The organism is Brevundimonas sp. FV1ye4L (assembly GCF_058681255.1).
Map to the genome: position 1 here is coordinate 2,639,851 of NZ_CM178734.1, position 55,411 is coordinate 2,695,261.

Consider the following 55,411-nt stretch of genomic DNA (forward strand, 5'->3'; position numbering starts at 1 on the left):
GGAAGGCGGCGGCGCTCAGGCCTGATTGACGCCCCAGGCGAAGATCACCCACAGCGCCGCCGCGATCGCCGCCACAAGAATCGTGGCCGCAAGACAGCCGAAGCCCAGGCCGCCCAGGCCGCCTCCGTCGTTCCCTCGCCGCATTTCGGATCCTCCCCCGGACAAGACCTTGCCCCGCCGCCTTGAGCCGCGCCAGACCTGCGTCTAAGGAAGACCTCGCGCGGGCGTAGTTCAGAGGTAGAACGTCAGCTTCCCAAGCTGAATGTCGTGGGTTCGATTCCCATCGCCCGCTCCAAGTTTCGCCCGCCAGGGCGTCTCGTGTGCGTGACATCCGTCGGCCAAGGCGGGGCGGCGCAGGGGGCGAAGCGTCGCCTTGGGAGGGGTGTGATGCCGCATGTGATGAACACGACCGAGCTGTATCTGATCGCCATGCTGATCATCTTCAGCGCGCCCTATCTGATCTGGCGCGGGCTGAAGACCGATCATTATGCGCCTCTGGTGGTGGTGCAGATCATCGGCGGCATCCTGCTGGGGCCGGGCGTGCTGGGGGCGGTGTTCCCGGCCTATTATGCCACGGTGTTCAATCCCCAGGTGATCACGGCCCTGAACGGCGTGGCCTGGTGGGCGGTGATGATCTTCGTCTTTATCGCCGGTCTCGAGCTGGATCTGCACCAGGCGTGGGCGAAGCGGGGCGAGACGGCGGTTACCTCGGGTCTGGCCCTGATCGCGCCCCTGGCCCTTGGGTCCCTGGCGTCGCTCGGCATGTTGCAGTTCCCAGGCTGGACGGGGTCGCAGGGCCAGACCTGGCAGGTGGTGCTGGGGATCGGCATGGCCTGCGCGGTCACCGCCCTGCCGATCCTGATCCTGTTCATGGAGAAGCTCGAGATTCTGCGTCAGCCGATCGGCCAGCGGATCCTGCGCTACGCCAGCCTGGACGATGTGGCGATCTGGGGGGTGCTGGCCCTGATCCTGCTGGATTGGGAAAGGGTGGGGCGTCAGGTCGGGTTTCTGGTCGGCTTCGCCGTGGCGGCCTGGGCGGTGCGCTGGCTGATGAAGCGTCTGCCCGAGTCTGATCGCTGGTACGTCGCCCTGATCTGGCTGGCCGCCTGTGGCTTCGCCGGCGACTGGTCGGGGCTGCACTTCATGGTGGGGGCGTTTCTGGCCGGGGCGGTGCTGGATCACCGCTGGTTCGATCAGGCCAGGATGGACCTGTTCCGCAACCACATCCTGCTGGCGGTGATGCCAGTCTTCTTCCTGAGCACGGGCCTACGGACCCAGTGGGACGTCGGCGGCGTGGCGGTGTTCGCGGCGGCGGCGGTGCTGCTGGTCGCCTCGGTGGCGGGCAAGCTGGCCGGGGTGCATATGGCCGGCCGTATCCTGAAGTGGGAGAAGGGCGAGGCCTCGATCATCGGCTGGCTGCTTCAGACCAAGGCCCTGATCATGATCATCTTCGCCAACATCCTGTTGGACAAGCAGATCATCACCAACGAGACCTTCACCGCCCTGCTGCTGATGGCCGTGGGCTCCACCATGCTGACCATGCCGATGGTCAAGCCGCAGCTGGCCCGTCTGGGCCGGCTGGTCAGCAAGGCCGGCTAGACGGCTTCAGCGCGGGGCGCGCTTGGCCAGGATCCGTTGCAGGGTGCGGCGGTGCATGCCCAGGCGACGCGCGGTCTCCGAGACATTGTGGTCGCACAGCTCGTAGACGCGCTGGATATGTTCCCAGCGCACCCGGTCGGCGCTCATCGGGTTCTCGGGCGGCTCGGGCGCCTCGTCGGCCGTGGCCAGCAGGGCCTTGACCACGTCGTCGGCGTCGGCGGGCTTGGACAGATAGTCGACCGCCCCGGCCTTGACCGCCGCCACAGCGGTGGCGATGGCGCCGTAGCCGGTCAGCATGACGATGCGGGCGTCCTCGCGCCGTTCGCGCACCGCCTCGACGACCTTCAGACCGTTGCCGTCCTCCAGCCGCATGTCCAGCACGGCGAAGGCCGGCGCCTTGTCGCGCAGCAACTGGGTGGCCTCGGCGACCGATCCTGCGGTGGTGACTTCGAAGCCGCGTGATTCCAGCGCCCGTCCCATCCGGGTGCGCAGGGCCTGGTCGTCGTCGAGCAGCAGCAGCGACTTGTCGGGCAGGGCGGCGATACGGGTCTCGAGTTCGGGCATTCTGTTCTCCTACCGCTTCAAGTCGGGACCGGTCGCGTTCGGGTCAAGGCCAAGGTTCGTCCCTGCGACTCTTCGACCCAATACGCAGGTCGGGAAGTGTCGGACCATTTCACGCCGCCACCTCCAGAGCCGGGCGCGCCCACCGCACGGCCACGCGGGCGCCGCGCAGAGGGCTGCGGCCCTCGGGCGAGGCTTCCGGGCGGAGCAGGCCCTGGCCGACGCTGACGACGCCGCCGGTCCGCTCCAGCAGGGTGCGGGCGATGAAGAAGCCCAGGCCCATGCCGCCCTGGCTGGGGGCTATGGCGGTCTCCGCACGGGCGTCGCGGGAGCGCGAGGTGGCGGCGGCGATCTGAGCCGCCAGGGCCAGGCGCGCCTTGCCCTGGGGGCGGCTGGTCACATAGGGCTCGCCCAGCCGGGGCAGGATGTCGCTGGGAAAGCCGGGGCCGTCGTCCAGAATGGCGATCTCGATCCAGCCGGCGTCGACCAGGGCCTGGACCCGCACGGTGGAGGCCGCGAAGTCGGCGGCGTTCTCGACCAGGGTCGACAGGCCGTGGACCACCTCGGGCAGGCGACGCACCCGCGGCGCGGGCTGGCCTGGCGGCGTCTTGACCAGAACCTCGAACACCAGATCAAAGCCCCGGTGCGGCTCCACCACCTCTTCCAGCAGGGCCTTCAGCGCCACATCGGCGTACAGGGCGTCGTCGCCCTCGGGCTGCTGCGACAACTGGGTCAGTATGCCCCGGCACCGCTCGGCCTGTTGCAGGATCAGGGCGGCGTCCTCGGCCGCCTCGCTGTCGGGGGCCGAGGCGCGCTGAAGCTCCTTGGCCACCACCTGGATGGTCGCCAGCGGCGTGCCCAGCTCATGCGCCGCCGCCGCCGCCAGCCCGCCCAGGGCCGCCAGCCGCTGCTCGCGTTGCAGCACGTCCTGGGTGGTGGCCAGGGCCAGCTCCAGCTTCTCGGCGTCGGCCGCCACCCGCCAGGCGTAGCCGGCCGTGAACACCACCCCCGTCACCAGGGCCATGACCATGCCCAGCCGATAGAGCAGGGGCAGGTGGAAATTCTCGCCGGGACGCCAGGGCAGGGGCTCGGACCAGAAGAACAGCACCCCCACCGCGATCAGGGCCAGCAGGCCCAGGGTCACGGCCTGGCGCGCGGGCAGGGCCGCCGCCGCGATCGTCACCGGCGCCACCAGCAGCAGACAGAAGGGGTTCTCCAGCCCGCCGGTCAGCCCCAGCAGCAGGCCCAGCTGGAAGATGTCGAAGCCCAGGTGAATGGCCGTGGTCCGCCCGTCCGGCAGGCTGGCCTCCAGTCGTCGCACCCGGGCCATGGCCCCGACATTGACCGCCGCGCTGATGGCGATGACGATCAGACAGGGCCAGAGCGGCAGGGGGAAGTGCAGGCCTTGCGACGCTGTCAGGATCGCCGCGCTCTGCCCCAGGATGGTCAGCCAGCGCAGCACGATCAGGGTCCGCAGCGAAAAGCCGCGCCCTCGGCGCGGCGTCTCACGCCAACCTGCGTCTGAGAGCCCCCCCTCGGACGAGAAGGAGGGCGCATGCGGCGCGATGCGGTCTTCTGTCGATGTCACGGGCCTTCTATAGACCGGGTCCGAGGTTTTCGTCAGAGGTCGTCATGCCGCGTCGTTCCATCCTGCTGTTCGCCGGCGCCTGTATCGCCATCGCCGCCGCCCTGGCCATCGTCACCGTGGTGGTGGTGTCCAGCCGCGCGCCCGCAACGGCCGAGGTCACCTCCACCGGCCAGCCCCTGGTCGGCGGCGACTTCCAGCTGGTGAACCAGGACGGGCAACCGGTCGATCAGACCGTCCTGAACGGCAAATGGACCCTGGTCTTCTTCGGCTTCACCTACTGCCCCGAGTTCTGCCCCACCACCCTGGCCGAAATGGCGGCGGTGCAACAGCGGCTGGGCGAGAAGGGAGAGGACCTGCAGATCGTCTTCATCAGCGTCGATCCGGAACGCGACACGCCCCGGCAACTGAAGGACTATCTGTCATCCGACGGCTTTCCCAAGGGGACCATCGGCCTGACCGGCACGCCGGACCAGGTCGCCCAGGCCGCCAAGGCCTACCGCGCCTATTACGAGAAGGTCGGCGAGGGCGAGGGCTATACGATGAACCACTCCCTGACCGTCTATCTGATGGGCCCGGACGGCAAGTTCCGCACCGCCGTCGCCTATGGCCTGGGTCCGGACAAGTCGACCAAGATCATCGAGGACGCGATGGCGCGGGGCTAACCCCGCTCCCTGGTCTTGGTGAAGGCGATCTTGGGGAAGCGTTCGCCGACATAGCCGGTTTCCCAGCTCGACTTGGCCAGGAAGACCGGGGCCTGGTCGATGTCGCGGGCCATCTGGGGGCGGTATTTGCCCGAGAAGTCCTCGATATCTGCATCCGAGCCCCCCGAGGCTGGAGTGACCCAGCGAGCCTCGGCATAGGGGGACGGCTCGAAGATGACGTCCAGGCCGTATTCCTCGCCCAGACGGTCGGCCATGACCTCGAACTGCAGCTGGCCCACGGCGCCGACGATGAAGTCCGAACCGATCTCGGGGCGGAACAGCTGGGTCACGCCCTCTTCGGCCAGGCCTTCCAGCGCCTTCTTCAGGTGTTTTGCCTTCAGCGGATCCTTGACCCGCACCCGTTGCAGGATTTCAGGCGCGAAGTTCGGCAGGCCGGCGAACCGCACCACCCCGCTTTCCGAGAGGCTGTCGCCCACGCGCAGCACGCCGTGGTTCGGAATGCCGATCACGTCGCCGGCGAAGGCGTCGTCGGCCAGTTCCCGGTCCGAGGCGAAGAACATGATCGGCGCATTGACCGACAGGGACTTGCCCGTGTTCTGCACCTTCAGCTTCATGCCGCGCTTGAAGGCGCCCGAGGCCATGCGGAACATGGCGATCCGGTCGCGGTGGTTGGGGTCCATATTGGCCTGGACCTTGAAGACGAAGCCGGTGACCTCGTCGGCGCCGGGCTCGACCACCGTATCGACGGCGAGCGGGGCGTTGCGGGTCTCGGGCGGGGATTCCTTCTTGGCCTTCATCACCTTGGGCGCGGGGGCCCAGTCGCCGATGGCCTTCAGCAATTCGTCGATGCCGAAGTGGCGCAGGGCCGAACCCCACAGCACCGGCGTCATATGACCCTCCAGGAAGGCCTGCCGGTCAAAGGCCGGATAGCCGCCCTCGACCAGTTCGACCGCCTCGGCCAGATTGTCCTGCTCGCCCGCCTCGAAATATTGCGCCGCCTGGTCCAGCGGCAGGGCGGCGGGGTGTTCGGGATCCTCGGCTGAACCGGCGATCTTGCGGGTATAGGGCTGGAAACGGCCGGTGCCGACCTCGACCATGCCGCGCAGGCGATTGCCGCTCTCGGCCGGCCACCAGATGGGGGCCGGGTCCAGCTGCAGCCGCGATGCGATGTCGTCCAGCAGCGTCATCGGATCCTGGGCCTCGCGGTCCAGCTTGTTGATGAAGGTGATGATCGGAATGTCGCGCAGGCGGCAGACCTCGAACAGTTTCAGCGTCTGCGGCTCGATCCCCTTGGCGGCGTCCAGCACCATGATGGCGCAGTCGGCGGCGGTCAGGGTGCGATAGGTGTCTTCCGAGAAGTCCTCGTGCCCCGGCGTGTCCAAGAGGTTGAACATCTTGCCGTCGTGCTCGAAAGTCATGACCGAGGCGCTGACGGAGATGCCCCGCTCCTTCTCGATCTTCATCCAGTCGGACCGGGTCCGCCGGTTCTCGCCCCGCGCCCGCACGGCGCCGGCCGCGCGAATGGCGCCCCCGGCCAGCAGGATATGCTCGGTCAGGGTCGTCTTGCCCGCATCCGGGTGGGCGATGATGGCGAAGGTCCGGCGCCTCGCCGCCTCGGCGGCGAGGGTCCTTGAAGATTTGGCCGCTTCTTCGGGCAGTGTCAGTGTCATGGCGCGCGACTAGCGCGCCCGGCCGAGAAAGTCACTCCGCCGCCGGTTCTGCCACGATGTCTTCTGCCTCACCTTGCGGGTCACCGCTCTTCAGCCTTAGCCTGTATCCTGTGATCAGCCGGCGTGCCATGGCGGTCGCCTCGCTGGCATGTGGGCTGGACGCTAAGGGCTGCAACAGGTCGATGGCCTCGACATATTCATCACGCCGCGCATGCGCTTGAGCCGCCATGATGCGGATCGTAGCAACCTGAGGCGCCAAATCCAGGCCCGCCAGCAGCGTCTCCATGTCGTTGTCCGTAGGATAGTTCGGCGCGACCTGGCGCGTTTCCGCCAACAGCATCAGGGTGCGATAGTCGTCCGGCGCTATCTGATAGGCCTTGGCCAGATGGCGGCGCGCGTCCCGGACTAGGGCCAGGGCCTGGGCGGGGTCGTCTCGAGCCTGTTCCCACATGGTTTCGCCCAGAAGGCGCAGCACGTCCACGTCTTCGGGCGAGGCCGATAGCCTCTGTTCCAGCAGATTGCGCGCCACGCCCTTGTCGCCCTGGCGTAGTTCCGCGCGGGCCAGCAGGAGCTGGGCGAACCTGTCGTCTGGATAGGAAGCGACCCGACGACGGATATCGTCCAGCAGGGAGGTGTCCGCGCCAGATGTGGAGGACAGTTTGAGCCCCAGCAACATCAGCGCGCTCTCGCCCGCAGACACCTCCGAAATCCGCACGTCCGGCTGGGGAAACTGGTCTCCGGTGATGATCTTGATCGCCATTCTTTGACGGGCGTATTCCCTCTGTTGTCGATCCAGTTGAGCGATCGTCATGCCTGACGCCGACTCCATCGCCTCGATCGGGTCCATGCCCGCGCGTAGCTTTCCGATATAGGCGTACAGGATCGGCATCCGCGCAGGGTTCGACAGGAACCAATGGGTGAGCAGCCATGACTGCGCATAATACATCGATACGGCTTTCGGGTGCTGGAACTCGAATGGGCGTCGGGTGAGGATCAGCTGCAGCGGCAGCCACTGGCCGTATGATAGCCAGTCGCCGCGCCCCCGGTTGACCTCGCCCACCACCATGCGGCGCGGCTGTAATTGGGCGCTGGCGAAATACTCAGCGTAACCTTCGACGAACCACGACGGAAAGCCGGTGGCGAACGAGCCGATCATGAAATGGTGGGCGTATTCGTGAAGCAGGGTCGTCTGGTCGCGGCGCTCGCGGATGGCCAGGGCGAAAATCTCGTCATTCGTGGCCTGATAGAAGCCCGCCACCTCTGGCAGGCCTGGCTCTACGGCGATCAATCCGTCGTGATTGCGCACCAGATAGATGGCGATACGGTGTTTCGGCGCGTCGTTGGGGTCCAACTGGTGCAGCAGCCGCAATGCGCTTTCATAAAGCTCCAGCTGTAAGGCGGCGTCGCGAAGCTGGCCCGTATCGCCATCGCTATAGACGATGAAGCGCGGCGTGTCGGCGCGTTTCCATTCTGCTACGGCCGACGTGGCCAGTACAAAAAAACCCGCCACGGAGATGACGGCGGCACGCCAAAGGTTCACGAACGTCACGGCCCCACCTCGCACTGTCGTTGACGGACGCAGTCTTGCAATCCGAGCGGGTGCCGTCCAGCTCAAACCCCCATTTGCGCCACATCAAATAACCCCTCGCCATAAGGGGCTATTGGAGTCATTGTCGGGTCGGAGGACGATCAGGCCGTCAGAGCCCGACGCTCCCCTCCCGGATCAAACCGGGACCATAGGGAAAGGAAAAGACGATGGCAGTGATCCATCCTGAAGACCGCGTCTCCGGTCTCGACCGCTCGCGCATTGAACGCCCCCAAAAGATGCACCCGGCTTTGGGATTGGTGATGGGCTTCGGCTTCATCTTCGCCGTCGCCACCGTCGTGCACCTGGTGTTCACGGCGTTCTGACGGCGGTTTAAGGCGGTCGCCTCAGGCGGCGAGACGGTTCCAGACGGCGCGGTCGGCGGCGATCGCGTCCAGGCGCCGGCCCTTGTCGTGCAACTGGCCCATGACCGCGTCGGGCAGGGTGCAGAAGCGCGGCTCGACAAGATCGGGGTTGCAGGCGGCGGCGGGCGCCGCGAACAGGGCCGCGTTGACGTCCGGGCTGCGCTCGGCGATCAGCCAGGCCAGACGGCGGGCGCGGTCGGGGTCGTTGCGGTGAAGCAGCGGATCCTCGGCGAACAGTTCGCAGCCCAGCTCCAGCACATAGTCGAAGCCCAGCTTCTCGAACCGGCGCGCGTCGGCGGGCGTGACCGGGCAGGCCTCGTCCAGATCGAACACGACGTCGTTCAGAAGAAACAGCATGGGCGAAACGCTTCCAGCGAGCCGGACGCGATGTCGTCCGTGTCGTCAGATTTAGGACAGTTCGCTTGAGGTCCGGTTCACGGACGCGGTTAAGCCTTTGTGACCGACGGCGGCGCCGGATTTCTCCATTCGACGAAAAGCGAAGGGGCTGACGCGACGTGACCCTTGCGAAGCCTGGCGTGGTCGGCTTACGTGATCACGCATTGTTACAGCCCGGCCGTCGCCGGAGAAGGGCCGCCATGACCACCTATGAAGATCGCGCCGGATTGAAGGTCGCGGCCGAGCTCGTGGCCCTGATCGAACAAGACGTGCTTCCGGGACTGGGGCTGGCGGCTGCGGGCTTCTGGTCGGGCGTGGCGGCCGTTTTTGACCGGTTCGCGCCGGAGAACCGCGCCCTGCTGGCCCGGCGTGATGACCTTCAGGCCCGGATCGACGACTGGCACGACGCGCGTCGGGGGCAGCCGTATGATGTGGCCGCCTCCCAGGCCTTCCTGCGCGAGATCGTCTATCTGGTCGAGGAGCCGGCGCCCTTCGTCATCGGCACGACCGGGGTGGACGCCGAGATCGCCCGGATGGCGGGGCCGCAACTGGTCGTGCCGGTGCTGAATGCCCGCTTCCTGCTGAACGCCGCCAACGCCCGCTGGGGCAGCCTGTATGACGCCCTGTACGGCACGGACGCGCTGGGCGACCTGCCGACCGGCGGCGGCTATGACGCGGCGCGCGGCGCGCGTGTCGTCGTCCGCGCCAAGGCGTTTCTGGATGAGGCGGCGCCCCTGGCCGAAGGGTCGCACGCCGACGTCGCCGGCTGGTCGGTGGTCGACGGCGCCCTGGCCCCCGCTCTCAAGGACCCGGCCCAGTTCGTCGGCTTCGCCGGAGACGCGGCCTCACCTGCTTCCATTCTGCTGGCGCACCACGGGCTGCACATCGAACTGGTGATCGACCCGTCCCACCCGGTCGGCGCCGCCGATCCGGCGGGCCTGGCCGACGTCGTGCTGGAATCGGCCCTGACCACCATTGTCGATCTGGAAGACTCGGTTGCGGCTGTGGACGCCGCCGACAAGGTCGAGGCCTATCGCAACTGGCTTGGCCTGATGCGCGGCGACCTGGCCGCGACCTTCAAGAAGGGCGGCGAGACCCTGACCCGCGCGCTGGAGCCCGACCGTCGCTGGACCGCGCCCCACGGCGGCGACGTGACCCTGAAGGGCCGCAGCCTGCTGTTCGTGCGCAACGTCGGCCATCTGATGACCACGCCCGCCATCCGTCTGGCCGACGGCTCGGACGCGCCCGAGGGCATCATGGACGCCGTCGTCACCAGCCTGATCGCGCTTTACGACATCAAAGGGCTCGGGGCCTTCGGCAACAGCGCGACCGGATCGGTCTATATCGTCAAGCCGAAGATGCACGGGCCGGACGAGGCGGGCTTCACCGACCGGCTGTTCGACGCGGTCGAGGATCTGCTGGCCCTGCCGCGTCACACGATCAAGGTCGGGGTGATGGACGAGGAACGCCGCACCTCGGCCAATCTGGCGGCCTGTATCCACGCGGTGAAGGACCGGATTGTCTTCATCAACACCGGCTTCCTGGACCGCACCGGCGACGAGATCCACACCGCCATGCAGGCCGGGCCGGTGGTGCGAAAGGCCGACATCAAGTCCAGCGCCTGGATCACGGCCTATGAGGCGCGCAACGTCGCCATCGGCCTGAAATGCGGCCTGTCGGGCAAGGCTCAGATCGGCAAGGGCATGTGGGCCGCGCCCGACCGGATGGCCGACATGTTGGAGCAGAAGATCGCCCACCCGAGGACCGGCGCCAACACCGCCTGGACCCCGTCGCCGACCGCCGCCACTTTGCACGCGCTTCACTATCACGCGGTGGACGTCTTCGCGGTCCAGACCGAGGTGGCGACCCGCCCGACGCCGGGTCTCGACGCCCTGCTGACCCCGCCCCTGGCCGATGGGATCAACTGGTCCGAGGACGAGGTGGCGGCCGAGCTGGACAACAACGCCCAGGGCATCCTCGGCTATGTCGTCCGCTGGATCGACCAGGGGGTCGGCTGTTCCAAGGTGCCCGACATCCACGACATCGGCCTGATGGAGGATCGCGCGACCTTGCGGATCAGCTCGCAGCATATCGCCAACTGGCTGCTGCACGGCGTCTGCACCCCTGATCAGGTGGATGCGGCCTTCCTGCGCATGGCGGCCAAGGTCGACGCCCAGAACGCCGGAGATCCCCTCTATCGCCCCATGGCGCCGGATCCGGACGCCAGCCTGGCCTACCAGGCGGCCCGCGCCCTGGTGTTCGAGGGCGTGGACCAGCCGAGCGGCTATACCGAGCCGCTGCTCCACGCCTACCGGCTGAAGGCCAAGGCTGCACACTGAGGGCGGAAATCGGTGGAGCGCTAACCCCCCGTCCGTCCCGGCGGCAGGCCGGGCGCGGGTTCCAGGGGACCGTCCTCGTCTTCGGCCATCATCAGGTCCTCGGCAGCGTCGTTGCTGGCGCCCGAAGCGGAGACAGAGGGCTGGGCCGGACGCGCGGGGGGCTGCGCCGCCGCTGGACCAGCCTCTCGGCCGTAACCCAGCCGCCCCAGGGCGTCGTCGCCTTCCAGGCCGAAGGCGCTGCGGATGCGCAGGTCGGTCTGGGGGAAGGGCACCTCGATCCCGGCCCCGTCCAGGGCGTCGGCGATCAGCCAGGTATAGGCCGCGTGCATGGCCGCCGGCCGTTTGACCGCCTCGCGCGTGGGCCAGACCAGCAGTTCGAACTCCAGCCCCTTGTCGCCAAACCCCACAAGCCAGACCTGGCTCTTGCGCGCCTCGGTCTCGGGCAGGGTGAAGGGGCTGGCCCGCGCGCAGGCCAGAACCGCTTCGCGCACCCTGCCCCGGTCCGACCCATAGGCGACGGCGAAGGGGATGTGGATGCGCCGGGTGTCGCCCTTCAGCGTCCAGTTGGTTACCGGCTGTTCGATGAAGCGTGAGTTCGGCACCAGGACATTGACGTTGTCATTGGTCCGCACCCGCGTCGCGCGCGGCCCGATCTCCATGATCGCGCCGCGTATGTCGATATCCTCGATCTCGATATAGTCCCCGACCGACACCATCCGGTCGAAGATCAGGAACAGGCCGGACACGAACTCCTTGACCACGCCTTGCAGGCCCAGACCCACGCCTATGCCCAGGGCGCCGGCGAAGACCGCCAGCGACGACAGGTTCAGCCCCGCCGCCGACAGGGCCGACATGAGGCCGACGATGATGATGGCGTAACCGGCCAGCCGCTCCAGCAGATACAGGACCTGCCGACTGCGTTCCGAGCGTTCGCGCACCCGTCGCAAGGCCCGGGTCACCAGCCGGCTCAGGATCAGGGCGACCAGCAGTATGACCAGGCCGCTGACCAGGCCGCCGATCGTGACGCTGGCCCCCGCCACGCGAATGATCTGGGTGTCGTCGATGGTTTCGAGGCCGGCCTGGAGTGGAGACGTCATGGGGCGCAAGCGCGCGGCGAACCGCTCAGGTTCCAGATGCAACGAAGCCCGGCTGTTTTCACAGCCGGGCTTCTGGAAACTGGTGGAGCTTAGCGGAGTCGAACCGCTGACCTCTTGCATGCCATGCAAGCGCTCTACCAACTGAGCTAAAGCCCCGGACCTTGCGGTCTGGTTCGCCCGGTTCATCTTGCGATGGCCCCCGGCGAGGCGGCGGAACCTATGTCAGAGCTTTTTTTCGATCAAGCCCGTTTCGACATTTATTTTCACATCGGTTCCGGATGTGAAAAACAGCAGCGATTTCAAATCCAACGTGGATCTGAAAGGCTGTCCGCCTGCCGCGTCTCCCTAAAGGGAAACGCGGCGGACGCAACAAAAAAGATCAGTCGTCGTCGCGCGACGGCTTGGCGATCTCGTCGTCGATGGAATCATCGTCGTCGTCTTCGATGAAGGGTACGGAGTCGTCGTCATCGTCGCCCAGATCGTCGTCGTCGCCGTCGGTGGCGCCCATGCCGGCTTCTTCCGAAGCGTCGGCGGGGGTGTCGTCGTCGTCGTCAGGCGTGAGGATCGGCTCGTGGCCTTCCTCGTCGATTTCGGGGGCCCGGATCTCTTCTTCCTCGTCCTCGTCGGACTCGGCCTTCTTGTCCTTGACCTGATCGTCCGTGTCCTCGTCGTCGGCGGGATAGCCGGGGCGGACACGACGGCTGCGCAGCTTCAGCGCCTCTTCGGGATCGAAGTCCGTGCCGCATTTGGGGCAGTGGGCGGGGCGGCGGTTCAGGTCGTAGAACTTAGCCTGGCAGTTCGGGCAAACCTGTTTGGCGCCCAGTTCGGGATTGGCCACGTTTGGAACCTTCAACGGGTTGAATTCGGGGCGGTCCCTTGCCACCCCTAGGAGCCGCTGTCAAAAGCTGTCTTTCGTGCGGCCCGCGCGGCTCCCTCCCCAACACAGCCTGAAGCGGGTGAATATGCCGTCTCAACTGACTTCCAGACGCTCTGACGCCCTTGCCGGAACGGTTCGCGCGCCCGGCGACAAGTCGATGTCACACCGCTCGATGATTCTGGGCGGCATGGCCTCCGGCGTCACCGAGGTCGAGGGTTTGCTGGAAGGCGACGACGTCCTGGCCACCGCCCGTGCGGTCGAAGCCTTCGGCGCCAAGGTTCAGCGGACGGGCGACGGGAAGTGGCGGATCGAAGGGGCGGGCGGCTTCAAGACGCCCGTGTCCGTGATCGACTGCGGCAACGCCGGCACCGGTGTGCGCCTGCTGATGGGGGGGGGCGCCGGCTATGCGCTGACGGCCACCTTCGACGGCGACGCCTCGCTGCGGAAACGGCCGATGAAGCGCGTCACCGGCCCGCTGGCCGACATGGGCGCCCGGTTCGAGTGGCAGGCGGCCGAGGACCGGCTCCCGGTGGCCCTGACCGGCGGGACGCTGACGGCGATCCACTATGTGCAGACCGTGGCCTCGGCCCAGGTCAAGTCGGCCATCCTGCTGGCCGGGCTGAACGCCCAGGGCGTCACCTCGGTGACGGAGCCGGAAAAGAGCCGCGACCACACCGAACGGATGCTGCGCGCCTTCGGCGCCGAGGTCGGCGTGGAAGAGGTGGGCGACGGCTGGACGGTCACGCTGAGAGGCGGCCAGGCCCTGACCGGAACCTTCGTCGCCGTGCCGGGCGATCCGTCCTCGGCCGCCTTCCCGCTGGCGGCGGGCCTGGTGGTTCCGGGCTCGGTGGTGACGGTCGAGGGGGTGATGCTGAACCCGCTGCGTACCGGCCTGTTCGACACCTGGATCGAAATGGGCGCCGACCTGACCATCACCAACCGGCGTCAGGCCGGCGGCGAGGATGTCGGCGACATCACCGCCCGTCATTCGGTCCTGAAAGGCGTGGTCGTGCCGGAAGCGCGCGCCGCCTCGATGATCGACGAATACCCGATCCTGGCCGCCACGGCGGCCTTTGCTGAAGGCGTCACCGTCATGCGGGGCGTGGGCGAGATGCGGGTCAAGGAAAGCGACCGGATCTCGCTGATGGTCGAGGGCCTGCGCGCCTGCGGGGTCCGGGTGGAGGAAGAACCGGAAGGCTTCATCGTCACGGGCGCCGCCTCGGTTCCGGGCGGCGCGACCGTCCACACCGCCCACGATCACCGGATCGCCATGAGCCATCTGGTCCTGGGCCTGGCCGCCGACCAGCCGGTGTCGGTCGACGAACCGGGCATGATCGCCACCAGCTTCCCGGGCTTTGTCGAGATGATGAACGGTCTGGGTGGGCGGATCTCTTGACGAAATGTCGCCTATAGACGACAATGCGGGCGTTACGATAGAACTGACGGCGCAGTTCGTGAGTTGGCGTTCAAGACTGCGAGACGCACGAGCGCTCGCCAGGATCGCCGACCGGCTGACCCGGCTTCAGTTTGGACACTGGGGCGACGTCAAACCTGTCGGGGAAGGCGTCAGCGAACTGCGGATCGACGTCGGCCCCGGCTATCGGGTGTATGCGTTTCAGCGAAACCGCACCTGGGTCGTCGTGCTCGGAGGCGGCGATAAGTCGTCCCAAAAGCGGGACATCGAGGCGGCGCTGATTCTGGCGAGAGAGTTGAGACATGCCGATTGAGACTGTTCCCTTCGACGCGGCCGACTTCCTCGATACGCCTGATGCGGTCGAGGAGTTTCTGGTGGCTTCGTTCGAGTCCGCCGCCGAGCTTGGGGATCCCCGTCTGATTACCAACGCCCTGGGCGTCGTGGCGCGGGCCAAGGGCATGACCCAGATGGCGCGGGACGCCGACCTGTCGCGCACGGCCCTGTATCGCGCGCTCAGCGAGGAGGGACGGCCCGAGCTTTCGACCATATTCAAGGTGATGCAGGCCCTGGGTCTTCGCCTCGCCCCCGTTCGCGTGGACTCCGCCGCCTGATGCCGCTGATCATCGCCGTCGACGGCCCGGCCGCCTCGGGCAAGGGCACCATCGCCGCGCGGCTGGCGCGGACCTATGGCCTGCCGCATCTGGATACCGGCCTGCTATACCGCGCCGTGGGCGTCAAACTGCTGGAGGCCGGCGGTTCGCTGGACGACGAGGGGGCCGCGACCCAGGTCGCCCGTTCGCTTGACGCCGCCGAGGTGTCCGATGATCCCCGCTTGACCACCGGCGAGGCGGGCGAGGCCGCCAGTCGCGTCGCCGGCCATCCCGGCGTCCGCGCGGCCCTGCTGGACCTGCAACAGGCCTTCGCGGCCCAGGCCGGGGGCGCGGTTCTGGACGGGCGCGACATCGGCACGGTGATCGCCCCGGACGCCCCGGCCAAACTGTTCGTCACCGCCGCGCCCGAGACCCGCGCCGACCGCCGCTGGAAACAGCTGACGGCCCGCGGTTTCGACATCGGCTTCGACGAGATGCTGGCTGATATCCAGCGTCGCGACGAGCGCGACGCCGGTCGCGGGTCAGCTCCGATGGTCCAGGCGGAAGACGCGGTCTTGCTGGACACCACCGACATGGGTATAGAGGCGGCCTTCGATGCGGCCCGCCGTATCGTCGAGGCGGCGCGCGCGAAACACGGTCTCTGACCTTTTTCGCAAATCCAACGCGTCCACCCTCGGCTTCCGCGGGCGTCCTGATCGTTCTGAACGGCCTCGCATCCTGACGACCTGCCTATTCTGAACATCCACCTCGCGCGGGACCGTCCGGTCGCGCGCCACAGCCCCTACGGAATGCTTTTCAGCTTCATGACTGACACCCTCTCCCCCTCGCGCGACGATTTCGCCGCGCTGCTCGACGAACAACTTCAGGGCCGCGACTTCGGCGAAGGCCAAGTGGTCCACGGCCGCGTCGTCGGCATTGAAAAAGACATCGTCATCATCGACGTCGGCCTGAAGACCGAAGGCCGCATCTCGATGCGCGAATTCGGCCAGGGCGAAGACGCCAAGCTGCCGAAGGTCGGCGACAACGTCGAGGTCTACCTCGAGCGCGTCGAAAACGCCCTGGGCGAAGCCGTCATCAGCCGTGACAAGGCCCGCCGCGAGGAAGCCTGGACCCGTCTGGAAGTTGTGTTCGCCGAAGGCCAGCCGGTCAACGGCGCCATCGTGGGCCGCGTCAAGGGCGGCTTCACCGTCGACCTGGGCGGCGCCTCGGCCTTCCTGCCCGGCTCGCAAGTCGACATCCGCCCGGTGCGCGACGTCGGCCCGCTGATGGGCAAGGAACAACCGTTCCAGATCCTGAAGATGGACCGTCCGCGCGGCAATATCGTCGTCTCGCGTCGCGCCATCCTGGAAGAAGCCCGCGCCGAACAGCGCACCGAGCTGGTCGGCCAGCTGCAAGAGGGCGAAGTCCGCGAAGGCGTGGTCAAGAACATCACCGACTACGGCGCGTTCGTGGACCTGGGCGGCATCGACGGCCTGCTGCACGTCACCGACATGTCGTGGAAGCGCGTCTCGCACCCGTCGCAGGTTCTCGCCGTCGGCGACAGCGTCAAGGTCCAGATCGTCAAGATCAACCCGGACACCCAGCGGATCTCGCTGGGCATGAAGCAACTGCAGTCGGACCCCTGGGACGGCGTGGAAGCCAAGTATCCGGTCGGCGCCAAGTACACGGGCCGCATCACCAACATCACCGACTACGGCGCCTTCGTGGAGCTGGAAGCCGGGGTCGAGGGCCTGGTGCACGTCTCGGAAATGTCCTGGACCAAGAAGAACGTCCATCCGGGCAAGATCGTCTCCACCTCTCAGGAAGTGGACGTGGTCGTCCTGGACGTCGACGCCTCCAAGCGCCGCATCTCGCTGGGCCTGAAGCAGGCTCAGGACAATCCGTGGGACGCCTTCGTCGCCAACAACCCGATCGGCTCGACCGTCGAGGGCGAAGTCAAGAACGCCACCGAGTTCGGCCTGTTCATCGGCCTGGACAACGACATCGACGGCATGGTGCACCTGTCCGACCTCGACTGGTCGGTCTCGGGTGAAGAAGCCATCCAGCGCTACCGCAAGGGCGAGATGGTCAAGGCCAAGGTCCTGGACGTCGATGTCGAGAAAGAACGCGTCTCGCTGGGCATCAAGCAGCTGGGCGGCGATCCGATCGGCGAAGGCGACACCTATCGCCGCGGCCAGCAGATCACCGTCACCGTCTCGTCGATCGAGTCGGGCGGCATCGAGGTCAAGTTCGGTGAAGACGACGCGCCGGTCACGGCCTTCGTTCGCAAGTCGGACCTGTCGCGCGACCGTAACGAGCAACGTCCGGAACGCTTCGCCGTCGGCGATCGCATCGACGCGATGATCACCGCCGTGGACAAGGCCTCGCGCCGCGTCTCGGTGTCGATCAAGGCGCTGGAAATGAAGGACGAACAGGAAGCCATCGAACAGTTCGGCTCGTCCGACTCCGGGGCTTCGCTGGGCGACATCCTGGGCGCCGCGCTGAAGAACGCCGGCACCAAGGACTAAGCGCTAGAGCCGCAGAGCGCCTCGGCGCTCTGTGGCGGCGCAAGGGCTTCGCTCACGCAGCGGAGCGCCGCGTGCTTCGCGGTAGCGTAGAAAGACTGAAGGGCGGCGGGAGCAATCCCGCCGCCTTTTTCTCTTTTTGACGCATGCGAGTGCGCGGAACCGCACATAAATCGTGCGAATGCCGCCTATCCTTGGTGGATAAGGGCTTTTTCCCGCGCCCAGCGGGGGTTAGGGTGAGCGCCTGGATCCTCGGCGGGCGCTGACCCGTCGATCACGCGCTGGCAGGGGCCCTGATGATCAAGTCCGAACTGATCGAGAAACTGGCGGCCGAGAACACCCACCTGACCCACGCGGAGGTGGAGCGGCTGGTGAATGTCATCCTCGGCAAGATGACCGGCGCCCTCGCTGACGGCGGTCGGGTCGAACTGCGCGGTTTCGGCGCCTTTTCGGTGCGGTCCCGCCCGGCGCGTCTGGGCCGCAATCCGCGCACCGGCGAGACGGTGGACGTGCCGGCCAAGGCCGTGCCCTTCTTCAAGAGCGGCAAGGAACTGCGCGAGCGTCTGAACGCGTCCGGCGACGCCTGAACCTCTAAAGACTGAGCGACCCCATGAGCCTTCTGTCCGAATTCCGCGAGTTTGCGGTCAAGGGAAACGTCGTCGATCTGGCCGTGGGGGTGATCATCGGCGCGGCCTTCAACGGCATTGTAAAAAGCTTGGTCGATCAGGTGGTCATGCCCCCGATCGGCCTGCTGACCGGCGGCGTCGATTTTTCCGAACTGGAATGGGTTCTGCGCCCGGAAAACCCGGCGACCGAGGCGGTGGAAAAGGTCGCGATCCAGTACGGCGCCTTCGCCAATACGGTGATCCAGTTCCTGATCGTCGCCTTCGTCGTCTTTATGTTGGTCAAGGGGATCAACACCCTGCGTCGCCAGGAGGCGGCCAAGCCCGATCCGACCCCCTCCGCGCCGACCGCGACCGAAGCCCTGCTGATCGAAATCCGCGACGCGCTGAAATCGCGCCCCGGCGCCTGATCCCCCTATTTCGGCCTCGTCTCTAGGCCAGCCCCAACCCGCCTGAAGATGCCGTCTGGCCTCGCACCGGCGTGCGCCAGGCGCGGGGCAAAGGTACGGCGCGGGCGCAGATGGCGTAGTCGCCGTCGAACGGCGTCGGCGACCAGGCCCGCGCCAGTTCGGGATCCTCGACGATGGCGTGGCAGTGGCCCCATCCGCCCTCGCGCCGCGCCTTGGGCGGCAAGGCCCCCAGTTGATCCAGGATTTCCGGCGTCGTGACCTGCAGCCGCACCTTGGCCGCGCCCAGGGTGCGGGCGTTGGCGATCAGACAGGTCGCCAGGGTTTCGATCGCCTGGGGCGCGCTCTTCAGCGCCACCAGATCGATGATGTCGAGACAGGGTGGTTCGATCAGGCTGGTCTTGGTCATCAGGGCTTCGGCCATCCCGACCAGCTGTCCCTCGCGCATGAGGCCCAGCAGGATCGGCGGCAAGGTCTGGTCCGGATCTGAAAGCCGCCAGTTCAGCACCTCGGGGCTGCGATCCGCCAGCAGCCGTCCCTCGGCCGCCAGGTCGCGCCAGAAGTCGGCATAGACCGTCCCGCCGATGTCGCGCACCATCACCACATCCGCCGGCAGGCTCAGCCGAGCGGGGCGGAACAGGCGCGGGTTCATCAGCCGCTCGCCCAACCGCCGCGCGGTCTCCGCCGAGACATGGCCCAGCAGTGTCCGCAGCAGACGGCCTTTCAGACAGGCCAGGCGATCGACCGCCCACGCCAGTTTCAGCGCATGGGTCGGCGTCGGGCCGGGCTTTAGTCCGAACAGTCGGTACAGGGGCGCCGAGCGCGCATTGGCGTTCAGGGTGTAACGGGCGAACAGATCCGGCTGGGCCAGCAAGGCTTCGATCAGCGGCCGGCTGGCGCCCTTGTGCTGGGGCGGCACGATGATGGAAAAGCCGGTCGCCCCGTGCAGCACCCGGTCGCCCCGGCGAAACCGTTGGATCAGATTGCCCAGCATGGCGACGGGCGCATCGTTCACATCTGTGACGACCCAGCCGACCGGGGCGTTGATGTCCAGCCGCGCCGGATTCTGTTCGAGCCAGCGCCACCCGGCATGCGACCGCTCGGGCCAGCCCACCTGTCGGTGCAGCCGATTCAGGGCCTCATAGTCGGATCGACGGATAGGCCGCACAGGCAACGGTGCTGTCTCCCATACTCAAGCCGGCCCATATCGGGACCGGGGTTACGACTTGAGCCGGGACACTGCAGGCGTCGGGCCAGATTGAGCCGCCTAAGCGCCCAAGGTTGCGATCAGATTTCGCATCAGGCCGCTGGTCGCCGCCTGGCCGGCGCCCTCGTTGCTCAGGCCGATGAAGGCCAGGCCTCGCGTGGGCGCGGCTATGGCGGTGGCGTACCACAGGGTGTTCGATCCATCGTGGGTCAGGACCGGTCCGCCGGCCCACGGAATCTGCGGCGGCGCGATCCACCCCAGGGCGTAGGGCAGGCCTTCGCCGGGGCCCGGGCCCGTGCTGGGGATCGTCAGTCGCCGGATCGTCTCGGGTTTCAGCCAGCCGTCGCCGTTCGTCAGGAACAGTCTCAGCCAGCGGCCATAGTCGGTCAGGCTCATGTGGGCCGTGCCCGCCGGACCCAGGGCAGCCGGATTGTCCGCACCCGGATCGGCCGGGTTTACGGCGGTTCGGCCGGGCCCTTCGCCCCGGTGGCCCCAGACATTGTCCCCTCCCGCCGTATTGGTCTTCGGCGCCCCGAACCCGGCCGAGCTCAGGCCCAAGGGCCCGAACAGCTCGGCCTGCATCGTCTCTTCCCACGGTTGTCCCGCGATCCGTTCGATCGCCGCCCCGACCAGCATATAGTTGGCGTTGGCGTATTCGAACGCCCCCTTGGTCCCCGTCGGCGCGGCGCCTAAAATCCGTTCGACCACGGCCCGCCGCTGCTCGGGCAAGGGCCGGGGGTCGCCGCGCGCCGTCATGAAGAAGACCATGCCCAGGGCGTCGGCGTCTTTCACGCCCGCCCGGTGATGCATGAAGTCGCTGATGCTCGCGCCTTCCCAGGCCGGATCGATTTTCATCCCTGGGAACAGCTCGCCCAACGGCGTGTCCCAGTCCGCCCGTCCCTGATCGACCAGCCGCCCATACAGGGCCGCCGTCATCGCCTTGGTGTTCGACCCCAGGTGCCAGCGGTCGTTCAGGCTCGCCGGATCGCTTGCGCCGACCCGGCGCAAGCCCCGCACCCCGGACCAGGCCAGGCCTTCGCGCGTCACCACGCCGCCGGCCAGAGCGACCGGCTGGGTCTGGGCGAAGGCGGCGTCCAGCGCGGCTTCATAGGCGTCGGCGGATGCGGCTCTGGCGACCGTCGCTCCGGCGGTCGCGGCGGCGACGCCGGACATCATTAGCATTCGGCGGTTCAGCATCGTCGAAACCCCTCCCGGTTCGGACCACCCTACCCCCGACGGGCGGTGCGGGCACGTGAGAAGACCGTCATCTTCGGGGCGCGTTCCGCCGCTCCGCTTGCTCTGGCGGGGCCCCCGTTCCACTGTCGCCCCCATGGGAAAGAAAACCGACGCCTACGAAACCGAGCTCGAGCAGCTTCAACTCGCCATGGTGAAGACCCAGGCCTGGACCATCGAACACGGTCTGAGGGTCGTTATCGTGCTCGAGGGGCGCGACACCGCCGGCAAGGACGGGGTGATCAAGCGGCTGACCGAATACATGTCCCCGCGCCAGACCCGCGTCGTCGCCCTGCCCAAGCCCAGCGACCGGGAGGCCGGTCAATGGTATTTCCAGCGTTACGTCCCGCATCTGCCGGCGGCGGGCGAGACGGTCATCTTCAACCGCTCCTGGTACAACCGCGCCGGGGTCGAGCCGGTGATGGGCTATTGCACGCCCGAGCAGCACGCCCAGTTCCTGACCGACGCCCCCCGGTTCGAGCGGATGCTGACCGACGGCGGGATTATCCTGATCAAATTCTGGCTCGACATCTCGCGCAAGGAACAGGCGGAACGGCTCAAGGAACGTCGGGTCGATCCGCTGAAACGGTTCAAACTGTCGTCTCTGGACGCCGAGGCCGAGGCCCGGTTCGACGCCTATTCCGACGCTCGCGACCGGATGCTGGACGAGACGGACCGCGACTTCGCCCCCTGGACCGTCGTCGCCACCGACGACAAGAAGACGGCGCGGGTGAATGTGCTCCGATACATCCTGGCCGTTCTCGACCACTGCGGCGAGGAGATCGCGGCGCCGGACACGGAGGTGGTCTTCTCCGCCGGCAAGGCCAAGGGGAAGCTGGCGCGGTAGCCGGCTCGTTCCTTCCTTCCTTCCTTTCGTCATTCCGGGCGAAGGGCCGCTTGGCCCGTAGACCCGGAACCCAGCGGCGCCGAAGGCGAAATGGCTCAACGAGACGACTGCCTGACGTCTGTGTCCGCGACAGGTTCGCGCTCTCGCGCGCCGCTGGGTTCCGGGTCTCCGCTACGCTCCGCCCGGAATGACGAAAGGAAGGTTCCTCTCCTAATTCTGCAGAGTCATTATCATATAATTCAACGCCTTACTTCGTCAAACCCGCCTTCCACCTATCACGCCTCCCAGCCGTGTTAGCTTCTCCTTTGGCCCAACCGCCGCAAGGAGATCGCCAAAACAATAGACGAAAATAGACTCCAAAAATTCGAGTGGATTGAGTCTATTCCTCGCCGCAGGTGACGAACCGCCCTCCAGCCCCTACCTACAGCCCATGACCGTTCACGCCGCCCCGCCCCCCATCCTCGACGCCGCAGGCGTCGATACCGACGAAGCCCTGTCGATCCTGAAGACGGCCCTGGCCGGCGCCGACGACGGCGAGCTGTTCCTGGAACGGTCCGAGAGCGAGAGCCTGGTCTTCGACGACGGTCGGCTGAAGTCCGCCGCCTATGACGCCACCGAAGGTTTCGGCCTGCGGGTCGTGGCGGGCGAGACCGCCGGATACGCTCACGCCAATGAGATCTCGGCCGCCGCCCTGCGCCGCGCCGCCGACAGCGCCGCCCTGGCCAAGCAAGGCCACGCCGCCCGCGTCGCCGAGGGGCCGCGCGCCACCAATCAGCAGCTCTATGACGCCGTTGATCCCCTGGCCTCGCCGGCCTTCTCCGACAAGATCGCCCTGCTGGCCGAGATCGACGCCTGGGCCCGCGCCCGCGATCCCCGCGTAGTTCAAGTCTCGGCCTCCCTGGTCGGCGAGCGCCGCGCCATCGAGATCCTGCGCGCCGACGAGCGGGTGGTGCGCGACGTCCGCCCCCTGGTTCGGCTGAACGTCTCCGTCACGGTCGAGCAGAACGGCAAGCGCGAGAGCGCCTCGTCCGGCGCCGGCGGCCGTGCGGGCTTCGAGGCCTGGGTCACGCCCGAGCGCTGGCAGGCCCAGGTGGACGAGGCCCTGCGCCAGGCCCTGGTCAATCTGGACGCCATCGACTGCCCGGCGGGCGAGATGGACGTGGTCCTGGGGGCCGGCTGGCCCGGCGTCCTGCTGCACGAGGCCATCGGCCACGGCTTCGAGGGCGACTTCCACCGCAAGGGCTCCTCCGTCTTCAACGGCATGATGGGCCAGCGCGTCGCCGCCCCCGGCGTCACCGTGGTCGACGACGGCTCCATCGCCGGACGTCGCGGCTCCCTGTCGGTCGATGATGAGGGCACCCCCACCTCGCGCACCGTCCTGATCGAGGACGGGATCATGGTCGGCCTGATGCACGACCGACTGTCGGCGCGTCAGCTGGGCGTCGCCGCCACCGGCAACGGCCGTCGCCAGTCCTTCGCCCACATGCCCATGCCGCGCATGACCAACACCTTCATGGAAGGCGGCAAGGATTCGAAGGCCGACATGATCGCCAATACCAAGCGCGGCCTCTACGCCGCCAACTTCTCGGGCGGCCAGGTGGACATCACCAACGGCAAGTTCGTCTTCCAGTGCAACGAGGCCTATCTGATCGAGGACGGGGTGATCACCGCCCCCGTCCGCGGCGCCACCCTGATCGGCGACGGCGCCACGGCCCTGACCAAGATCCAGATGATCGGCGACGACTTCGCCTTCGACCCCGGCGTCGGCGTCTGCGGCAAGGCCGGCCAGGGCGTGCCCGTCGGCATCGGCCAGCCCTCGCTGAAGATGGGCGGCCTGACCGTCGGCGGAACGGCGGTCTGAACAGGCCGGAACCCTAATCGCCGAGCGCGTGTTTCCTCGCCACACTGGAGAGGACACACCATGCCCACCGAACGCACTGTCGAACATCCCGACGGCCGGGTCGAACGGATCACCGAGAACGACCCCGCCGCAGCGCCGGTCGTCGTGGAACGCCGCGGCGGCGGCGGCCTGGGCGGCGTCATCGCCCTGGTCATCGGCCTGGCCCTGGTCCTGATCATCGGCTGGTTCCTGATGAACATGAACCGCAACGACGCCATCGAGTCCAACGCCATCGCCGGCGCCGCAGAGAGCGTCGGTGGGGCGGCCGAGAACATCGGCGACGCCGCCCGCGACGCCGTCCCGGACCGCCAGGCCCCGGGGAACTGAAGACTCCGCGGGCTCTCCACTTCAGTGCGGAGAGCCCGCAAATATTGCATTTCTGTATGCTGTCTCAGCCAAGTACAGATTAATGAACGCCGCGTAATGCTGTCGTCGATTTAATCCACCTTTCGGCCTTGTAACTGGAGATGAATGCGCCGGATCGGCACACCTCTCGCAACAAACGAGAGGGGAAGACCGATGACCAAGACCCTGCTGCTGGCCACCACCGCCCTGCTGCTTTCCGCCGCGAACGCCTATGCCGGCGACGAACCGCAGGTGGCCCAGGCGCCCGTGCCGACCGGCCCGACCAGCCAGGCGCCCCTGGCCGACGCCGCCCAGCGCGGCGTGCTGATCTTCACGCCGGACTTCTTCCTCGCCCAGCGGCCCAATACGGCGCTCGACATGGTCAACCGCGTGCCCGGCTTCGAGCTGGACGACGGCAGCGGCGCGCGGGGCTTCGAAGGGGCCGTCGGCAATGTGCTGATCAACAACGCTCGCCCGGCCTCCAAGAACGACGCCGGCTCCAATGTCCTCAGCCGCACCCCGTCCCGCCAAGTCGAACGGATCGAGCTCGTCCGAGGCGGCGCGCCCGGCATCGACATGCAGGGCTTCTCGGTGGTGGTGAACGTCATCCTCAAGAAGGAGGCCAGCCGTCAGTCCATCCTGACTTGGAACACCACCCAGTTCGAAGGCTCGGGCCAGGATCTGCATGGCGGCAGCTATCAGTTTACGGCCCGCGACGGCGACCGCAGCTGGGGCGTCACCCTGTCCGACGGGATCAGCACCAGCGATTCCAACGGGCCCGGCCGTCTGATCCGCCGCGACGCCGCTGGAAACGTCCTGCGCGACGAGGTCACCAATAATGACGGCTATGGCGGTGGAAACTCGATCCGCGGGACCTATGCCGGGCCGCTGGCGGGCGGGAAGGTGGATCTGACCGCCCGCTACGGGATCAACGACTGGCAGGGCTACAACACCAGCCAATCCGCCACCGCCTTCCGCGAAAGCCTGGACAGCGAGGACGAGAAGAGCGGCGAGTTCGGCGTCACCTGGGAACGGCCCCTGAACGACCGCTTCAAGCTGGAGACCCGGCTGATGCACGAATTCGGCAGCTGGGACGGGGTCTCGAGCTATAATGTCCTGAACAACGGCGTGGACGCGCCGGAACAGGTGTTCGCCTATTCGGGCGAAAGCTCCGAGACCATTCTGCGGGCCCTGGTCCGCCACGAACGTTCGCCCAAGCTGACGATCGAGACCGGCGGCGAGGTCGCCTACAATATGCGCCAGACCGACCAGGCCTATAGCGAAGGCGGCGTGCCCATTCCCCTGCCCAGCGCCTCGGTCAAGGTCGAGGAGACGCGCGGCGAGGCCTTTTCCAAGGGCACATGGCGACTGCACCCGGATCTGACGTTGGAGGCCGGAGTGCGGCTGGAAGCCTCGACCATCAGCCAGTCGGGCGACGCCAATCAAGAGAAGAGCTTCTTCTTCGCCAAACCGCGCTTCATGGCCACCTGGACGCCGATGCCGAACAACCAGCTGCGCTTCCGCTTCGAGCGCGAGCTGGGTCAGCTGGACTTCTCCGACTTCGCCGCCTCGGCCGATCTGGATGAGGAGAATGTCTATGGCGGCAATGTCGATCTGGAGCCGGAGCAGCGCTGGATCTCCGAACTGACCTATGAGCGCCGATTCTGGGGCGAAGGCGTGGTCTCCATCGGCTATCGTCATGACGAGATCATCGACGCCATCGACTGGATACCCCTGGACGACGGTCTGTCGGCGGTGGGCAATATCGGCGAGGGCACGCTGGACCAGCTGTCGTTGAACGTGACCGTGCCGCTGGAAAAGCTGGGCCTGTCGGGCGCTCGCTTCACCTTCCGCAACGACTGGAACAAGACCGCCGTCACCGATCCGACCACCGGCAAGGAACGTCCCATCTCGGACGAACGGCCGACCCAGGCCAATATAGGCATCGAACAGGACATCACGCGCTGGAAGCTGCAATGGGGCGTGAACTGGCTGCCCTATCTGGGCGAGAGCAGCTATTCGCCGGACCAGGTCTCCAGGTGGCGCGGCACGGACTATTACGAGATGTTCGCCGAGTACAAGCCCAGCCCGACCCTGGCCATCCGCGCCCAGCTGAACCTGTGGGACGATTTCACCAGCAGCCGCACCGTCTTCGCCGACCGCGACACCCGCGCCGTGGCCTTTGTCGAGGACAGCAGCTTCGATCCGCGCACCTTCGTCTCGCTTCGGGTCCGCAAGACCTTCTGAGCCGAGCCCGGTCCAGCAAAAAGCCCCGGCGGATCGCTCCGCCGGGGCTTCTTTACGTCAGGCGCTGCGGGTTCAGTGAACCCCGGCCATGCCTTTCTTGAGCAGGGGGGACATCAGCAGCAGGAAGACGCCGACGCCGACGCCCGTCCAGCCGATGGTGCCGAAGATCGACCCATAGGTCTGCAGCGCCAGCGCGGGGCTGGTCACGACCCCTGCGACCGTATCGGTCGCCGTCGCCTTGGCGATCAGGCCGGCGACGATGTGGGCGACCGAGCTGGACAGGAACCAGACGCCCATCATCATCCCGACCACGCGCGCCACCGACAGTTTGGTGATCATCGACAGGCCGACCGGCGACAGGCACAGCTCGCCGATCGTGTGGAAGAAGTAGGTCAGGAACAGGAACAGCAACGGCACCCGGAAGGCGTCGTTTGCCTGGGTTCCGGCAGCCCAGGTCAGGACCAGGAAGCCCAGGCCCACGAAGACCAGGCCGAACGAGAACTTGACCGGGGTCGAGGGCTCCAGGTTTCGCTTCGCCAGCCAGACCCATAGAGCGGCCATGATCGGGCCGCCGATAATGATGATGCCAGGGTTGAACATCTGGGTGTAGCCGGCGTTGAACCAGCTGGGCATCTGGGTCGACTGGTCGGCGAACAGGGTCAGCGACGAGCCGGCCTGTTCGAACAGCGCCCAGAACAGCACCGAGAAGAAGATCAGCAGCTGGGCGACCAGCATGCGGCTGCGTTCGGCGCCCTTCAGGCGGAAGACCGTATAGCCGACCACCGAGGCGAAGATGACGCCGGCGATCCAGGGCAGGCCCGTCTCGATGATCTCGTGGCGTTGCATCAGCAGCCAGGTCGGGATGACGGCGACAAGGCCGGCGATCCAGAAGAAGGGCACCAGCGGCACGCCCAGGATCGAACGCCCCTCCACCGGGATGGGTGGTGCGCCGCGGCCTTCCAGCCAGGACTGGCCCAGGACGAAGGTCAGCAGACCGAACAGCATGCCGATGCCCGCCAGGCCGAAGCCGTAAGCCCAGCCGTAATTGAAGCCGAGATAGGAACAGGCCGCCGTCGCCAGGAACGAACCCAGATTGATGCCGACGTAGAAGATGGTGAAACCCCCGTCGCGACGGGGATCGTTTTCTTCATACAGGGCGCCGACGACGGTCGAGATGTTGGCCTTCAGGAAGCCCACGCCGACGATGATCAGAGCCAGGGCCAGGAACAGGACCGGCTCGCCGAGCGCCGTATCGCGCTCGGTTTCCAGCGTATATCCGCCTGTGGCGGTGAAGGCCGGGAAACCGGCTGCGGCGGCAGGAGCGGTCGCGGCGTTTGCGGCGGAAGGTTCGGCGCCGAGGGTCGAAACCCCCTCCGGCGTGATCGATATCGGGACCCGTTGGTCGCCGTTGACGGCGAACATCTGACGGTTCTGATCCCGGCCTTCGACCTGGATCTGATAGGTGGTGTCCCCGATGGTCAGGCTCTCACGTCCGCCCGTGCCCTCGAAGGCCATGGTGAAGTGGCCCAGGACCAGCAGGACGGCCCCGATGATGACGGCCTTGCGCGAGCCCAGATATTTGTCGGCGATCATGCCGCCGATGACCGGCATCAGATAGACCAGGGCGGCGTAGGCGGCGTAGATGCCTTGCGCCTCGGCCGGGCCGAACAGGAAATGCTGCGTCAGATACAGGACCAGCAGGGCCCGCATGCCGTAGTAGGAAAACCGTTCCCACATCTCGGTGAAGAACAGGACCACCAGCCCCCGCGGGTGCCCGAGGAAAGTCTTGCGAGGCTCAAGCGCCCCCCCATCCGTCGCTGTCAACGGCTCACTCCCAACTGCCGCGCCGCAAGTGGGCGCGCGAAAGGCGCATACCCAGCACAGCGGGCAAATCCGAACAAGTGTTAAGGCTGTCGCGCCCCCTTCTACCGGATCACGCGCCGGATGAACGTTTCGCGTCCTTGCGGCGTTTGCCAGCGGGACCGTGGGCGGTCCATGCTGGGGATGTATGAAGCGCGACTTCGCCGATTTCTGGAATCTGCTTTGGGAGGTCGGGCTGTTGGCCTGCGCCGCCTTTGCGCTGCTGAACGCCTATGCGCCGCCCCAGGACCTGCCGTGGAAGCCGTTGGACCTCAACCAGCCCCTGGGTCGGGCGACGGCGGCCAAGGTGGCGGACTTCGACCTTCCCGCCACGGCGGCGCCGGAAGAGGTGGAGGGGGCGACAGAGGCCTGTATGCAGGTGCTGCGCGAGGCGGGCGTAGACGTCTCGCGGGCGACGGATCGCGACGACGGCGGCTTCTGCGTCGTGCGCGGGGCGGTGCGGATCACCGGCGGGGCGGTCACGCCCCTGGCCCCGGCCGATGTGGTGATGCAATGCCCGCTGGCGGTCCGCTATGTCATCTGGGATCGCCAGGTGTTGCAGCCGGCGGCGCGCGAGATACTGGGCTCGGCCCCGGCGCGGGTCGAGAATTACGGGACCTATTCCTGCCGCCGGATCTATGGATCGGAGGACGTGCAGGAGCGGCCCAGCGAACACGCCCGCGCCAACGCCCTCGATGTGGCGGGTGTGACGCTGGAGGATGGACGGACCATCAGCGTGCTTAACGACTGGCGCGGCCAGGGTCCGGCGGGCGAGCCGGGGGGGCGGTTCCTGCACGCGGTGCGCGACGGCGCTTGCCGGCTGTTTTCCACGGTTCTGACGCCGGATTACAACGCCGCCCATGAGAACCACCTGCATATCGACGGTGCCGAGCGCGGCCTGTGCCGTTAAGCTTGAATCACCCCTCAGGCGAATCGCTTTGCTGTTGACCGACTGGAAAAGCCGGGTGACAACAACAGCACAGTCCGGATTTTGCGTGGGGTCCACACCCGCGTCTCGCTCCTTCGCCTGAACGAGCTGTCCAGATGGATTGTCGGGTCACCCCGAGGGGGATCCGCCTGGAAAAGCGCGTTTACGGAGACGCAGACATGGCGACCGGTACGGTCAAGTGGTTCAACCCCACCAAGGGCTATGGATTCATCCAGCCCGACAGCGGCGGCTCTGACGTGTTCGTTCACGTCACCGCCGTTCAGAAGGCCGGCCTTCAGGGTCTCGATGAAAACGCCAAGGTCGAATACGAGCTGGAAAACCAGCGCGGCAAGACCTCGGCGATCGACCTCAAGCTCCTCTAAGCCGAACGGCCGACAAGGCTATGGAACAGGCGCGGGGGTCTCCTCCGCGCCTGTTTTAGTTTGTGATCCCGGCGTCTTCTGAGATCGCTGGGCCATCACGATGGCGCCCAGCACCAGGGCGCCGCCCAGAGCCTGGATCGGGGTCAGGGTCTCGCCGAAGATCCACCAGCCCAGCAGCCCGGCGACGACCGGCTGGATCAGGATGGTCACGGCGGTAATCGAGGCCGGCAGCTTGCCCAGGGCCCAGGCGACGCCGCCCTGGCCGAAGACGTGCATCACCCCCATGGCCACACAGGCGGCCCATCCCGCCGCGCTCGCCGGAATGATGTCCTCGCCCAGGGCCAGGCCGACGATCAGCAGCAGGGGGGCGCCCAGCAGGGTGGCCCAGAAGGTGACGCGCATGGCGCCCGCCGTGGCGCGCGCGGCCTTCACCGCCAGGAAATAGCCGGAGTACCAGACCGCCACCGACAGGGAGAAGGCGTCGCCCAGCGGCGGATTGGTCCCCTGGCCCCCATCGGCGCCCGCCGCCATGGCGAAGGCGCCGCCCATGGCCAGAACCAGGGCCAGCAGGAACAGTCGGCGCGGGGCCTCCTTCAGCACGATCCAGCCGAACAGGGTGACGACGACCGGCGTCAGGTTGCACAGGACCGTGGCGTTCGCGACCGAGGTCATGACGATGCCGTAGTGCCAGAAGCTGAGATCCAGGGCGAAGAACAGTCCCGCCAGCAGCGCCCATTTCGACGGGGCGGCGATCCCGCCCGGCTCGCGCGACGCCAGCAGCGTCAGCAAAGGCAGGGCGAAGATAAACCGCCAGAAGCCGGCCGCCGCCGGTCCCGTCTCGGTCAGGCGCACCAGGATCGGCGCCAGGCCCAGCACGCAGGCGGCGATCAGCAGGACGATCAGGGCGAAGGCGCGCGGGGAGACGAGCGACGAGACGCGTGAGGCGAGGGGAGGCATGCGGCCTCTTACGCCGCCCCGCGACCTTCCGCCACAGGGAGCCGTCTTGGCCGATGATCAGATCAGTTCGGAGACGGGGTCGATCTTGGCCCGCAGCACGACTTCCAGACCCGGCGCCTGGTTGCGATAGTCGATACGGCCCTCCAACTGGGCCACCAGACTGCCGATCATCATCGACCCGAAGCCCTTGCCGGCCTTGTGACCGCCCCTGCCGTCGTCGGCGACGACCAGTCGCAGCATGTCGCCCGACTCGCTCAGGCTGATCCGAAGCGGGCCTGGGCGGCCGTCATAGGCGTATTTCTGGGCGTTGATGATTAGCTCGGTCAGGATCAGCCCCATGGTCACGGCTCGACCCGCATCGATACAGACCGGCGCCAGGTCGGTTTCAATGGCGGCGGCCCAGTCGGCCCCCATGCTGGCGCCCAGGTCATCGACCAGTTCGCGGATATAGCGAGACATGTCGATGGTGGCGTCCTGATCGCCCCGATAAAGACGCGTATGGACGGTCGAGACGGCGCGCACGCGCCGCCGGGCCTCCTGCAGGGCCGAGCCTGCGGGACCTTCGCCCAGGTCTCGCGCCTGAAGACCCAGGAAGCTGGACACCAGGGTCAGGCTGTTCTGGACCCGGTGATTGACCTCGCGCATCAGATACTGCTGCTGCTCCAGTCTCAGATCACGTTCCGTCAGCCGCGCCTGCAGCGACTGGTTCTGGGTGCGCAACTGGTTGACCGCCGCGAAGTCAGACAGGGCGTCCCTCAGACGAGCGACGGATTCGACGGCGGCGGCGCTCCAGCGCCGGGCGCGGCCCGTGACGGTCTGGGACCAGCCCTCGAAGGAGGCGCGGGGCGTCAGGGCGCCGCCGGACGTCGACTTGACGGCGGTGGATGGATCCCCGGCCCAACGGACCGTCTCCAGGATTTCCGAGCGGAACCACAACAGAGACAGGGGCTGCTCCCCCGCCAATCGAACCGCCAGAAGGCCGCTGGCGTGGGCGCGCCAGGCCTCGGCCTCGGGCAGCAAGGCGGAAAGGGCGCTGGAGGCCACGGGGCGCAGGCCGGGTTGTTGGCACAGCCAGTTCGACAGTCGGCGTACAGCCCCCTCCGGCGGGGCGTAACCGAAACAGGCGATCTGGTCGCCGCGCACTATGGCCAGACCGTCCGCCCCGACCAGATCGGACAGTTGACCCGAATGTTCGGCCAGGGCGGCGTCCAGGTCGCGGTCGGTGGACAGGCGGACGATCAGTTCGTCCTCCAGCCGGCGCAGTCGGACGCGCTCGCGATACAGTTCGGCGTCGGCCTTCGTCTTCAGCTGGCGGGCCAGACCCCGGGCCAGGGTGGTGCAGGCGACCCTCAGCTCATAGGGCAGCAGATGCGGCGTCGTGCTGTGACAGGCGACCAGTCCCCACAGGGCGTCATCGACGATGATCGACACCGAGGCCGAGGCGCGCACCCCCATGTTCTTCAGATACTGGATGTGGATCGGCGATACGGCCCGCAGGCCGCTGTCGCTCATGTCCAGGGGTGGCTCGCCCGGCGTGACGGGGCGCAGGGGCCGGGGCGTATAGCGGCTGTCGGGAATGACACGCACCGGATTACGCAGATACAGAGCGCGGGCCTGACGGGGGATGTCGGTGGCGGGGAAATGATGGTTGAGGAAGGATCCGGCGCCGGTCGCGCGGGATTCGGCGACGACCTGGCCCGCCTCGTCGTCGAGGAAGCGATAGATCATGACCCTTTCGAAGCCCGTCAGGCTGCGAAAGGCTTCCGCTGCGCGCTCGCACACGGTCTGAACCGACGCCGCCCGCTCGAGCGCCGCGCCGGCCGCGTCGATCCTGGCGATCAGTTCGACGCCGAGCCGAGCCTGCTGCGAGCTCTGCTCGATCTCGACAATCATCCGATCCTGGCCATCGGCCCGACCCTGATCCCGCGCATAGTGGACGACCACGTCGTATTCCAGCCGATTGGCGGCGCGCCAGCGGCCGGCGAAACCCGGCTCGGTGGTCCGCGCCATATCGCTTAACCGACGGCCGACGACGTCGCCCAGCAGGACGGCCACATCCTGGTCGATCCAGGCCGACTTGCCCGTCAGTTCCTCGATGAGCCCCGCGCCCTGTTCGATGGTCAGGGTCGCGGTATTCAGGACCAGCAGCAGGCCGTGCGGCTGGATCGCCTGGGGCGCATGGATCGGCTCCCGATCGCAGTCGGTCAGGTCGATGTCGTCCTCGAGAGCGGAATCGGTCACGCCTGACGGCCTTCCGTGGGCGACGTCTTATCCGAAAGGGCGCCAATCAAGCGCTGCCGCATCCCTCCATCAGGGGAATTGTCGATTAGGGGGGATGCCATAGGCCACCACCCTAACATATTGCTGTCGCTTGTCTATTTCCGGTCGGAAGCGTACGGTTGCGGACGTTTTGTGGCGGCGTGGACCTGTGTGAGGGCCTGGCCATGGAACGGCCGCAGTCGCGTGGCGTTGGGGGCTGACTCCCCCTTCCAATTGACTGGTCCCTATATGAAACTGCGCGTCCGCGCCGAGCTCGTCTATCGTTTCGATCCGCCGACGGACGCCATCTACAAGATCCAGGTCGCCCACTGGCCGGGTCAGGATATCCTCGAGGAAACCCTGACCTTCGACCCGCCCGTCGAGTTTCACGAAGACGAGGACGTCGATTTCGGCGCCCGGACCCTGCGGTGCCACGTCGAGGGCGAAGTGACCCTGACCTATGAGGCTCTGGTCGAGAACGGCGTGCTGAAGGGCCTGCCGCCCAGCGTGTCGCAACATGACTGGGGTGAACTGCCGGCCGAGGTTCTGCCCTATCTGCAGCCCAGCCGCTATTGCCCGTCGGACCAGTTCGGTCGGTTCGTCACGCGCGAGTTCGGCGACACCTCGGGCGGGGCCCGAGTGCTGGCGATCCTGGACTGGATCACCGAGAACCTGGATTATGAGCACGGGGTGTCGGACACCGAGACCACGGCGGCGCGCACCTTCATCGACCGGGCCGGGGTGTGCCGCGACTTCACCCACCTGGGCATGACCTTCTGCCGGGCGTCGGGGATTCCGGCGCGCGCGGTGAGCGCCTTTGCACATCAGCTGAACCCGCCCGACTTTCACGCCATCTTCGAGGTCTGGCTGGACAACGGCTGGTGGCTGGTCGATGCGACGCGGCTGGCCCCGGTCGAGGGGCTGGTGCGGATCGCCTGCGGACGCGACGCGGCGGACATCGCCTTCCTGACCACTCAGGAACGGTGCCAGATGGTGCGGCAGTCGGTGACGGTGGCGCCGGCCTGAGTGTATCACCCTCTCCCATGGGAGAGAGATCAGCGTTTTTGCTCTGCCTTATAGGCCTGCAGCGCGTCGATCACGTCCATCTGGCGCAACACCTTGTTCTGCGGGTCGATCAGGATGTGGGCGCCGGCCGGGACCGCGACCTGCCCGCGACCGTCGGTCATGGCGATCGTCTGGACGCGGCCGTCGATCTCGACGTCCAACGGCATGGGGAAGGTTTCGCCGTTCCCGCTTGCCCATTCCAGTCGCAGCACGTCGCCGTCTTGCGTCTGGGTCAGCACCGGCAGGGCGGCGTTGTAGAGATAGCCGCGGAAGAACCAGCCGTAGTCCTGGCCCGTCACCTCATTGACGATCTGCAGGAAGTCCGGCGTCGAACGGTACAGGGGCTGGAAGCCGCCGGGCCGGGGATCATCCGTCCCATAGACCAGACGGGTCAGGGCCTGATGGAAGGCGTCGTCCCCGATCAGCATCCGCAGCGAATGGCTGATCAACGAGCCCTTGGAATAGATGTCGCCGCCGGGGCCGACGTCGCCCTTGTAGACCTCGTCCTCGGTCTTGGGCGTGCCTGAGACCACGGGGAATTTGTTGGCCAACCCCTCGCGCTGGTTCGCCAGCTCGCGTTGCATATAGCGGTCGCCCAGCAGCCAGCGGGCGTAGAGGGGTTGCATATAGCTGCCCAGCCCCTCGTGCAGCCACATGTCGTCGGCGTTCTGGTTGGTCAGCTGGTTGCCGAACCATTCGTGGGCGAACTCGTGCTGCAGCAGCCAGTCATAGCCCCGGCCGTCGATCTTGTAGCCGTTGCCGTAGGCGTTGATGGTCTGGTGCTCCATGCCCAGGTGCGGGGTCTCGACCACGCCCATCTTCTCGTCGCCGAAGGGGAAGGGGCCGACCGTGGCCTCGAAGAAGTCCAGCATCTTGGGGAATTCGTCGAACAGGGCCTGGACCTTCTCAGGCGCATCCGACTTCAGATGCCAGTAGTTCATCGGGATCGTGTTGCCGAACCGGCTTTGATACTGGCCGCTGACCTCCTCGTAGGGGCCGATGTTCAGGGCGATGGCGTAGGTGTTGGGGCGTTTCGCCGACCAGTTCCAGGTGGTCCAGCCGTCGCCGTGATCGACCTTGCCCAGAAACCGACCGTTGGACGGCGCCGACAGGTCGGACGGGACGGTGATGTGCAGATCGACCCGGCCGGGCTCGCCATGGGGGCTGTCGATACAGGGCCAGAAGATGTCGCAGCCCTCGCCCTGGACGGCGGTGGCGATCCAGGGCTCTCCCGAAGGCGCGGTGGACCAGACGAAGCCGCCGTCCCAGGGGGCGCGGGGCGCGACGCGGGGCTGGCCGGCATAGGCCACGCGCAGAGCGACGGACTGGCCTGCCGCTAGGGTCTGAGGCAGATCGACCGTCAGCCGCCCTTCGGGGTTGGACCAGCGGTCGGCGGCCATTGCGACGCCGTCGATCTGGACCGAGGAGATCGGCAGGAGCGTATCCAGATCCACCACCAGCCGAGCGAGGGGGGCCTTGGCGGTGAAGCCCAGCACGGCGACGGCGTCGATCGCCTTGTCCTTCGGGATGACCCGGATCGACAGATTGGCGGTGTCGAACCGCATCGCCTGCTGCTCTGCGGTCAGAGGCTGGTCCGTGGCCAGGGTGTAGGGGGTGGAATCGCGCGCCGGCGGCGGAGCGTCGCTCAGCGTCGCACAGGCCGACAGCGTCAGGGCGGCGGTCATGAAGACCAGTGTGCGGGCGACGGTCATGCGGAATCCCCTCCGGTTACGGTTCGGGATTAGCCCTGCCCCGGAAGGCGCGCAAAGAAAAAGGCCGGCGTCGCCGCCGGCCCCTTCCAGAACAGTTTCAGCTGTCGCCGATCAGGCGGCGGCTTGCTCGGCCAGCTTGGCGCGGACCTGACGCTTGATGCGCTGGGCGGCGATCGACAGCTGCTCGTCGCGGGCCTTGACGATGAAGGCGTCCAAACCGCCCTTGTAGTCGAGGGTGCGCAGCGCGGCGTTCGAGATACGCAGCGAGAAGGTCTGACCCAGGGAGTCCGAGGTGACCTTGACCGTCTTCAGCGACGGCAGGAAGCGGCGCTTGGTCTTGATGTTCGAGTGGCTCACGCTATGGCCGACCATCGGGCCGATACCGGTGAGTTCGCAACGACGCGACATCGTCAGATCCTTAAGGTGCGGCGTCCGGCCCGAAGCGTGGGAGAAGACGCATGAAACAAGTGCGCGCGGGGAACAGCCCGCGCGAGAGGGGGCCGTATAAGGGAAGAGGCGGTCGGGCGTCAAGCCGAGTCTTGGCCCTGTTTCGGTGATCGCCGCAATGGCGTCGGAACCGGGTGTCGTTCAGGCGTCATTCAAATGACGCGCGCTATGAGTCATATCATGAAGATCCAAGCTGAACAGAAGGCCGCCATGTCTCGCTCCTCCCCGATCGCTTCTCTGTCCAAACGCGCCCGGTCCCTCAAGCTGTGGGCCGTGCTGGCGCCGGTGATGGCGGGCGGCGTCATGCTGGCCGCGCCCGCGATCGCGCCCGCCCAGACGGCGCCGGCCCAGGCCGAGGTGCTGCCCGGCTATTGGGAATACACGACCAGCGCGGTCGGCCAGCGCGACACGGAGCAGAAGTGCGTTCGCCCTAGCGAGATCAATCGCTTCTTCGGCGGTCTGTCGACCAATCGCTGGCGCTGCACCTATCCCACCCGTGTGGTTGGGGACGGGCGGGCGCGGTTCGAGGGGACGTGCCAGGACAAGAAGGGCCGTCGGGTCAATGTGCGACTTTCTGGAACCTATGAGGACACCAGCTTCAGCTTCCGTGGCGGCGCCCAGCTGCTGCGCGGCACGCCCTATATTCCCGCCACCATCACCGCGCGTCGCATCAGCGCCCAATGCCCGGCCAACGCCGAATATTTCTGAGCCTCAGACCGGTTCGGCGCGGGCGACCACATAGGTATGGGTCTGGTCGCCCGTGGACAGGCTGACGTATTCGCCGGTCTCGAGAATTTCGTCGGCGAGGCGGAAGCCGTGGGCGTCGTCCGCCTCGCCGGGTTCGAAATCCAGGAACCAGCGGTCGGGCGCTGCGTGACGCAGTCGTCCGAAGGCCAGGGTCGCGCCGTGCGAGAATCGACGGACGCGGCATTTCTCGGGGGCTTCGCGCCAGGCGGCGGCGTCCAGGCGGCGGTCGGCTTTCAGCGGCGCCAGGATGTCATAGCCGGCGTCGTGGTCCCCCTCTGGGTGCTGCGGTTCGCGCGCCAGTTCCAGACGGATGTGGTGGAAGCCCAGCGGGGCGGCGGCGTCGGTCATGATCGGCTCCTTGTCGGAACACATCAGACCCTGGGCGCGGCTAATCCGCCTTGATGTCGGTCAAACCAAAAAGGCCCCGGATCGCTCCGGGGCCTTTTCGTTCGTCTGGAGCCGGGATCAGGCCGCTTCAGCGGTCGGGATCGGCTTCTTGGCGCTGAGCGACTTGGCCAGCAGCTCGACAGCCGCGTCCTTGTCGATCTTGTTGGCGGCGGCGACTTCGCGCGCCATCCGGTCCAGGGCCGATTCATAGAGCTGGCGCTCCGAATAGGACTGTTCCGGCTGGGTGTCGGCGCGGTGCAGGTCGCGAACCACTTCGGCGATGGAGATCAGGTCACCCGAGTTGATCTTGGCTTCATATTCCTGCGCGCGACGCGACCACATGGTGCGCTTGATGCGGGCGCGGCCCTTCAGGGTGGTCAGGGCCTTGGTCACGACGTCGTCGGCGGCCAGCGAACGCAGGCCGGCCGTCGCGGCCTTCTTGGTCGGAACGCGCAGGGTCATCTTTTCGTGGTCGAAGGTCACGACATAGACTTCCAGCGACATGCCCGCGACTTCCTGAGTCTCGACCGCCGCGACCTTGCCGACGCCGTGCGCCGGATAGACGACCGCGTCGCCAACCTTGAACTCCAGACCAGTCTTGCTCGTCATATTCGTCCTTTCCCGGTTCAGGGCCGGGCGAAGCGAAGGCGCGATCGACGCAAACAGGACCTCAACCGTCGGTGGGAGCCGTCGGGGAGGTCATGCTGGGCGTCAAATGCGGAAACGGATCACCAAACCTCTGGCCGATCCCGTCTATGGGCGGGATTCTGTCGCAAACACGGGCGGCGCGAAGTTTTCGCGGACCGCCCGATCCAATGAAACAGACCCTATCACAAAATGACGGATTTTCAAAACGTCCACAGGCCTGCCGAGGATTTGCGACAGTTTGACCTTGGTCGTCCGGCCGGGATCGACGCCGAAAACCGTCGCCGGCTCAGGAACCCTTGCCGGGCTTGGGGCTGAAGTATTTCTCGTACTTGCCCGTCTCGCGTTCATATTGTTCACGGTCGGCGGGGGGCGTGCCCTTGACGGTGATGTTGGGCCAGACCTTGGCGTATTCGGCGTTGACCTGAAGCCACTTGCCGTCCGGCTCGTCCTCGGTGTCGGGGACGATGGCGTCGACGGGGCATTCGGGCTCGCAGACGCCGCAGTCGATGCACTCGTCCGGGGCGATAACCAGGAAGTTTTCGCCTTCGTAGAAGCAGTCCACTGGACATACTTCCACGCAGTCCATGAACTTACATTTCACGCAGGCGTCGGTGACGATGTAGGTCATTGGGCGGCGAAAAGGGTCAGGCTGTGGGTGAGAGGCTGCGACATGGCGGCCGTGCAACCAACTGTCAACAGCGGGGCTTAAGCTGGGAGACGTTCGCAGGCGGCCTGGCGCGCCTTGACAACAGTCAGGCTAAATCGCAACTGTAGTGATTGCATATCTCAGTCCTCAACCGGAACATCACCATGCGCACCCCCTTCATGAAATACGCCCTCGCCGGCGCCCTTGCCGTCAGCCTCGCCGCCGGCGGCGCCGTGGTGGCCCAGGCCGCCTTGACCAAGAACCCGGCCGAGGTCACCGCCGGGAACTATGATCTGGAGTCCAGCCACGGCAAGATCACCTGGTCGGTCAACCATTTCGGCCTCTCGACCTACACGGGTCAGTTCGTGAACGTGAAAGCCGAGTTGAAGCTGAACCCGGCCAATCCGTCCGCCTCGACCCTGACCGCCACCATCCCGCTGACCGACGTCGCGCCGAACGATGACCGGCTGAAAGCCCATCTTCAGACCGCTGACTTCTTCGACACCGCCAACCATCCGACCGCAACCTTCGTCTCGCGCTCGGTGACGGTCGATGCGGAGGACGCCAACGAGGCGACCGTGGTCGGCGACCTGACCCTGCGCGGCGTCACCAAGCCCGTGACCATCGAGGTCGAGTTCAATGGCGCCGGCACGGTCATGGGCGCTTACAAGGCCGGCTTCGACGGCGAGGCGACCATCAAGCGTTCGGACTTCGGCATCAACTACGCCCTGCCGGCCGTTTCGGACGAGGTGAAGCTGCACATCGAAGGCGAGTTCGTCATTCAGAAATAAGGGCGTAAAGGGCGCGGGCCTCCTCAGCAGGTCCGCGCCGCTCGCCAAGCGCCTCGACGCGCAGCGCGGTGACCCGCCCGTTCTGGGCGAAGGTCAGCAGGTCGCCCGGATGAACGCAGCGGCTGGGCTTGTCCAGCCGCGCCTCACGTCCCTGATGGGTCAGGCGCACCGCGCCCCTCTCGACCAGATTGGCGGCCAGGCTCCGCGTCTTCACAAACCGGGCGCGCCAGAGCCAGACGTCGATACGGCAGGCGTTGTCGCTCAAGCTTGAGCCTTTCGACGACGCCGAGGCCGTTTGGCTCGCGTCGACGTCGGTGCAGGCGCTGTCAGGGCGGCCAGGGCTGCGAAGGGCGAGTCCTTGGGTGGCTTCGGCGCGACGCCGGGCTTGTCGGGCTGGCGGGCGCGCTCCGTCTTCAGGGCGGCGATAACCTGTTTCGCCTGATCAGCGGTCCAGCCCAGGTCGATCAGGGCGGCGTCGGACAGGCGGCCACGGTCCGCAGTATTGGCGGTGCGCAGATCAGCCATCTTTTCCAGGGTCTCGACCGGCGCCAGCCAACGGCCGGCCACGCGCAGACCGTGGGCCGAGAGCAGGCGGGGCGACGGTGGTTCGGGCGGCGCTGGGATCAGGTCGGGTGTCGCCGGGATCAGGGGGGCGTCCAGGAAGGCCTGGGCGAAATGACGGGCGCGGGGCTTTTGCAGGCCCGGCAGCCAGACGGAATGGGCGCCGACGCGGATGGCGAAGCTCTTCAGCGTGCGCCGCTCGACCTGGCTGAGGGCGGCTAGGTCGCGCTCGACATCACGCCGATCGATCAAGCCGCCAGCCTCGATCAGGCGGAAGGCGATGCCGCGCGGCAGGCCCTTCAGGGCCCCTGACTCCACCGCCTGGCGCAGACGGCGAAGATCACGCAGGGCGCGGCCCGCCTCGAACGCCAGCCAGGCCTCTATGCGGCGTTTGGCGCGCTCTCGGGCGGGCGTCGGGCCCAGTTCGCCCAGCAACCGGACGGCGGGCGCGAAGGGATCGGCCCCTGCGGGCGTGGCCTGGATCTGGGCGGTCAGGACGCCGCGCCACAGGACGGCTCCATCCGGCGTGACGGCGAAACCGTCGTCCGTCTCCGCAGCGAGCCGGCCCAGGCGGCGGTTGATCTCGGGCGTCACGGCGCGAACCGCCGCCTGGCGCAGGGTGCGGTCCTCCAGGGCTGAGGCGCCCTTCTCCATCTGGAAGCGAACGCCCTCGAGCTGACCGACCACCTGGCCCTCGACGGTCACCTCGCCGTCTTCGGCCACGCCTGCGAACGTGTCCTCGCGGACGTTCAGGGCCCGCATCAGGGCGGTGGTCCGACGATCAACGAACCGCGCGGTAAGCCGCTCGTGCAGAACGTCGGAGAGGCGGTCTTCCAGGGCGCGGGTCTTGTCACGCCAGCCCTGGGCGTCGTGAACCCAGTCGGGGCGGTTGGCGATGTAGGACAGGGTACGGACAGCCGACAGTCGCGCCGACAACTGGTCGATCTGGCCGTCGTCGCGATCCACGAAGGCGAAGCGCGGCGCCATCCAGTCGTCGGTCAGCCGGCCCCGCTTGCTGGTCAGGGCATGGAAGACGTCCTTGGCCAGTCGGGCGTGTTCATCCAGCGTCGTCTTCTGGAAGTCCGGCAACTGGCAGGCCTCCCACAGCCGCATAACGGCCCCGCGCGACCGGCCGATACGGGCCACCTCCTCGTCCTTGATCAAGCGGCGCAGCAGGGTCTCGTCCAGGGCCTCGGCGGTCAGGCTGAGGCCGCTGCGCTGCGGCGTGACGGTCAGGGAGCGCAGCAGGTCGGGCAGGGTGTCGAAGTCCAGTCTGGCGTTGCGCCATTCGGCGGCTTCGACCGGATCAAACCGGTGCTCGACCACCTGTTCCACCAGATCGTCGTCCAGGTCCTCGGCCTCGGCGGTGACGCCGAAGGTGCCATCGCGCAGGTGGCGGCCGGCGCGACCGGCGATCTGGCCGATCTCGTGGGCGTGCAGCCAGCGCGTCCGGCGACCATCAAACTTTCTCAGGCCCGCAAAGGCGACATGGTCCACATCCATGTTCAACCCCATGCCGATGGCGTCGGTGGCGACCAGGAAATCGACCTCGCCCGACTGGTACAGGGCGACCTGGGCGTTGCGGGTCCGGGGGCTGAGCGAGCCCATGACCACGGCCGCGCCACCCCTTTGACGCCGGATCAGTTCGGCGATGGCGTAGACCCGCTCGGTGCTGAAAGCCACGATGGCGCTGCGGCGGGGCAGGCGGGTCAGTTTCTTGGACCCGGCGTAGGACAGGGTGGACAGCCGATCCCGCGTCACGATCTCGACGTCCGGGACCAGGCGGCGGATCAGCGGCTCAAGCGTACCGGCGCCCAGGAACATGGTCTCGAACCGGCCGCGCGCGTGCAGCAGCCGCTGCGTGAAGACATGGCCGCGCTCGGGATCGGCGACCAGCTGAATCTCATCGACCGCCAGGAACTCGACCGACCGCTCCAGCGGCATGGCCTCGACGGTGCAGACGAAATAGTGCGGGCGCGGCGGGACAATCTTTTCCTCGCCGGTGATCAGCGCGACGGCGGCGGCGCCCCGCTGTCTCACGATCCGCTCGTAAATCTCGCGGGCCAATAGCCGCAGCGGCAGCCCGATCATGCCCGAGGCGTGACCCAGCATCCGCTCGACCGCCAGATGGGTCTTGCCGGTGTTGGTGGGCCCCAAAACCGCAGTGACGCGAGATGGGGCGAGGCCTGCGGACCGGTCGCTCATGACTCCTGCAAGGTGGCGACGATTTCCTCGCGGCTCAAGGGGCGTTTGATATGGAGTTTCAGGCCTCTGCGACGCTGAGACCCAGGCGCACCAGCATGGACAGGCTTGCGGCCTGCATCTTCTGCATGACCTTGGCCCTGAAGATTTCGACCGTGCGGGGGCTGATGTCGAGAATCAACGCAATCTCCTTGTTCGACTTGCCGTCGATCAGGGCGTCGAACACCTGGCGTTCGCGCGGTGTCAAGGTGGCCAGGCGAGCGGCGGTCTGTTCCCGCACCTCGCTTTCAACGCCGTGGCGTTCCAGCACCGACAGACAGCCTCGCACCGCCTCAAGGATACGGTTCGGATCGAAAGGCTTTTCGATGAAATCAATCACCCCGGCCTTCATCAACTGCACCGCCAGGGGGACGTCGGCATGGCCGGTAATGACGATGATGGGCCAGGTTTCGCCTCTTAGAACCCGAAGACGCTGAATCAGCTCGGTCCCCTCAATCTGAGGCATCCGCAGGTCTGTGATGACGCAGGCGGCCTTCTCGTCCGGCAGCGACTCGAGGAACAGGGCGGCGCTGGCGAATCCTCGGGCGCGGATGCCCTCTCCTCTTAGAAGCAGCAGCAGCGAGTCTCGCATGGCTTGATCATCATCCACGACGAAGACGGAATGGTCGGTCATGCGGCTTCGAGCTCCGAGACGGGGGATAGACTAAAGGAGAAGGCTGCGCCGCCCAGCGGGCTTCGGCCCACGGTCAGGACGGCGTCATGGCTTTCGACGATCGAGCGGGTGACCGACAGGCCCAGGCCCATGCCGCCGGCCTTTGTCGTCATCATTGGCTGGAAGATGCGGTCCATCTGGTCTTCGGCGATGCCGGGGCCGTTGTCTTCGATCCGAATTTCATAACCTTGGCTCGCCAGGCTGCGTCCCGTCACCGAAACGATCCCTTCGCTGTGTCCACAAACGGCGTCCACAGCGTTGCGGACCAGGTTGGCGATCGCCTGCTGAAATTGGATTCGGTCCGCCAAAACCCGATCGCGGGCTTCGTGCACATCTATGCGGATGGCCACACCGGTGTCCTGCCGGATCAGATCGAACAAGGGACGCAGGTCCTCGATCATTGACGACACCCGCTCCTCCGAAAGTTGCGGGCCGCCGGTGGCGATCAGTTCGCGCATGCGGCGAATGATGTCCCCGGCGCGCAGCAGCTGGGTCTTCGCCAGATCCAAGGCGCGGCTGGCGCTGTCGCCGATCGGACCGGCGCGGGCGATATCCGTCTGCCCCGCATGAAGATAGACGGTGGCGGCGGTGAGCGGCTGGTTCAACTCGTGCGCGAGGGTGGCCGCCATTTCGCCCATCGAATTCAGCCGCCAACTTCTGCTGAGTTGCCCCATCAGCTCCCGCATCCTGTCATTGACCGCCAGGGCCTGTCTCTGATCCGCGAGGGACAGGACGACACGCTCGGGATCGACGCTGTGGGCCAAGAGGCTGGCGTGGATGATCAGGGGAACGATTTCGCCATCCGGCCGACGCGCCATCCAGTAGCCCGCTGCAGGAGCCGTAAGCGCGTCGCCTTGCAACAAGGCGTTCAGCGTCCGTTCGCCGAAATCCGGCGCGAAGATGCTGAAGTCGCGGTTCAGCGCATTAGCCGGGGCCACGCCGAGAAGATCGGCCGCAGGGGCGGTGATGCGAAGAATGCGGCCCTCGCCGTCCAGCGTCACCACGGGAACCGACGTCAATATGCTGTGCAGAAGCGCCGTTCTGCTCGCCAGCCGGTGACAGACTTCGGCCATGACCGAGGCGATCAAGACGAACAGTAAGGTGTTGGCGACCGCTTCCGCTAGACTAAAGCGCGTCGTCACGATGAGATCGGCGGCGACCGAAAGCACAATGGCGAGGAAGGTGGCGGGGCGGTTGCCGAGCAGGGCGGTCGCCATCACCGCTCCCAGCAGCGGCGTATAATGGACGTGTTCGATATCCTGCAGCCCGACCTTAATGACTGATGCTATCGATACGCAGGCGCAAGCAAGAAAAACGCCGTTCCTCGAGGGTGTGACGGCAGGTTGCCAGCTTCGACCCCTTAAAAAGTCAGTAAAGGCGTCTGTTCGCCCCCGCATCATGTGGGATCTCGCTGCTGCGAAACCATCTCAACTGCACCGTCGCCGCTTTTCTGACGTATTTTCTATAACGGCATAGGCTCCCCTGGAAAGCAATATTGTCCTCAGGGGCGCCACTGCGGCGAATGATCCCCTCAAGGGGCACAGCCTGAGGCGGTGACTGACCCAACCCTTCGTACGCGTTCATACTTAACCGTCGGTTCAGGATTCGTAGGGGGCAGGCCCACATTGTCATTTCGCGGAATGCTGGTTTTTGAAGGCGGGGCGAGCACATGCTCGGGAGCCAGCCTGCTTTCTGGGCTTCATTCTTGTGTTCGGGCACCAAGGGAGGATTGGCGTGAAGTTGATCGGAAATCTTACGGCAGGCCGCCAGTTGACGCTGACCTGGGCGCTGACGCTCGGCGCGCTGGTGGTCATGGGCGCCCTGATGGTCACGAACCTGTTGGCCCTGAAGGGCGCCGGCGAGGCGCTGGCGCGCGAGGAACGGTTGAACAGCGCGCTTGCGGAGGCGGAATTCCGCCTGGCCCGGCAGGAAAACTCCTATCGCGGCTACCTGCTTTCGGCGGAGACCTATTACATCGCCCGGCTGGAGACCCACCGCGCCGAGTTCAAGAAATCCCTTGAAGAAGTGCGCGCCGAGACGCCGCAAGAGCATCAAGCCACGATCGACCAAGCCTTGCAGGCGGCTGACAGCTGGCACCGGGACGTCGCTTTGGCGGGTCAGGCCTTGGTCGCTCAGGGCCGAACGATCGAGGCCGAACAATTGGTGGGGCACGTCGGGGTGTCTGACCGGCACGTCGAGCCGGTCGAATACGCGATCAATACTCTCAAGGAGGTGAACGCAGTGGCGCTGGAGGCCTCGCGGCATGCGCAGGTTGCGGCGTCGCGCAACGCCGTCATCACCGTGACCGGTGGTCTCGCAAGCGCGATCCTCACGGCCTTGCTGATGGGGCTCGCGATGAGCCGCACCCTGGCGACATCGACGTTCGGCATGGTCGGTCTCATGCAAAAGCTAAGGGCCAGCGAGGCGCACCCCTAGGCCTAGGTTACCGATGTCGGCAGTCCTGTCGCCGTTTCACCGCCGAGCGAAACGGTCGCATCCCACTGAACTACCTCATGTTCCAGCGCCCGCGGCTGCTCTACGCATTCCTACCTAAGCTCCGGTTCAGAATTCGTATTAATCATCCTTCCATTGTTGTTGGGCAGATGCCGGTTGTTGTTGGCGTCTAGTGTTTGCCTGGCTCGCACCTCGTTCCTGAGGCGAGCGATCGAGGCAAGGGCTAGGGGCGGGAAAGGGCGGCGGGGGCCTTCGAAGAGGGACTCGGTCTGCCAGTGCTGATTGGTTCTGGTCGGTAAGAAGAGCCTGGGAGAGTAAGTTGAACTTCATTGAAAACATGCCGGTGGGGCGCAAGCTCGCTCTCGCTTTCGGTATTGTCCTCGCGGCGATCGCCGTCATGGGCGCCGTCGTGGTGACCAACCTGTTCGCACTGCAGGAAGCCGACGAAGCCAGAAGTGTGGAAAATCACCTGAACCGCACCCTGGCAGCCGCCGAGTTCCGTCTTTCGAAGCAGGAGAACTCCTATCGAGGCTATCTGCTTTCCCAGGATCCCTATTATACTGAGCGCCTTGATGGTCACCGCGCCAAGTTCAAGGAGGCTCTTGAGCAATTGCGGGCCGATCTTCCCGCTGACCGCCAGGCTCCGATCGACAAGGCCATCCAAGCCGCCGATGGCTGGTACGAGAACATCGTTCAGGTCGGTAAGGGTCTGATCGCGGAAGGGCGTGTCGCTGAGGCAGATCAGATGGTGGGCCAGACCGGCTCCGCCGACAAGTTCATTGAGCCTGTCGAAGCCGCCATCGATGAGTTGAAGGCCGCGAACGAGACCGCCCTGGAGGCGTCGCGCAAGGCGCAGGCCGCCGCCGCGCGCAATGCTTTGATGGCTGTGGTGATCGGTTTGGCCGGCGCAATACTGATGGCGTTGGTCGCCGGCCTGGTCGCGACCCGTTCCATCGTCCGGCCGACCTTCAGCATGATCGGCTATATGCAGAAGCTGATGGCGGGCGACACGACCATCCAGATCGTCGGCGCCGACCGCAAGGATGAGTTCGGCAAGATGGCGCAGGCCATCGTCGCCTTCCGCGACGCCGCCGTCGATAAAGTTCGCGTCGAGCAGGAGGCCGCAGCCAACCGCTCGATGTCCGAACAGGAGCGTCTGGCCAATGAGGCCGAAAAGGCGCGGATCGCCGAAGAAGACCGTGTGGCGCTGACGGCCTTGGCTGAGGGCCTCGCGGCTATGTCGAACGGCGACTTGACGCACCGGTTCACGGTCGAGGTGTCGCCGCGTTCGCAGCAACTGAAGACCGACTTCAACGCCGCCATCGCCCAGCTGCAGCAGGCCCTGAGCGTGGTGCTGGGCAATGTGGCCGGCATCCGCTCGGGCGCCGGCGAGATTTCGCAGGCCGCCGACGACCTGTCGCGCCGCACCGAACAGCAGGCGGCGTCGCTGGAAGAAACCGCCGCCGCCCTGGACGAGATCACGGCCACGGTGAACAAGACCGCCTCGGGCGCCCGTCAGGCCTCCGAAGTGGTCCAGGCCGCCAAGGGCGACGCAGAGACCTCGGGCGTCATCGTCCGCGACGCAGTCGAGGCCATGCAGGCCATTGAAGGTTCGTCCAGCCAGATCAACCAGATCATCGGCGTGATCGACGAAATCGCCTTCCAGACCAATCTGCTGGCCCTGAACGCGGGGGTCGAGGCCGCTCGCGCCGGCGAGGCCGGTCGCGGCTTCGCGGTCGTGGCCTCCGAAGTGCGGGCCCTGGCCCAGCGGTCGGCGGAAGCCGCGAAAGAGATCAAGACCCTGATCTCGGCCTCGACCACTCAGGTCGGTTCGGGCGTCAAACTGGTCGGCCAGACCGGCGAGGCCCTGCAACGGATCGTGGACCGGGTCGCCGAGATCGACGGCCTGGTGTCGGAAATCGCCGCCTCGGCCCAGGAACAGGCCATCGGCCTGGCCGAGGTCAATACCGCCGTGAACCAGATGGACCAGGTCACTCAACAGAACGCCGCCATGGTCGAGCAATCGACCGCCGCCAGCCATTCGCTGGCCCAGGAGGCCGAGGCCCTTCAGGCCTCCGTGGCCCAGTTCAAGGTCGGCGCGGGCGCGCAAGACGCTGCGGCGCCGCGTCGGGCTTCCGCTCCCGCTCGCTCTTCGCAAGCGCCGGCGGCCTCGCCCGCCAAACCGGTCAGCCGCGTCATCCAGGCGTTGAAGACCGTGGGCCGTGGCGGCGCCGCGCCCAAGGTCGAGGCGGACGCCGAGGGTTGGGAAGAGTTCTGATGATTCCCTCTTCAAGCGATATTTACCAACGCCATGCGATGCTTGGCTGTGAGGCAGAGGGAGGAGAGTTTTCATGACTGACGCCATCGTTCTTGCGCCTGTGCTGGACATGAATGCGGCCGAACCGCTGAAGGCCGAATTGTTGGCCCGACGCGGACAGGCGATCACCGTGGACGCTTCCAACGTCGAACGTCTGGGCGGCCTTTGTCTGCAGGTCCTTTTGTCGGCCAAGAAGACCTGGGCCGCCGACGGGGCCGATCTGACGATCGAACCCCGGTCTGAAGGTTTTTCCGAACAATGGGCCGCCTTCGGCGCGCCTGAAATCAACGCTCAAGACCTCATTGAAGGAACGCTCGCGTGAAAAAGACAGTGCTCACCGTCGATGATTCCCGCACCATGCGCGACATGCTGCTGATGGCGCTGGAGGACGCGGGCTACCACGTCATCCAGGCTGTCGACGGCATCGACGGCCTGGAGACCCTGGCCGCGAACGGCGCGGACGTGGTGATCACCGACATCAACATGCCGCGCATGGACGGCTTCGGCTTCATCGAGGGCATGCGCGCTGATCCGAACCACCGCACCACGCCGTGCCTGGTGCTGACGACCGAGAGCGACGCCGAGAAGAAGGCCCGCGCCCGCGCCGCCGGCGCGACGGGCTGGATCGTCAAACCGTTCGACCCGGCCAAACTGGTCGACGCCGTTCGCCGCGTCGCGGCCTAACCCAAGAGATCGGTCAGGCCGCAAGCCATGGACGCCTTCGAAGCCATTAAAGCCACCTTCTTCCAGGAATGCGACGAACTGCTCGCGGACCTGGAATCGAAGCTGATGCTGCTGGAACAGGGTCAAACCGACCTTGAAACCATCAACGCCGTCTTCCGCGCCGTTCACTCGGTGAAGGGCGGGGCGGGGGCGTTCGGCCTGGAAGCTCTGGTTCGCTTCGCCCACGTCTTTGAAACCCTGATGGACGAGTTGCGGGGTGGTCGAAAGCCCTGCGACACGATCACGATCAAGACCCTGCTGCGCGCCTCCGACGTGCTGGCGGACCATATCCAGGCGGCGCAAGGCTTGGCGCCGCCCGTCGACGAAGAGCGTTCGGCCGGTCTGGTGCACGAGCTGGAACTCCTGACCCACGGCGGCGAAGCGCCGCCGGTTGTCGAGGAAGACGAAGACGACTTCGGCTTCACCCCCATGGCCTTCGACGCCGCTCTGGACGAGCCTCTGGCCGATCTGGGCGGTTCGGGCGAGATCGAGGCCGCCGCGCCTGAGGCCCAGACGGGCTGGCGCGTGCTGTTCAAGCCGCACAGCCGCATGTACGGCAGCGCCAACGAAGCCGGCCTGCTGCTTCGCGAACTGGGACGCGTCGGGCCGATCACCGTATCGGTGGATGCTGAAAGCTTGCCGACGCTCGATATCCTCGTCGCCGAGGAAGGCTATCTGACCTGGACGATCGACCTGACCGCCGAGGTCGACGAAAAGGTCGTCCGCGAGGTGTTCGACTTCGTCGAGGCCGACTGCGACCTGACCGTTTCGCCGCTGGGCGGCGCGCCCGCTCTGGAGTTCGAAGAGGAGCCGCCGGCGGTGCTGCCGGCCAGCGACGACCTGGATGTCGCCGCCCTTTTGGCGAAAGCCGCCGGCGCTGCGCCCGTCGAGCCCCCTGCGCCTGCACCTGCCCCGGCCCCCATCGCTGCGGCGCCTGAACCGGCCCCGGCTCCCGCGCCGGTCGCTCCTCCGGTCGCTGCGCCTGCGCCGACGCCGGCCGCGGTCACGCCGGCCCAGGTGGCTGCACCCGTGGCCCCTGCGCCGGTCACCATCCGCGTCGATCTGGATCGGGTCGACCGTCTGATCAACGTGGTCGGCGAACTGGTCATCCAGCAGGCGATGCTGTCGCAGCGCGTGCTGGAGAGCGGCCTGGCCCGTTCGTCGGGCATCGCCCTTGGCCTGGAAGATCTCGAGCTGCTGACGCGCGAGATCCAGGACAGCGTCATGGCCATTCGCGCCCAGCCGGTGAAGTCGGTGTTCCAGCGCATGCCGCGCCTGGTCCGCGAAGTCGCCGACATGGTCTCCAAACAGGTTCGCCTGGTCACCGCCGGCGAGGACACTGAGGTCGACAAGACTGTGGTCGAGCGCCTGGCGGAACCCATTACCCACATGCTGCGCAACGCCATCGACCACGGGCTGGAAACGCCCGAGGACCGAATCGCCGCCGGCAAGCCCGCCGAGGGCACGGTTCGTCTGGCGGCCCTGCACCGTTCGGGCCGGATCGTCATCGAAATCTCTGACGACGGGCGCGGCATCAACCGCGAGCGTGTCAAGAAGATCGCCATCGACAAGGGTCTGATCGCGCCAGAAGCCGCCCTGACCGACGAGCAGATCGACAACCTGATCTTCCTGCCGGGCTTCTCCACCGCCGCCGTGGTGTCCGACATCTCGGGCCGCGGCGTGGGCATGGACGTGGTCAAGCGCTCGATCCAGGCCCTGGGCGGTCGCATCTCGATCAGCTCAGTGCCCGGCAAGGGCTCGACCTTCACCCTCAGCTTGCCGCTGACCCTGGCGGTGCTGGACGGCATGGTGGTGTCCGCCGCCGACCAGATCCTGATCGCGCCGCTGCCGGCCATCGTCGAGAGCCTGACGCCGCAGGAAAGCGACCTGCATTATGTCGGCGGCGTGGATCCGGTGATCCGCTTCCGCGAGCGCTTCCTGCCCTTGATCGACGTCGCCATGACCATGGGCTTCCGCGACACGCCTGTGGTTCCCAACGAGGGCGTCGCCGTGGTGGTCGAGACCGAGGGCGGTCAGCAGGCGGCCCTGCTGTTCGACGCCATCCAGGGCCAGCGCCAGGTCGTCATCAAGAGCCTCGAGACCAACTACCAGCAGGTCGAGGGCGTCGCCGCCGCGACCATCCTGGGCGACGGTCGCGTCGCCCTGATCCTGGACGTGGACGTCCTCGTCACCGACATGCGCCGCAAATCCGGCCGCCCCGACTTCAAGCTCGCGAGTTGAACCATGAATGAAGCCAACGACTCCCAGCGCGAACTCATCGCCTTCCGCATCGGCCGACAGGAATTCTGCGTCGACATCATGTCGGTGCGTGAGATCCGCGGCTGGACCCCTGCGACGCCGTTGCCGCGTTCGCCCGGCTATATGAAGGGGGTCATCAACCTGCGCGGCACCGTCCTGCCGATCATCGACCTGGGCGCGCGCTTCGGGCTCGAGACGTCCGAACCGACGGCCCGTCACGTCATCATGGTCGCCCATATCGGCGGCCGGATGGTCGGCCTTCTGGTCGACGCCGTGTCCGACATCCTGGAGATGAACGACGCCTCGGTGCAGGCGACGCCGGACGTCGCGAGCGACCAGGTGAAGACCTTCGTCAAGGGCATCTTCTCCATCGAAGGCCGCATGATCAGCCTGATCGAACTGGATCATATCCTGCCGCAGGTCGAGGCGGACGCCGCATGAATCCCGCAGCTGGACGGGGATCGATCGTAGAGGGTGAGTTCGTCTTCACCGCTGACGACTTCCGTCAGATCGCAGAAATGCTGCACGCCCACGCCGGCATCGCGCTGAACGAGGGCAAGGCCGCGCTCGTCTATTCGCGTCTGGCCAAGCGCCTGCGGACCCTGGGCCTGTCGAGCTTCCGCGACTATTGCGCCCTGGTCGAAGGCGTCGATGGAATCGACGAACGCCAGAAGATGACGGCGGCCCTGACTACGAATGTGACCCGCTTCTATCGCGAGCCGCACCATTTCGACGACCTACGCGACCGCGTCCTGCCCAAGCTGGCCGAGCGCGCTCGCGCCGGCGGCCGGGTGCGGCTGTGGTCGGCGGCCTGTTCGAACGGGCAGGAGCCCTATTCGATGGCCCTGACCCTGTTGTCGGTCCTGCCCGAGGCGGCGGACCTGGATGTCCGCATCCTGGCCACCGACATCGACCCGAATATGGTCGCTCAGGGCCATGACGGCACCTATTCCGAAGAGGCGCTGGAACCGGCGCCGGCCACTCTGTGGCGTAAATACTTCAATCGTTCCGACCGTGGGAACTGGACCGCCGGCCCGCAACTGAAGCGACTGGTGTCCTTCAAAGAACTGAACCTGATCGGCGACTGGCCGATGAAGGGCAAGTTTGACGTCATCTTCTGCCGCAACGTCGTCATCTATTTCGACGATCCGACGCAGGAGCGCGTCTGGAGCCGTTTCGTGCCGCTTATGCAGCCCGGCGCCACCCTCTATATCGGCCATTCCGAGCGCGTCGCCGGGCCGGCCGCCAACAAGCTTCAGACCGCAGGTCTGACCACTTACCGCCTGGGAGCCGCATGATGAGCGCCAAGATCAAGGTCCTGGTGGTGGATGACAGCCTGACGATGCGCGGCCTGATCTCGGCCGCTCTGAAGTCGGACCCCGAGATTGAGGTCGTCGGCACGGCCGCCGATCCGATTGAAGCGCGCGCCGCCATCAAGGAACTGAACCCTGACGTTCTGACCCTGGACGTCGAGATGCCCAATATGAACGGGCTGGAGTTCCTCGAGAAGATCATGCGTTTGCGGCCGATGCCGGTGGTCATGGTCTCGACCCTGACGGCGGCCGGCACCGACGTGACCCTGGCGGCCCTCGAAATCGGCGCCGTGGACGCCGTGGCCAAGCCGGCGGTGGCCAGCGTGGACGCCTTCCACGACCTGATCGACAAGGTGAAGACGGCGGCGCGTTCGCGCGTTCGCGCCCGCACCGACATCCCTGCCCGGGAGGCGGCGCCCAGCGCCTATCGCCCGGCCGCCAGCCACATCCTGGCTATCGGTTCGTCGACCGGCGGGGTCGAGGCGCTGCTGACAGTATTGAGCGGCTTCCCGGCCAACTGCCCGGCGACCATCATCACCCAGCATATGCCGGCGACCTTCACCGCCAGCTTCGCCGCTCGCCTCGACCGGGTCTGCGCGCCGACCGTGACCGAAGCCTTTGAAGGCGCCCAGCTGAAGACCGGCCACATCTATCTTGCGCCTGGCGGCGCCGCCCACCTTGAGGTCACGCCCGGCATGACGCCGCGCTGCCATCTGGTGCAGAGCGACCCCGTCAACGGACACCGCCCTTCGGTCGATGTCATGTTCGAGTCCGTCGTTCGGCTGAAGCGGCCGATGACCGGCGTGATCCTGACCGGCATGGGCCGCGACGGCGCCAAGGGCCTGAAGGCCATTCGCGACGCCGGCGGACGCACTCTGGGGCAGGACGAGGCGACCTCCGTCGTCTACGGCATGCCGAAAGCCGCCTTCGAACTGGGCGCCGTGGAGCGGCAGTTGCCGTTGCACCGCCTGTCCCCCGCCATCCTAGAACTGTGCGCCGAATCGGGCGCGCGGTCGATCGCCTGACCCCCCGGGAGCGCCCCCCATGCCCGCAGCCGCCTCTCTCCACTGCCTGGTCGTCGATGATCAGATGACGATGCGCTCGTTGGTTCGCACCAGCCTGCAACAACTGGGCGTGCGCGAGATCCGCGAAGCCGCCGACGGCGATATCGCCCTGCGCGACATCATCTCAAAGCCCGCGCACCTGATTATTTCGGACTACAATATGCCCAATCTGGACGGGTTGGGCCTGCTGCGCGCCGTTCGCGCCCACCCGCCGACGTCCAAGACCGCCTTCATCATGCTGACCGGTCGGGCCGACCGCGAACTGGTGCAGCGGGCGGTGCAGTTCGGGGTCAACAACTATCTGGTCAAGCCCTTCACCGTCGCCCAGTTGAAAGGCAAGCTGGAAGCCGTATTCGGGGCTCTGACATGAGTTTCGCCGCCCTCAAGGACACCAAGGAAAAAAAGGTGCACGTCGGCCAGGGCGAACACCATATCACGAGCGACCCGGACGTCGTGCTGAGCACGATCCTGGGCTCGTGCGTCGCCATGTGCCTGCGGGACCCGGTCGCGGGGATCGGCGGCATGAACCACTTCCTGCTTCCTGAGGGTTCGGGCGCAGGCACTGACGCGGGGCGTCGCTACGGCGCCTACGCCATGGAACTGCTGATCAACGACATGCTGAAGGCCGGCGGTCGCCGTGAGCGGCTGGAGGCCAAGCTGTTCGGCGGCGGCCGTATGTTCGACAGTCTTCGCGACGTGGGGCGTTCCAACGCCGATTTCGCCGAGAAATTCCTGCGCGACGAAGGCATTCCCGTCGTGGGCGGCAGTCTTCGCGGCGACGGCGGTCGGCGGGTGCATTACTGGCCGGTGACCGGCAAGGCCATGCAACGCGCTGTGACCGACACCGTGGCGCCCAAGCCCATTCCCGTCGCGCCACCCCCCGTCGACACGGGCGCCCTGGAGCTGTTCTGATGCACGCCCCCCCCGAACACGCGCAACTTCTGGCCGCCATCGCCGACGAGCTGATGGGCGTGCGCGAGGGGATCGATCACGTCGAGGCTCTGGTCAGCCGCCTGGTGCGTCGCGCGCCGGCCGAAGATCGGGCGGAGGCGCTGACGGAAGCCCAGGCTCTGGACGCTCTGACCCAAAGGCTGGAGGCCCTTTCCGGCGTGCTGCGAATGCTGGGCAACGGCGCCACGCCCGCCGAGTCCGTCAGCCGCATATCCCTGGCCGACATGGCGGTGCGCCTGCGCCCCGCCGCCGGCGTTCAGACGGCCGGAGCATCGGACTCGGGCGATCTGATGTTGTTCTAACGCCGTGACGAGAACGCCGGACAAGATCAATCTGGCGCATTCGACGGTTCTGCTCGTTGACGACCAACCGACCTCGCTGGATCTCCTCAGCTCCATCGTCCAGGGCTTCGGCGTCCGGGAACAGCTGAAATGCCACGCGGCCAAGGACGCGGTTGAACTGCTTCAGCGTCGCGCTGTCGATCTCATCCTCGTCGATTGCGCCATGCCTGAAATGGACGGCTACGACTTCGTGCGCTGGCTGCGACGCGAGGCCGCCGAACCGACGCGTTTCACCCCCGTCATCATGATTCTGGGCCACGCCGCCCATGCCCGGGTCGCCCGCGGCCGGGACTGCGGCGCCAGCTACATCGTCGCCAAGCCTCTGACGCCCTCGGTTCTGCTGAGACGCATAGCCTGGCTGGGCGCCCATTCCCGCGACTTCGTCGAGGTGGAAAGCTACGTCGGCCCCGATCGCCGCGTTCGCAACTATGGCCCTCCGCCAGGAGAAGAAGGCCGGCGTCAGACCGATCTGTCCGGGGACCTCGGGGAAGCCGTCGAGGCCAATATGGATCAGGACACGATCGACATGATGCTGAAGCCCATGAAGGTCAATCTATGAGTACCGCTTTATGACCGCCGCCGCTGAGCCTCCTCGTATCCGCAAGGTCCGCACCTCGCTGCAAAGGCAGATGGCCCGCCCTGGCGGCATCACCATGGAAGAGGCGGTCGAACGGGCCGAGCAGGGCCTGGAGAGTCACCGCGACCGGATCATGGAAATTCTTCAGGCCCAGGTCGACCTGTTGAACAGCCTGTGTCGCCGCCGCCCACCGAAGGCGGACAGCAAGATCTACGCCCTCGCCTCGGCCCTTGTGGATCTGGCCGGCTTTCTGGAAATCCCGCCCTTCTACACGGCTGCCTACAGCCTGTGCGAGGCGACGCATCAGATGACGGCGGCCAAGACCTGGTCCTGGCCGTCGGTCGAAGTTCACGCCCACGCCCTAACCCTCATCCTGGCCAACGACTGCGAGGGCGGCGAGGCGATTGATCATCTGCTGGCGGGCCTCCACGCCGTCGTCCAACGCGGCGCCCACGCCGGTTAACAGGCGACACATCCTTGCGGAACAAGGGTGAAACGAATCAGGACCGAATCGGCCACTCTGCCCGATTCGTCGTTTGTTCCCCGCAACATATTGTATCTTAAAGTTGATTAACCACAAGCGGCCCAGGGCCGCCGCTGCGTCTTCACCTGCAAAACGCCCCTTTGCGGCATGGACCCATCTTCCCCCGCATCGCCCGAACCGCTAGGTCATCCCCGTGGCCCCGTAGCTCAGCCGCATAGAGCAAGGCTTTCCTAAAGCCGAGGTCGCAGGTTGGAGTCCTGCCGGGGTCGCCATCTCCATGTCTGTCGAGACCACTTAGAACCTGCTCAATACACACTAAGGATTGCTCAAGTTGCGAGCTGCTCTCAAGAGGCTCGATGCAGTCTCGCTGGGCAGTTAGTGTCAGCAGTGCCCCAAGAGGAGACGTTGGGATCGCTCCGGGAACCGGACCTTCAGCCGCCGGCCTTAGCGGCGCGATCTACGACCGGAGCCGCACCACGGTCTATCAATGGGAAGTCGGGTGCCTCCCGGCATCTTAAGACACATTGCGACTTCTGGGTTTGTGAC

The 55,411-nt window shown here is 66.5% G+C and carries 55 protein-coding genes and 3 tRNA genes; 35 read left to right on the forward strand and 23 right to left on the reverse strand.

Features of this window, described 5'->3' with window-relative positions:
- Positions 1 to 15: 15 nt before the first annotated feature.
- On the reverse strand, positions 16 to 144 hold the full coding sequence (locus ACW17X_RS12705; RefSeq protein ID WP_492097894.1) for a hypothetical protein: 129 nt from the start codon (positions 142 to 144) through the stop codon (positions 16 to 18).
- Between the two features lie 76 nt (positions 145 to 220).
- Here ACW17X_RS12705 and ACW17X_RS12710 point away from each other — a divergent pair.
- Positions 221 to 295: transfer RNA gene (locus tag ACW17X_RS12710), tRNA-Gly, on the forward strand.
- 92 nt (positions 296 to 387) lie between these two features.
- The gene (locus ACW17X_RS12715; RefSeq protein WP_492097896.1) at positions 388 to 1,599 is read left to right on the forward strand and encodes a cation:proton antiporter; all 1,212 of its coding nucleotides are present in this window, start codon (positions 388 to 390) and stop codon (positions 1,597 to 1,599) included.
- Positions 1,600 to 1,605: 6 nt separating this feature from the next.
- On the opposite strand, the gene ACW17X_RS12720 is transcribed toward ACW17X_RS12715, so the two are convergent.
- Positions 1,606 to 2,163 (reverse strand): ActR/PrrA/RegA family redox response regulator transcription factor, encoded by a 558-nt coding sequence (locus ACW17X_RS12720; protein WP_492097898.1) that lies wholly within the window; start codon positions 2,161 to 2,163, stop codon positions 1,606 to 1,608.
- 109 nt (positions 2,164 to 2,272) lie between these two features.
- Complete coding sequence (locus ACW17X_RS12725) at positions 2,273 to 3,748, reverse strand: ActS/PrrB/RegB family redox-sensitive histidine kinase (RefSeq protein WP_492097899.1); 1,476 nt, start codon at positions 3,746 to 3,748, stop codon at positions 2,273 to 2,275.
- 44 nt (positions 3,749 to 3,792) lie between these two features.
- Between ACW17X_RS12725 and ACW17X_RS12730 the strand changes: the two genes are divergently transcribed.
- Positions 3,793 to 4,410: an SCO family protein gene (locus tag ACW17X_RS12730; protein ID WP_492097901.1), complete on the forward strand. Its 618-nt coding sequence runs from the start codon at positions 3,793 to 3,795 to the stop codon at positions 4,408 to 4,410.
- Here ACW17X_RS12730 and ACW17X_RS12735 read toward each other — a convergent pair.
- Positions 4,407 to 6,080: a peptide chain release factor 3 gene (locus tag ACW17X_RS12735; RefSeq protein ID WP_492097903.1), complete on the reverse strand. Its 1,674-nt coding sequence runs from the start codon at positions 6,078 to 6,080 to the stop codon at positions 4,407 to 4,409. The genes ACW17X_RS12730 and ACW17X_RS12735 overlap by 4 nt on opposite strands.
- Before the next feature lie 31 nt (positions 6,081 to 6,111).
- Positions 6,112 to 7,629, reverse strand: a complete 1,518-nt coding sequence (locus tag ACW17X_RS12740; RefSeq protein WP_492097905.1) for a tetratricopeptide repeat protein — start codon at positions 7,627 to 7,629, stop codon at positions 6,112 to 6,114.
- A 206-nt stretch (positions 7,630 to 7,835) separates the two neighbouring features.
- On the opposite strand from ACW17X_RS12740, the gene ACW17X_RS12745 reads away from it, so the two are divergent.
- Positions 7,836 to 7,991 carry a hypothetical protein gene (locus ACW17X_RS12745; RefSeq protein ID WP_492097907.1) on the forward strand — a complete coding sequence of 52 codons (156 nt, stop codon included), beginning with the start codon at positions 7,836 to 7,838 and terminating at the stop codon, positions 7,989 to 7,991.
- 21 nt (positions 7,992 to 8,012) lie between these two features.
- Here ACW17X_RS12745 and ACW17X_RS12750 read toward each other — a convergent pair whose 3' ends face one another.
- Positions 8,013 to 8,387, reverse strand: a complete 375-nt coding sequence (locus ACW17X_RS12750; RefSeq protein WP_492088253.1) for a hypothetical protein — start codon at positions 8,385 to 8,387, stop codon at positions 8,013 to 8,015.
- A gap of 239 nt (positions 8,388 to 8,626) precedes the next feature.
- Here ACW17X_RS12750 and ACW17X_RS12755 point away from each other — a divergent pair, with 239 nt between their 5' ends.
- Positions 8,627 to 10,765 carry a malate synthase G gene (locus ACW17X_RS12755; protein ID WP_492097909.1) on the forward strand — a complete coding sequence of 713 codons (2,139 nt, stop codon included), beginning with the start codon at positions 8,627 to 8,629 and terminating at the stop codon, positions 10,763 to 10,765.
- Positions 10,766 to 10,785: 20 nt separating this feature from the next.
- Here ACW17X_RS12755 and ACW17X_RS12760 read toward each other — a convergent pair whose 3' ends face one another.
- From ACW17X_RS12760 to ACW17X_RS12770, 3 genes are all read right to left on the reverse strand, one after another.
- The gene (locus tag ACW17X_RS12760; RefSeq protein ID WP_492097911.1) at positions 10,786 to 11,862 is read right to left on the reverse strand and encodes a mechanosensitive ion channel family protein; all 1,077 of its coding nucleotides are present in this window, start codon (positions 11,860 to 11,862) and stop codon (positions 10,786 to 10,788) included.
- Between the two features lie 80 nt (positions 11,863 to 11,942).
- Positions 11,943 to 12,018: transfer RNA gene (locus ACW17X_RS12765), tRNA-Ala, on the reverse strand.
- A 223-nt stretch (positions 12,019 to 12,241) separates the two neighbouring features.
- On the reverse strand, positions 12,242 to 12,700 hold the full coding sequence (locus tag ACW17X_RS12770) for a TIGR02300 family protein (protein ID WP_492097913.1): 459 nt from the start codon (positions 12,698 to 12,700) through the stop codon (positions 12,242 to 12,244).
- A 124-nt stretch (positions 12,701 to 12,824) separates the two neighbouring features.
- Between ACW17X_RS12770 and aroA the strand changes: the two genes are divergently transcribed.
- The 7 genes from aroA (at position 12,825) to mscL (ending at position 18,301) form a co-directional block, all read left to right on the forward strand.
- Positions 12,825 to 14,135 (forward strand): 3-phosphoshikimate 1-carboxyvinyltransferase, encoded by a 1,311-nt coding sequence (gene aroA, locus ACW17X_RS12775; protein ID WP_492097915.1) that lies wholly within the window; start codon positions 12,825 to 12,827, stop codon positions 14,133 to 14,135.
- 4 nt (positions 14,136 to 14,139) lie between these two features.
- Positions 14,140 to 14,466: a type II toxin-antitoxin system RelE/ParE family toxin gene (locus ACW17X_RS12780; RefSeq protein WP_492097917.1), complete on the forward strand. Its 327-nt coding sequence runs from the start codon at positions 14,140 to 14,142 to the stop codon at positions 14,464 to 14,466.
- On the forward strand, positions 14,456 to 14,764 hold the full coding sequence (locus ACW17X_RS12785; protein ID WP_492097919.1) for an addiction module antidote protein: 309 nt from the start codon (positions 14,456 to 14,458) through the stop codon (positions 14,762 to 14,764). Before ACW17X_RS12780 ends, ACW17X_RS12785 begins: the two co-directional genes overlap by 11 nt.
- Positions 14,764 to 15,408 carry a (d)CMP kinase gene (gene cmk, locus ACW17X_RS12790; protein ID WP_492097921.1) on the forward strand — a complete coding sequence of 215 codons (645 nt, stop codon included), beginning with the start codon at positions 14,764 to 14,766 and terminating at the stop codon, positions 15,406 to 15,408. The genes ACW17X_RS12785 and cmk overlap by 1 nt, the downstream gene beginning before the upstream one ends.
- Positions 15,409 to 15,567: 159 nt before the next feature.
- A complete protein-coding gene (gene rpsA / locus ACW17X_RS12795; protein WP_492097923.1) occupies positions 15,568 to 17,271 on the forward strand; it encodes a 30S ribosomal protein S1 in 1,704 nt (567 codons plus the stop codon).
- A 293-nt stretch (positions 17,272 to 17,564) separates the two neighbouring features.
- A complete protein-coding gene (locus ACW17X_RS12800) occupies positions 17,565 to 17,855 on the forward strand; it encodes an integration host factor subunit beta (protein ID WP_492097925.1) in 291 nt (96 codons plus the stop codon).
- A gap of 23 nt (positions 17,856 to 17,878) precedes the next feature.
- Entirely contained in the window at positions 17,879 to 18,301 is a 423-nt protein-coding gene (gene mscL / locus ACW17X_RS12805) for a large-conductance mechanosensitive channel protein MscL (protein WP_492097927.1), read from the forward strand.
- A gap of 22 nt (positions 18,302 to 18,323) precedes the next feature.
- Here mscL and ACW17X_RS12810 read toward each other — a convergent pair whose 3' ends face one another.
- A complete protein-coding gene (locus ACW17X_RS12810) occupies positions 18,324 to 19,466 on the reverse strand; it encodes an N-acetyltransferase (RefSeq protein WP_492100468.1) in 1,143 nt (380 codons plus the stop codon).
- 99 nt (positions 19,467 to 19,565) lie between these two features.
- Entirely contained in the window at positions 19,566 to 20,702 is a 1,137-nt protein-coding gene (locus ACW17X_RS12815) for a serine hydrolase domain-containing protein (RefSeq protein ID WP_492097929.1), read from the reverse strand.
- Positions 20,703 to 20,835: 133 nt separating this feature from the next.
- Here ACW17X_RS12815 and ppk2 point away from each other — a divergent pair, with 133 nt between their 5' ends.
- The 4 genes from ppk2 (at position 20,836) to ACW17X_RS12835 (ending at position 26,077) form a co-directional block, all read left to right on the forward strand.
- Positions 20,836 to 21,585 (forward strand): polyphosphate kinase 2, encoded by a 750-nt coding sequence (gene ppk2 / locus ACW17X_RS12820; RefSeq protein WP_492097931.1) that lies wholly within the window; start codon positions 20,836 to 20,838, stop codon positions 21,583 to 21,585.
- 430 nt (positions 21,586 to 22,015) lie between these two features.
- Positions 22,016 to 23,446 carry a metalloprotease TldD gene (gene tldD / locus ACW17X_RS12825; RefSeq protein ID WP_492097933.1) on the forward strand — a complete coding sequence of 477 codons (1,431 nt, stop codon included), beginning with the start codon at positions 22,016 to 22,018 and terminating at the stop codon, positions 23,444 to 23,446.
- 60 nt (positions 23,447 to 23,506) lie between these two features.
- Positions 23,507 to 23,812 (forward strand): hypothetical protein, encoded by a 306-nt coding sequence (locus ACW17X_RS12830; RefSeq protein ID WP_492097935.1) that lies wholly within the window; start codon positions 23,507 to 23,509, stop codon positions 23,810 to 23,812.
- Positions 23,813 to 24,004: 192 nt separating this feature from the next.
- Positions 24,005 to 26,077: a TonB-dependent receptor plug domain-containing protein gene (locus ACW17X_RS12835; protein ID WP_492097937.1), complete on the forward strand. Its 2,073-nt coding sequence runs from the start codon at positions 24,005 to 24,007 to the stop codon at positions 26,075 to 26,077.
- Between the two features lie 72 nt (positions 26,078 to 26,149).
- Here the strand turns inward: ACW17X_RS12835 and ACW17X_RS12840 are convergent, their stop codons facing one another.
- Positions 26,150 to 27,835 carry a peptide MFS transporter gene (locus tag ACW17X_RS12840; protein WP_492097939.1) on the reverse strand — a complete coding sequence of 562 codons (1,686 nt, stop codon included), beginning with the start codon at positions 27,833 to 27,835 and terminating at the stop codon, positions 26,150 to 26,152.
- A gap of 250 nt (positions 27,836 to 28,085) precedes the next feature.
- On the opposite strand from ACW17X_RS12840, the gene ACW17X_RS12845 reads away from it, so the two are divergent.
- Together ACW17X_RS12845 and ACW17X_RS12850 are read left to right on the forward strand one after the other, a co-directional pair.
- On the forward strand, positions 28,086 to 28,847 hold the full coding sequence (locus ACW17X_RS12845) for an extensin-like domain-containing protein (protein ID WP_492097941.1): 762 nt from the start codon (positions 28,086 to 28,088) through the stop codon (positions 28,845 to 28,847).
- A 197-nt stretch (positions 28,848 to 29,044) separates the two neighbouring features.
- Positions 29,045 to 29,248, forward strand: coding sequence for a cold-shock protein (locus ACW17X_RS12850; RefSeq protein WP_008264090.1), 204 nt, complete (start codon positions 29,045 to 29,047; stop codon positions 29,246 to 29,248).
- A gap of 18 nt (positions 29,249 to 29,266) precedes the next feature.
- Here ACW17X_RS12850 and ACW17X_RS12855 read toward each other — a convergent pair whose 3' ends face one another.
- Both ACW17X_RS12855 and ACW17X_RS12860 read right to left on the reverse strand, forming a co-directional pair.
- Positions 29,267 to 30,205 (reverse strand): DMT family transporter, encoded by a 939-nt coding sequence (locus ACW17X_RS12855; protein WP_492097943.1) that lies wholly within the window; start codon positions 30,203 to 30,205, stop codon positions 29,267 to 29,269.
- 57 nt (positions 30,206 to 30,262) lie between these two features.
- Positions 30,263 to 32,446, reverse strand: a complete 2,184-nt coding sequence (locus tag ACW17X_RS12860) for a histidine kinase dimerization/phosphoacceptor domain -containing protein (protein ID WP_492097945.1) — start codon at positions 32,444 to 32,446, stop codon at positions 30,263 to 30,265.
- A 267-nt stretch (positions 32,447 to 32,713) separates the two neighbouring features.
- On the opposite strand from ACW17X_RS12860, the gene ACW17X_RS12865 reads away from it, so the two are divergent.
- Entirely contained in the window at positions 32,714 to 33,490 is a 777-nt protein-coding gene (locus tag ACW17X_RS12865; protein ID WP_271165156.1) for a transglutaminase-like domain-containing protein, read from the forward strand.
- 29 nt (positions 33,491 to 33,519) lie between these two features.
- Here the strand turns inward: ACW17X_RS12865 and ACW17X_RS12870 are convergent, their stop codons facing one another.
- Together ACW17X_RS12870 and rpmB are read right to left on the reverse strand one after the other, a co-directional pair.
- The gene (locus ACW17X_RS12870; protein WP_492097947.1) at positions 33,520 to 35,241 is read right to left on the reverse strand and encodes a M1 family metallopeptidase; all 1,722 of its coding nucleotides are present in this window, start codon (positions 35,239 to 35,241) and stop codon (positions 33,520 to 33,522) included.
- 111 nt (positions 35,242 to 35,352) lie between these two features.
- Entirely contained in the window at positions 35,353 to 35,649 is a 297-nt protein-coding gene (gene rpmB / locus ACW17X_RS12875) for a 50S ribosomal protein L28 (RefSeq protein WP_292123861.1), read from the reverse strand.
- Positions 35,650 to 35,868: 219 nt separating this feature from the next.
- Between rpmB and ACW17X_RS12880 the strand changes: the two genes are divergently transcribed.
- Positions 35,869 to 36,396, forward strand: a complete 528-nt coding sequence (locus ACW17X_RS12880; RefSeq protein ID WP_492097949.1) for a DUF3617 domain-containing protein — start codon at positions 35,869 to 35,871, stop codon at positions 36,394 to 36,396.
- Positions 36,397 to 36,399: 3 nt separating this feature from the next.
- Here ACW17X_RS12880 and ACW17X_RS12885 read toward each other — a convergent pair whose 3' ends face one another.
- The 3 genes from ACW17X_RS12885 to fdxA all read right to left on the reverse strand — a co-directional run bounded on the left by ACW17X_RS12885 (position 36,400) and on the right by fdxA (position 38,098).
- Entirely contained in the window at positions 36,400 to 36,783 is a 384-nt protein-coding gene (locus ACW17X_RS12885; RefSeq protein ID WP_492097951.1) for a hypothetical protein, read from the reverse strand.
- Positions 36,784 to 36,900: 117 nt separating this feature from the next.
- Complete coding sequence (locus ACW17X_RS12890; protein ID WP_008260268.1) at positions 36,901 to 37,431, reverse strand: CarD family transcriptional regulator; 531 nt, start codon at positions 37,429 to 37,431, stop codon at positions 36,901 to 36,903.
- A 325-nt stretch (positions 37,432 to 37,756) separates the two neighbouring features.
- Positions 37,757 to 38,098, reverse strand: a complete 342-nt coding sequence (gene fdxA, locus ACW17X_RS12895; RefSeq protein WP_017505910.1) for a ferredoxin FdxA — start codon at positions 38,096 to 38,098, stop codon at positions 37,757 to 37,759.
- Positions 38,099 to 38,280: 182 nt separating this feature from the next.
- On the opposite strand from fdxA, the gene ACW17X_RS12900 reads away from it, so the two are divergent.
- On the forward strand, positions 38,281 to 38,907 hold the full coding sequence (locus tag ACW17X_RS12900) for a YceI family protein (protein ID WP_492097953.1): 627 nt from the start codon (positions 38,281 to 38,283) through the stop codon (positions 38,905 to 38,907).
- Here the strand turns inward: ACW17X_RS12900 and ACW17X_RS12905 are convergent.
- Genes ACW17X_RS12905 through ACW17X_RS12920 form a run of 4 tightly spaced genes read right to left on the reverse strand, consistent with a single transcriptional unit; the run spans position 38,894 to position 43,782 of the window.
- Entirely contained in the window at positions 38,894 to 39,172 is a 279-nt protein-coding gene (locus tag ACW17X_RS12905; protein ID WP_492097954.1) for an RNA-binding S4 domain-containing protein, read from the reverse strand. The two genes, ACW17X_RS12900 and ACW17X_RS12905, sit on opposite strands and share 14 nt — an antisense overlap.
- Entirely contained in the window at positions 39,169 to 41,673 is a 2,505-nt protein-coding gene (locus tag ACW17X_RS12910; RefSeq protein WP_492097956.1) for a helicase-related protein, read from the reverse strand. The genes ACW17X_RS12905 and ACW17X_RS12910 overlap by 4 nt, the downstream gene beginning before the upstream one ends.
- Positions 41,674 to 41,731: 58 nt before the next feature.
- Positions 41,732 to 42,343 (reverse strand): response regulator FixJ, encoded by a 612-nt coding sequence (gene fixJ, locus ACW17X_RS12915; RefSeq protein WP_492097958.1) that lies wholly within the window; start codon positions 42,341 to 42,343, stop codon positions 41,732 to 41,734.
- On the reverse strand, positions 42,340 to 43,782 hold the full coding sequence (locus tag ACW17X_RS12920) for a sensor histidine kinase (RefSeq protein WP_492097960.1): 1,443 nt from the start codon (positions 43,780 to 43,782) through the stop codon (positions 42,340 to 42,342). Before ACW17X_RS12920 ends, fixJ begins: the two co-directional genes overlap by 4 nt.
- A 370-nt stretch (positions 43,783 to 44,152) precedes the next feature.
- On the opposite strand from ACW17X_RS12920, the gene ACW17X_RS12925 reads away from it, so the two are divergent.
- From ACW17X_RS12925 to ACW17X_RS12990, 14 genes are all read left to right on the forward strand, one after another.
- On the forward strand, positions 44,153 to 44,818 hold the full coding sequence (locus ACW17X_RS12925) for a CHASE3 domain-containing protein (RefSeq protein WP_492097962.1): 666 nt from the start codon (positions 44,153 to 44,155) through the stop codon (positions 44,816 to 44,818).
- A gap of 355 nt (positions 44,819 to 45,173) precedes the next feature.
- Positions 45,174 to 47,114 (forward strand): methyl-accepting chemotaxis protein, encoded by a 1,941-nt coding sequence (locus tag ACW17X_RS12930; RefSeq protein ID WP_492100469.1) that lies wholly within the window; start codon positions 45,174 to 45,176, stop codon positions 47,112 to 47,114.
- A gap of 73 nt (positions 47,115 to 47,187) precedes the next feature.
- The gene (locus ACW17X_RS12935) at positions 47,188 to 47,475 is read left to right on the forward strand and encodes an STAS domain-containing protein (RefSeq protein ID WP_492088224.1); all 288 of its coding nucleotides are present in this window, start codon (positions 47,188 to 47,190) and stop codon (positions 47,473 to 47,475) included.
- Complete coding sequence (locus ACW17X_RS12940) at positions 47,472 to 47,837, forward strand: response regulator (protein ID WP_271165169.1); 366 nt, start codon at positions 47,472 to 47,474, stop codon at positions 47,835 to 47,837. The genes ACW17X_RS12935 and ACW17X_RS12940 overlap by 4 nt, the downstream gene beginning before the upstream one ends.
- 27 nt (positions 47,838 to 47,864) lie before the next feature.
- The gene (locus tag ACW17X_RS12945) at positions 47,865 to 50,117 is read left to right on the forward strand and encodes a chemotaxis protein CheA (RefSeq protein WP_492097964.1); all 2,253 of its coding nucleotides are present in this window, start codon (positions 47,865 to 47,867) and stop codon (positions 50,115 to 50,117) included.
- Between the two features lie 3 nt (positions 50,118 to 50,120).
- Complete coding sequence (locus ACW17X_RS12950) at positions 50,121 to 50,576, forward strand: chemotaxis protein CheW (RefSeq protein WP_492088221.1); 456 nt, start codon at positions 50,121 to 50,123, stop codon at positions 50,574 to 50,576.
- Positions 50,573 to 51,433, forward strand: a complete 861-nt coding sequence (locus ACW17X_RS12955; protein ID WP_492097966.1) for a CheR family methyltransferase — start codon at positions 50,573 to 50,575, stop codon at positions 51,431 to 51,433. Before ACW17X_RS12950 ends, ACW17X_RS12955 begins: the two co-directional genes overlap by 4 nt.
- Positions 51,430 to 52,473, forward strand: a complete 1,044-nt coding sequence (locus tag ACW17X_RS12960; RefSeq protein WP_492097968.1) for a protein-glutamate methylesterase/protein-glutamine glutaminase — start codon at positions 51,430 to 51,432, stop codon at positions 52,471 to 52,473. The genes ACW17X_RS12955 and ACW17X_RS12960 overlap by 4 nt, the downstream gene beginning before the upstream one ends.
- Positions 52,474 to 52,492: 19 nt before the next feature.
- Positions 52,493 to 52,882, forward strand: a complete 390-nt coding sequence (locus ACW17X_RS12965) for a response regulator (protein WP_271165174.1) — start codon at positions 52,493 to 52,495, stop codon at positions 52,880 to 52,882.
- Positions 52,879 to 53,424, forward strand: a complete 546-nt coding sequence (locus ACW17X_RS12970) for a chemotaxis protein CheD (protein ID WP_492088218.1) — start codon at positions 52,879 to 52,881, stop codon at positions 53,422 to 53,424. The genes ACW17X_RS12965 and ACW17X_RS12970 overlap by 4 nt, the downstream gene beginning before the upstream one ends.
- Complete coding sequence (locus tag ACW17X_RS12975) at positions 53,424 to 53,765, forward strand: DUF8776 family protein (protein ID WP_271165176.1); 342 nt, start codon at positions 53,424 to 53,426, stop codon at positions 53,763 to 53,765. Before ACW17X_RS12970 ends, ACW17X_RS12975 begins: the two co-directional genes overlap by 1 nt.
- Positions 53,766 to 53,769: 4 nt before the next feature.
- Complete coding sequence (locus ACW17X_RS12980) at positions 53,770 to 54,363, forward strand: response regulator (RefSeq protein ID WP_492097970.1); 594 nt, start codon at positions 53,770 to 53,772, stop codon at positions 54,361 to 54,363.
- Between the two features lie 10 nt (positions 54,364 to 54,373).
- The gene (locus ACW17X_RS12985) at positions 54,374 to 54,844 is read left to right on the forward strand and encodes a chemotaxis protein CheE (RefSeq protein WP_492097972.1); all 471 of its coding nucleotides are present in this window, start codon (positions 54,374 to 54,376) and stop codon (positions 54,842 to 54,844) included.
- 216 nt (positions 54,845 to 55,060) lie between these two features.
- Positions 55,061 to 55,137, forward strand: a tRNA-Arg gene (locus tag ACW17X_RS12990).
- Positions 55,138 to 55,411: the final 274 nt, after the last annotated feature.

Coding starts and splice junctions, on each gene's coding strand:
- ACW17X_RS12705 (WP_492097894.1), bottom strand. CDS start 144: ATGCGGCGAGGGAACGACGGAGGCGGCCTGGGCGGCCTGGGCTTCGGC.
- ACW17X_RS12715 (WP_492097896.1), top strand. CDS start 388: ATGCCGCATGTGATGAACACGACCGAGCTGTATCTGATCGCCATGCTG.
- ACW17X_RS12720 (WP_492097898.1), bottom strand. CDS start 2,163: ATGCCCGAACTCGAGACCCGTATCGCCGCCCTGCCCGACAAGTCGCTG.
- ACW17X_RS12730 (WP_492097901.1), top strand. CDS start 3,793: ATGCCGCGTCGTTCCATCCTGCTGTTCGCCGGCGCCTGTATCGCCATC.
- ACW17X_RS12735 (WP_492097903.1), bottom strand. CDS start 6,080: ATGACACTGACACTGCCCGAAGAAGCGGCCAAATCTTCAAGGACCCTC.
- ACW17X_RS12745 (WP_492097907.1), top strand. CDS start 7,836: ATGGCAGTGATCCATCCTGAAGACCGCGTCTCCGGTCTCGACCGCTCG.
- ACW17X_RS12750 (WP_492088253.1), bottom strand. CDS start 8,387: ATGCTGTTTCTTCTGAACGACGTCGTGTTCGATCTGGACGAGGCCTGC.
- ACW17X_RS12755 (WP_492097909.1), top strand. CDS start 8,627: ATGACCACCTATGAAGATCGCGCCGGATTGAAGGTCGCGGCCGAGCTC.
- ACW17X_RS12760 (WP_492097911.1), bottom strand. CDS start 11,862: ATGACGTCTCCACTCCAGGCCGGCCTCGAAACCATCGACGACACCCAG.
- aroA (WP_492097915.1), top strand. CDS start 12,825: ATGCCGTCTCAACTGACTTCCAGACGCTCTGACGCCCTTGCCGGAACG.
- ACW17X_RS12780 (WP_492097917.1), top strand. CDS start 14,140: ATGTCGCCTATAGACGACAATGCGGGCGTTACGATAGAACTGACGGCG.
- ACW17X_RS12785 (WP_492097919.1), top strand. CDS start 14,456: ATGCCGATTGAGACTGTTCCCTTCGACGCGGCCGACTTCCTCGATACG.
- cmk (WP_492097921.1), top strand. CDS start 14,764: ATGCCGCTGATCATCGCCGTCGACGGCCCGGCCGCCTCGGGCAAGGGC.
- rpsA (WP_492097923.1), top strand. CDS start 15,568: ATGACTGACACCCTCTCCCCCTCGCGCGACGATTTCGCCGCGCTGCTC.
- ACW17X_RS12800 (WP_492097925.1), top strand. CDS start 17,565: ATGATCAAGTCCGAACTGATCGAGAAACTGGCGGCCGAGAACACCCAC.
- mscL (WP_492097927.1), top strand. CDS start 17,879: ATGAGCCTTCTGTCCGAATTCCGCGAGTTTGCGGTCAAGGGAAACGTC.
- ACW17X_RS12815 (WP_492097929.1), bottom strand. CDS start 20,702: ATGCTGAACCGCCGAATGCTAATGATGTCCGGCGTCGCCGCCGCGACC.
- ppk2 (WP_492097931.1), top strand. CDS start 20,836: ATGGGAAAGAAAACCGACGCCTACGAAACCGAGCTCGAGCAGCTTCAA.
- tldD (WP_492097933.1), top strand. CDS start 22,016: ATGACCGTTCACGCCGCCCCGCCCCCCATCCTCGACGCCGCAGGCGTC.
- ACW17X_RS12830 (WP_492097935.1), top strand. CDS start 23,507: ATGCCCACCGAACGCACTGTCGAACATCCCGACGGCCGGGTCGAACGG.
- ACW17X_RS12835 (WP_492097937.1), top strand. CDS start 24,005: ATGACCAAGACCCTGCTGCTGGCCACCACCGCCCTGCTGCTTTCCGCC.
- ACW17X_RS12845 (WP_492097941.1), top strand. CDS start 28,086: ATGAAGCGCGACTTCGCCGATTTCTGGAATCTGCTTTGGGAGGTCGGG.
- ACW17X_RS12850 (WP_008264090.1), top strand. CDS start 29,045: ATGGCGACCGGTACGGTCAAGTGGTTCAACCCCACCAAGGGCTATGGA.
- ACW17X_RS12855 (WP_492097943.1), bottom strand. CDS start 30,205: ATGCCTCCCCTCGCCTCACGCGTCTCGTCGCTCGTCTCCCCGCGCGCC.
- ACW17X_RS12865 (WP_271165156.1), top strand. CDS start 32,714: ATGAAACTGCGCGTCCGCGCCGAGCTCGTCTATCGTTTCGATCCGCCG.
- ACW17X_RS12870 (WP_492097947.1), bottom strand. CDS start 35,241: ATGACCGTCGCCCGCACACTGGTCTTCATGACCGCCGCCCTGACGCTG.
- rpmB (WP_292123861.1), bottom strand. CDS start 35,649: ATGTCGCGTCGTTGCGAACTCACCGGTATCGGCCCGATGGTCGGCCAT.
- ACW17X_RS12880 (WP_492097949.1), top strand. CDS start 35,869: ATGAAGATCCAAGCTGAACAGAAGGCCGCCATGTCTCGCTCCTCCCCG.
- ACW17X_RS12885 (WP_492097951.1), bottom strand. CDS start 36,783: ATGACCGACGCCGCCGCCCCGCTGGGCTTCCACCACATCCGTCTGGAA.
- ACW17X_RS12890 (WP_008260268.1), bottom strand. CDS start 37,431: ATGACGAGCAAGACTGGTCTGGAGTTCAAGGTTGGCGACGCGGTCGTC.
- fdxA (WP_017505910.1), bottom strand. CDS start 38,098: ATGACCTACATCGTCACCGACGCCTGCGTGAAATGTAAGTTCATGGAC.
- ACW17X_RS12900 (WP_492097953.1), top strand. CDS start 38,281: ATGCGCACCCCCTTCATGAAATACGCCCTCGCCGGCGCCCTTGCCGTC.
- ACW17X_RS12910 (WP_492097956.1), bottom strand. CDS start 41,673: ATGAGCGACCGGTCCGCAGGCCTCGCCCCATCTCGCGTCACTGCGGTT.
- fixJ (WP_492097958.1), bottom strand. CDS start 42,343: ATGACCGACCATTCCGTCTTCGTCGTGGATGATGATCAAGCCATGCGA.
- ACW17X_RS12920 (WP_492097960.1), bottom strand. CDS start 43,782: ATGATGCGGGGGCGAACAGACGCCTTTACTGACTTTTTAAGGGGTCGA.
- ACW17X_RS12930 (WP_492100469.1), top strand. CDS start 45,174: ATGCCGGTGGGGCGCAAGCTCGCTCTCGCTTTCGGTATTGTCCTCGCG.
- ACW17X_RS12935 (WP_492088224.1), top strand. CDS start 47,188: ATGACTGACGCCATCGTTCTTGCGCCTGTGCTGGACATGAATGCGGCC.
- ACW17X_RS12945 (WP_492097964.1), top strand. CDS start 47,865: ATGGACGCCTTCGAAGCCATTAAAGCCACCTTCTTCCAGGAATGCGAC.
- ACW17X_RS12950 (WP_492088221.1), top strand. CDS start 50,121: ATGAATGAAGCCAACGACTCCCAGCGCGAACTCATCGCCTTCCGCATC.
- ACW17X_RS12955 (WP_492097966.1), top strand. CDS start 50,573: ATGAATCCCGCAGCTGGACGGGGATCGATCGTAGAGGGTGAGTTCGTC.
- ACW17X_RS12960 (WP_492097968.1), top strand. CDS start 51,430: ATGATGAGCGCCAAGATCAAGGTCCTGGTGGTGGATGACAGCCTGACG.
- ACW17X_RS12965 (WP_271165174.1), top strand. CDS start 52,493: ATGCCCGCAGCCGCCTCTCTCCACTGCCTGGTCGTCGATGATCAGATG.
- ACW17X_RS12970 (WP_492088218.1), top strand. CDS start 52,879: ATGAGTTTCGCCGCCCTCAAGGACACCAAGGAAAAAAAGGTGCACGTC.
- ACW17X_RS12975 (WP_271165176.1), top strand. CDS start 53,424: ATGCACGCCCCCCCCGAACACGCGCAACTTCTGGCCGCCATCGCCGAC.
- ACW17X_RS12985 (WP_492097972.1), top strand. CDS start 54,374: ATGACCGCCGCCGCTGAGCCTCCTCGTATCCGCAAGGTCCGCACCTCG.